General features: G+C 66.9%; 46 protein-coding genes and 5 pseudogenes (2 of these 51 cut by a window edge). 33 read left to right on the top strand and 18 right to left on the bottom strand.

Annotated features, from left to right (window positions below; all coding sequences use genetic code 11):
* The 8 genes and pseudogenes from E4A48_RS01785 to E4A48_RS01745 all read left to right on the top strand — a co-directional run.
* A protein-coding gene (locus tag E4A48_RS01785; RefSeq protein ID WP_039008917.1) for a TonB-dependent receptor family protein crosses the window boundary here: on the top strand, positions 1-1,583 show its 3' portion. It extends 538 nt beyond the left edge of the window; only the last 1,583 of its 2,121 coding nucleotides appear in the window; its start codon lies off the left edge, out of view; its stop codon occupies positions 1,581-1,583.
* A gap of 9 nt (positions 1,584-1,592) precedes the next feature.
* Complete coding sequence (locus tag E4A48_RS01780; RefSeq protein ID WP_058195981.1) at positions 1,593-2,840, top strand: ATP-grasp domain-containing protein; 1,248 nt, start codon at positions 1,593-1,595, stop codon at positions 2,838-2,840.
* On the top strand, positions 2,837-4,720 hold the full coding sequence (locus E4A48_RS01775) for an IucA/IucC family protein (RefSeq protein ID WP_142741798.1): 1,884 nt from the start codon (positions 2,837-2,839) through the stop codon (positions 4,718-4,720). The genes E4A48_RS01780 and E4A48_RS01775 overlap by 4 nt, the downstream gene beginning before the upstream one ends.
* A complete protein-coding gene (locus E4A48_RS01770) occupies positions 4,717-5,898 on the top strand; it encodes an MFS transporter (RefSeq protein ID WP_409976372.1) in 1,182 nt (393 codons plus the stop codon). Before E4A48_RS01775 ends, E4A48_RS01770 begins: the two co-directional genes overlap by 4 nt.
* Positions 5,876-7,654, top strand: a complete 1,779-nt coding sequence (locus E4A48_RS01765; RefSeq protein WP_058195979.1) for an IucA/IucC family protein — start codon at positions 5,876-5,878, stop codon at positions 7,652-7,654. Before E4A48_RS01770 ends, E4A48_RS01765 begins: the two co-directional genes overlap by 23 nt.
* Positions 7,651-8,847 (top strand): type III PLP-dependent enzyme, encoded by a 1,197-nt coding sequence (locus tag E4A48_RS01760; protein ID WP_039005758.1) that lies wholly within the window; start codon positions 7,651-7,653, stop codon positions 8,845-8,847. Before E4A48_RS01765 ends, E4A48_RS01760 begins: the two co-directional genes overlap by 4 nt.
* A gap of 96 nt (positions 8,848-8,943) precedes the next feature.
* Positions 8,944-9,129, top strand: a pseudogene (locus tag E4A48_RS01750) (helix-turn-helix domain-containing protein); the annotation flags it as partial.
* A gap of 110 nt (positions 9,130-9,239) precedes the next feature.
* Positions 9,240-9,551, top strand: a complete 312-nt coding sequence (locus E4A48_RS01745; protein ID WP_039005759.1) for a PsiF family protein — start codon at positions 9,240-9,242, stop codon at positions 9,549-9,551.
* A gap of 72 nt (positions 9,552-9,623) precedes the next feature.
* On the opposite strand, the pseudogene E4A48_RS01740 reads toward E4A48_RS01745, so the two are convergent.
* Both E4A48_RS01740 and clpB read right to left on the bottom strand, forming a co-directional pair.
* Positions 9,624-9,755: pseudogene (locus E4A48_RS01740) on the bottom strand (PLP-dependent transferase); the annotation flags it as partial.
* 11 nt (positions 9,756-9,766) lie between these two features.
* Entirely contained in the window at positions 9,767-12,352 is a 2,586-nt protein-coding gene (clpB, locus tag E4A48_RS01735) for an ATP-dependent chaperone ClpB (protein ID WP_142741797.1), read from the bottom strand.
* A 270-nt stretch (positions 12,353-12,622) separates the two neighbouring features.
* Here clpB and E4A48_RS01730 point away from each other — a divergent pair, with 270 nt between their 5' ends.
* Positions 12,623-13,327 (top strand): glutathione S-transferase, encoded by a 705-nt coding sequence (locus E4A48_RS01730; protein WP_142741796.1) that lies wholly within the window; start codon positions 12,623-12,625, stop codon positions 13,325-13,327.
* 149 nt (positions 13,328-13,476) lie between these two features.
* On the opposite strand, the gene E4A48_RS01725 is transcribed toward E4A48_RS01730, so the two are convergent.
* The 4 genes from E4A48_RS01725 to E4A48_RS01710 form a co-directional block, all read right to left on the bottom strand.
* Positions 13,477-14,301, bottom strand: a complete 825-nt coding sequence (locus E4A48_RS01725; RefSeq protein WP_142741795.1) for a DUF3014 domain-containing protein — start codon at positions 14,299-14,301, stop codon at positions 13,477-13,479.
* Between the two features lie 278 nt (positions 14,302-14,579).
* On the bottom strand, positions 14,580-16,178 hold the full coding sequence (locus E4A48_RS01720) for a hypothetical protein (RefSeq protein WP_142741794.1): 1,599 nt from the start codon (positions 16,176-16,178) through the stop codon (positions 14,580-14,582).
* 104 nt (positions 16,179-16,282) lie between these two features.
* The gene (locus E4A48_RS01715) at positions 16,283-16,603 is read right to left on the bottom strand and encodes a GNAT family N-acetyltransferase (protein WP_230812665.1); all 321 of its coding nucleotides are present in this window, start codon (positions 16,601-16,603) and stop codon (positions 16,283-16,285) included.
* A gap of 196 nt (positions 16,604-16,799) precedes the next feature.
* Complete coding sequence (locus E4A48_RS01710) at positions 16,800-17,279, bottom strand: DUF3574 domain-containing protein (RefSeq protein ID WP_039005763.1); 480 nt, start codon at positions 17,277-17,279, stop codon at positions 16,800-16,802.
* 236 nt (positions 17,280-17,515) lie between these two features.
* Here E4A48_RS01710 and E4A48_RS01705 point away from each other — a divergent pair, with 236 nt between their 5' ends.
* The 6 genes from E4A48_RS01705 (at position 17,516) to E4A48_RS01680 (ending at position 27,904) form a co-directional block, all read left to right on the top strand.
* Positions 17,516-19,954, top strand: coding sequence for a TonB-dependent receptor plug domain-containing protein (locus tag E4A48_RS01705; protein WP_142741793.1), 2,439 nt, complete (start codon positions 17,516-17,518; stop codon positions 19,952-19,954).
* Positions 19,955-20,238: 284 nt separating this feature from the next.
* Positions 20,239-21,060, top strand: coding sequence for a type III effector protein XopY (locus E4A48_RS01700; protein WP_080763372.1), 822 nt, complete (start codon positions 20,239-20,241; stop codon positions 21,058-21,060).
* A 149-nt stretch (positions 21,061-21,209) separates the two neighbouring features.
* Positions 21,210-21,962: a trehalose-phosphatase gene (otsB, locus tag E4A48_RS01695; RefSeq protein ID WP_039005766.1), complete on the top strand. Its 753-nt coding sequence runs from the start codon at positions 21,210-21,212 to the stop codon at positions 21,960-21,962.
* A 68-nt stretch (positions 21,963-22,030) separates the two neighbouring features.
* On the top strand, positions 22,031-23,812 hold the full coding sequence (locus E4A48_RS01690) for a glycoside hydrolase family 15 protein (RefSeq protein WP_142741792.1): 1,782 nt from the start codon (positions 22,031-22,033) through the stop codon (positions 23,810-23,812).
* Positions 23,809-25,176: an alpha,alpha-trehalose-phosphate synthase (UDP-forming) gene (otsA, locus tag E4A48_RS01685; RefSeq protein ID WP_039005769.1), complete on the top strand. Its 1,368-nt coding sequence runs from the start codon at positions 23,809-23,811 to the stop codon at positions 25,174-25,176. Before E4A48_RS01690 ends, otsA begins: the two co-directional genes overlap by 4 nt.
* A 298-nt stretch (positions 25,177-25,474) precedes the next feature.
* The gene (locus E4A48_RS01680) at positions 25,475-27,904 is read left to right on the top strand and encodes a membrane-bound PQQ-dependent dehydrogenase, glucose/quinate/shikimate family (protein ID WP_176717074.1); all 2,430 of its coding nucleotides are present in this window, start codon (positions 25,475-25,477) and stop codon (positions 27,902-27,904) included.
* 196 nt (positions 27,905-28,100) lie between these two features.
* Here E4A48_RS01680 and E4A48_RS01675 read toward each other — a convergent pair whose 3' ends face one another.
* Complete coding sequence (locus E4A48_RS01675) at positions 28,101-28,328, bottom strand: hypothetical protein (RefSeq protein ID WP_058196616.1); 228 nt, start codon at positions 28,326-28,328, stop codon at positions 28,101-28,103.
* A gap of 79 nt (positions 28,329-28,407) precedes the next feature.
* Here E4A48_RS01675 and E4A48_RS01670 point away from each other — a divergent pair.
* Positions 28,408-28,740 (top strand): annotated as a pseudogene (locus tag E4A48_RS01670) (methyl-accepting chemotaxis protein); the annotation flags it as partial.
* A gap of 109 nt (positions 28,741-28,849) precedes the next feature.
* Here E4A48_RS01670 and E4A48_RS01665 read toward each other — a convergent pair.
* The 3 genes from E4A48_RS01665 to rluD all read right to left on the bottom strand — a co-directional run bounded on the left by E4A48_RS01665 (position 28,850) and on the right by rluD (position 30,916).
* Positions 28,850-29,062: a hypothetical protein gene (locus E4A48_RS01665; RefSeq protein WP_052234991.1), complete on the bottom strand. Its 213-nt coding sequence runs from the start codon at positions 29,060-29,062 to the stop codon at positions 28,850-28,852.
* Positions 29,047-29,820 carry a peptidoglycan editing factor PgeF gene (gene pgeF, locus E4A48_RS01660; RefSeq protein ID WP_039005771.1) on the bottom strand — a complete coding sequence of 258 codons (774 nt, stop codon included), beginning with the start codon at positions 29,818-29,820 and terminating at the stop codon, positions 29,047-29,049. The genes E4A48_RS01665 and pgeF overlap by 16 nt, the downstream gene beginning before the upstream one ends.
* Positions 29,821-29,908: 88 nt before the next feature.
* Positions 29,909-30,916, bottom strand: a complete 1,008-nt coding sequence (gene rluD / locus E4A48_RS01655; protein WP_039005773.1) for a 23S rRNA pseudouridine(1911/1915/1917) synthase RluD — start codon at positions 30,914-30,916, stop codon at positions 29,909-29,911.
* 115 nt (positions 30,917-31,031) lie between these two features.
* On the opposite strand from rluD, the gene E4A48_RS01650 reads away from it, so the two are divergent.
* The 4 genes and pseudogenes from E4A48_RS01650 to E4A48_RS01635 all read left to right on the top strand — a co-directional run bounded on the left by E4A48_RS01650 (position 31,032) and on the right by E4A48_RS01635 (position 35,458).
* A complete protein-coding gene (locus E4A48_RS01650) occupies positions 31,032-31,910 on the top strand; it encodes an outer membrane protein assembly factor BamD (protein WP_039005774.1) in 879 nt (292 codons plus the stop codon).
* A 360-nt stretch (positions 31,911-32,270) separates the two neighbouring features.
* Positions 32,271-33,168 (top strand): annotated as a pseudogene (locus E4A48_RS01645) (hypothetical protein).
* Positions 33,169-33,224: 56 nt separating this feature from the next.
* A complete protein-coding gene (locus E4A48_RS01640) occupies positions 33,225-33,962 on the top strand; it encodes an ATP-binding cassette domain-containing protein (protein ID WP_039008922.1) in 738 nt (245 codons plus the stop codon).
* 8 nt (positions 33,963-33,970) lie between these two features.
* Positions 33,971-35,458, top strand: a complete 1,488-nt coding sequence (locus E4A48_RS01635; protein ID WP_142741791.1) for an ABC transporter permease/substrate-binding protein — start codon at positions 33,971-33,973, stop codon at positions 35,456-35,458.
* A 163-nt stretch (positions 35,459-35,621) separates the two neighbouring features.
* Here the strand turns inward: E4A48_RS01635 and E4A48_RS01630 are convergent, their stop codons facing one another.
* Both E4A48_RS01630 and E4A48_RS01625 read right to left on the bottom strand, forming a co-directional pair.
* Positions 35,622-36,836, bottom strand: coding sequence for an aminotransferase class V-fold PLP-dependent enzyme (locus tag E4A48_RS01630; RefSeq protein ID WP_409976357.1), 1,215 nt, complete (start codon positions 36,834-36,836; stop codon positions 35,622-35,624).
* A gap of 64 nt (positions 36,837-36,900) precedes the next feature.
* Positions 36,901-37,998: an acyl-CoA dehydrogenase family protein gene (locus tag E4A48_RS01625; RefSeq protein ID WP_235426715.1), complete on the bottom strand. Its 1,098-nt coding sequence runs from the start codon at positions 37,996-37,998 to the stop codon at positions 36,901-36,903.
* A 231-nt stretch (positions 37,999-38,229) separates the two neighbouring features.
* On the opposite strand from E4A48_RS01625, the gene egtB reads away from it, so the two are divergent.
* Together egtB and egtD are read left to right on the top strand one after the other, a co-directional pair.
* On the top strand, positions 38,230-39,519 hold the full coding sequence (gene egtB, locus E4A48_RS01620; protein ID WP_058195833.1) for an ergothioneine biosynthesis protein EgtB: 1,290 nt from the start codon (positions 38,230-38,232) through the stop codon (positions 39,517-39,519).
* The gene (egtD, locus tag E4A48_RS01615) at positions 39,516-40,499 is read left to right on the top strand and encodes an L-histidine N(alpha)-methyltransferase (RefSeq protein WP_039005779.1); all 984 of its coding nucleotides are present in this window, start codon (positions 39,516-39,518) and stop codon (positions 40,497-40,499) included. The genes egtB and egtD overlap by 4 nt, the downstream gene beginning before the upstream one ends.
* A 183-nt stretch (positions 40,500-40,682) precedes the next feature.
* On the opposite strand, the gene E4A48_RS01610 is transcribed toward egtD, so the two are convergent.
* Positions 40,683-42,320, bottom strand: coding sequence for an NAD+ synthase (locus tag E4A48_RS01610; protein ID WP_142741790.1), 1,638 nt, complete (start codon positions 42,318-42,320; stop codon positions 40,683-40,685).
* Between the two features lie 32 nt (positions 42,321-42,352).
* Here E4A48_RS01610 and E4A48_RS01605 point away from each other — a divergent pair, with 32 nt between their 5' ends.
* Genes E4A48_RS01605 through E4A48_RS01595 form a run of 3 tightly spaced genes read left to right on the top strand, consistent with a single transcriptional unit; the run spans position 42,353 to position 44,554 of the window.
* Positions 42,353-42,715, top strand: a complete 363-nt coding sequence (locus tag E4A48_RS01605; RefSeq protein WP_142741789.1) for a hypothetical protein — start codon at positions 42,353-42,355, stop codon at positions 42,713-42,715.
* Positions 42,699-43,871, top strand: coding sequence for a hypothetical protein (locus E4A48_RS01600; RefSeq protein ID WP_142741788.1), 1,173 nt, complete (start codon positions 42,699-42,701; stop codon positions 43,869-43,871). The genes E4A48_RS01605 and E4A48_RS01600 overlap by 17 nt, the downstream gene beginning before the upstream one ends.
* Positions 43,838-44,554, top strand: coding sequence for a hypothetical protein (locus E4A48_RS01595; protein ID WP_142741787.1), 717 nt, complete (start codon positions 43,838-43,840; stop codon positions 44,552-44,554). The genes E4A48_RS01600 and E4A48_RS01595 overlap by 34 nt, the downstream gene beginning before the upstream one ends.
* A gap of 348 nt (positions 44,555-44,902) precedes the next feature.
* On the opposite strand, the pseudogene E4A48_RS21685 reads toward E4A48_RS01595, so the two are convergent.
* The 3 genes and pseudogenes from E4A48_RS21685 to sucC form a co-directional block, all read right to left on the bottom strand.
* A pseudogene (locus tag E4A48_RS21685) lies at positions 44,903-45,043 on the bottom strand (hypothetical protein); the annotation flags it as partial.
* Between the two features lie 477 nt (positions 45,044-45,520).
* Positions 45,521-46,393: a succinate--CoA ligase subunit alpha gene (sucD, locus tag E4A48_RS01590; RefSeq protein WP_009580520.1), complete on the bottom strand. Its 873-nt coding sequence runs from the start codon at positions 46,391-46,393 to the stop codon at positions 45,521-45,523.
* Between the two features lie 23 nt (positions 46,394-46,416).
* Positions 46,417-47,580: an ADP-forming succinate--CoA ligase subunit beta gene (sucC, locus tag E4A48_RS01585; protein ID WP_142741786.1), complete on the bottom strand. Its 1,164-nt coding sequence runs from the start codon at positions 47,578-47,580 to the stop codon at positions 46,417-46,419.
* 241 nt (positions 47,581-47,821) lie between these two features.
* Here sucC and E4A48_RS01580 point away from each other — a divergent pair, with 241 nt between their 5' ends.
* From E4A48_RS01580 to E4A48_RS01565, 4 genes are all read left to right on the top strand, one after another.
* A complete protein-coding gene (locus E4A48_RS01580) occupies positions 47,822-49,435 on the top strand; it encodes a sensor histidine kinase (RefSeq protein WP_142741785.1) in 1,614 nt (537 codons plus the stop codon).
* A 73-nt stretch (positions 49,436-49,508) separates the two neighbouring features.
* Positions 49,509-50,891: a sigma-54-dependent transcriptional regulator gene (locus E4A48_RS01575; protein ID WP_142741784.1), complete on the top strand. Its 1,383-nt coding sequence runs from the start codon at positions 49,509-49,511 to the stop codon at positions 50,889-50,891.
* A gap of 188 nt (positions 50,892-51,079) precedes the next feature.
* Positions 51,080-51,262, top strand: a complete 183-nt coding sequence (locus tag E4A48_RS01570; RefSeq protein ID WP_003466380.1) for a YhfG family protein — start codon at positions 51,080-51,082, stop codon at positions 51,260-51,262.
* On the top strand, positions 51,259-51,711 hold the full coding sequence (locus E4A48_RS01565; RefSeq protein ID WP_260608034.1) for a Fic/DOC family protein: 453 nt from the start codon (positions 51,259-51,261) through the stop codon (positions 51,709-51,711). The genes E4A48_RS01570 and E4A48_RS01565 overlap by 4 nt, the downstream gene beginning before the upstream one ends.
* A 174-nt stretch (positions 51,712-51,885) precedes the next feature.
* Here E4A48_RS01565 and pilB read toward each other — a convergent pair whose 3' ends face one another.
* On the bottom strand, positions 51,886-53,622 hold the full coding sequence (gene pilB / locus E4A48_RS01560) for a type IV-A pilus assembly ATPase PilB (RefSeq protein ID WP_142741783.1): 1,737 nt from the start codon (positions 53,620-53,622) through the stop codon (positions 51,886-51,888).
* Between the two features lie 262 nt (positions 53,623-53,884).
* Between pilB and E4A48_RS01555 the strand changes: the two genes are divergently transcribed.
* Positions 53,885-54,115: a hypothetical protein gene (locus tag E4A48_RS01555; RefSeq protein ID WP_260608033.1), complete on the top strand. Its 231-nt coding sequence runs from the start codon at positions 53,885-53,887 to the stop codon at positions 54,113-54,115.
* Positions 54,116-54,361: 246 nt separating this feature from the next.
* Here E4A48_RS01555 and E4A48_RS01550 read toward each other — a convergent pair whose 3' ends face one another.
* Positions 54,362-54,799, bottom strand: a complete 438-nt coding sequence (locus E4A48_RS01550; RefSeq protein WP_038232341.1) for a pilin — start codon at positions 54,797-54,799, stop codon at positions 54,362-54,364.
* A 386-nt stretch (positions 54,800-55,185) separates the two neighbouring features.
* Between E4A48_RS01550 and E4A48_RS01545 the strand changes: the two genes are divergently transcribed.
* The 3 genes in view from E4A48_RS01545 to coaE are tightly spaced (at most 8 nt apart) and all read left to right on the top strand, a layout consistent with a single transcriptional unit that may run on beyond the window.
* Positions 55,186-56,445 carry a type II secretion system F family protein gene (locus tag E4A48_RS01545; RefSeq protein WP_058360089.1) on the top strand — a complete coding sequence of 420 codons (1,260 nt, stop codon included), beginning with the start codon at positions 55,186-55,188 and terminating at the stop codon, positions 56,443-56,445.
* A 6-nt stretch (positions 56,446-56,451) separates the two neighbouring features.
* Entirely contained in the window at positions 56,452-57,315 is an 864-nt protein-coding gene (locus tag E4A48_RS01540) for a prepilin peptidase (protein ID WP_053833732.1), read from the top strand.
* Positions 57,316-57,323: 8 nt separating this feature from the next.
* Positions 57,324-57,671, top strand: the 5' portion of a protein-coding gene (gene coaE / locus E4A48_RS01535) for a dephospho-CoA kinase (protein WP_142741782.1). It continues 273 nt past the right edge of the window; the window shows 348 of its 621 coding nt (coding positions 1-348); it begins with the start codon at positions 57,324-57,326; its stop codon lies beyond the right edge, outside the window.

The raw sequence follows: 57,671 nt of genomic DNA, 5'->3' as shown, positions 1-57,671 counted from the left end.
GAAACTGGACCACCACGCTGGGCGAAAGAATCACCGCCGGCGGCGACGGCAAATTCCTGCGCGATACCTACCTCACTACCGGCGGCTACCTTACGGCGAATTTCGGTATGCAGCTGGATGCCGACTGGCTCAAGGGACAGTACTGGCGGGATCACAGCGACACCGATGTGAAGAACTTCCGCTGGCGTGCCGAATGGTGGCTGGCAGACGACAAAATACTCAAAGCTAGCGTGGAGCGTTACCTTGCCGGCATGAACCTGGCCGGGGCCCTGTCGGCCGCCGACTACGAGCGCAACCCGCGCCAGTCCACGCGACCGCTGGATGATTTCGCCGGTCGCACAACGCGCGCATCGCTGGTTTACGAGCAGAACCTGGGTGCGTGGGGGCCTTTTGACGACGCGCACTTTTCGTGGACGAACTTCGACTGGACCTCCGAGCGCAACTTCATGTTCGGGTCGCGCCTGGCATCCGCCGAATCATTCCGCCCCGATCTGCCGCCGCAGTTGTACAACGACGGGCCGCGCAGCTTCGACGTCTACGGCACCCAGCCACAACTCGCCCTGCACGCGAACTCAGGCGGGGTCACCCAGCTATGGACCATCGGCACGCGCATCGAACGCGAACACATCGGGTACATCGCGCAGGCCACAGAGCTGAACAACGGCGCTTACACGCTGTTTCGCGATTGGCAATTCCATAACCGCGCATTCGCTGTCTTCGTGAGCAATGCCATCGGCTTTTACGACGAGCGACTGATGGTCACTCCAGGCGTGCGTTACGAGCATCTTGATTCGGATTTCACCGATCGCACCTCGGGCAAGCGCTACTCCAACGATATCCGCGATCTTCTTCCCGGAATCACCGTCGGCTATCAAGCCGACAGCCAATGGTATTTCTATACCGACGCGCAGCGCTCGCTGCGTCCGCCGCAGATCACGATGATCGTCTACGGCAACAATCTGCAGTCGGAGCTTTCCTGGAATTACGAAGTCGGAGCACGCTATACGCCTACGGCAACGACCAGCATCAGCTTCGATCTCTATCGCATCAATTTCGACAACCAGATTCAGTACAACAGCACCACCGCCAGCTACTCGAACCTCGGCAAGACGCGCAACCAGGGTGCCGAAATCCAGTTGGAATGGAGTCCGGCATTCCTGCGCGAGCTGAAGTTCGACGCCGGCTACTCCTATCTGGACGCGGCGCAGAAATCAGGGCAGCACCAGGGATTCCGGGTGCCGTATACCTCACGCAACCAGGTGACTCTCGGCGCCACCTACACACTCGGCGACACCGTGCTCGCATTGAACGGCTACTACTTCAGCGGCGCCTTCAGTGATGCAGCCAATACCAAGAGCGAAAACGCCATCGCCACGGTCGGCGCATTGCCCGCCTACTGGGTTGCGAACACGCAGATCACCCGCACGCTGATGAAGCGCGGCAGCAGCACCCTGAAAGGCTCGCTGGCGGTGAACAACCTGTTCAATCGCCACTACTGGTATCGCGGGATCGATACCAGCCCGTGGGGTCGCGAGCCCGCGCCCGAGCGCGCCGCCGCGCTCGGCCTCGAACTGACTTTCTGAGGAATGCTCATGTCGGCAAAACCACTCGTCATTCTTGCCCACATCCGCCACGCGGCCGTTGTCGAAGGCTTTCTACCCGCTGCGCATCGGCTGAATTTGCCGGTCGTTTTGCTCACCGACCACCGTATCGATCACCTCGAATATTTCGCGCGTGAGCCGGCCTGCGCGCCGCAGAAAATTATCGAGTGCGACGTATTCAGTCCCCTCAGCGTGATCGACGCGTTGTACCGCACAGGAATCCGGCCACTGGCGGTGTTGTCCAACAGCGATCACCTACAGACCTCCGCTGCGCTGGTGGCACAGTGTTTCGACCTGCCAGGTAAAGACTGGCGCGTATGCTATGCGGCCAAGAACAAGGCCGCCATGCGCGAACGATTGCGCGAACTGGGATTGCCGACGCCCTGGTTTCATACGCTGGCGGTAGGCCAACCGATGCCGGCAGATGCCGTCTTCCCGCTAGTGGCCAAACCACGCGAAGGCGTCTCGGGACTGGACGTCCAGATGTGTGCTTCGCGGGACGAACTGCATGCCTATACGCAATCATTCTGGAGTCGATTTCCCGATGGTGTTTTGCTGTTGGAGGGCTTTCTTGACGGCCCACTGTTCAGCCTCGAAACGCTGGGTGACGGGCACCAGGCATGCGTTGTCGGCGGCTTCGATACGCGTCTGTCGGACCCGCCGCATTTCATCGAACTGGAGTCGGTCTGGAACGGTCCGATCTCTCAACGTCACTGCCAGCAGGCGCTGGCGCAAGTGCTCGCGCTTGGCGTCAATTTCGGCGTCTGCCATAGCGAATTTGCACTGACCGAACATGGCCCCGTGCTGATCGAGATCAATTACCGGAGTATTGGCGACGGCTGCGAGTTCATGCTTGACCGCCTGCTTGGCGGTCACTGGTTCGACTGGATTTTGCGCCTGCACCTGGGAGAACCGTTGGACCGGACCGCAATAGAGCGCGAACTGGCGGCGCCCCGACAGGCGATGTTGCGTTTTTACGTCGCCGATCGCGAAGGGCCGTTGCTTCAGGCCAGTGAATCACTGATCGAGAAAACGCCATACGCCTATGCGGTCTACCGCAGCTTGCGTAAATCCGGCGATGACATTCGCTTGAGTCACTCCAACAAGGACTACCTTGGTGTCTTGAGCGTCGTCGCCGACGATCAGAAAAGCCTACTGAATACGTTCACGACCATGGAATCGCACTTGCATTGGCAGATCCAGTCGACCACTCGCCAGCCGACGGAACTATACGCATGACTGAATCGGACACGAGGAAATCGAGCGCGAAGCAAACCCACGCGATCGGATCAGACACCAGCCAATTCGGTAGTTTCCAGGTCGATGGCGATGCAGACAGCGCCTATATTACACAGCGCATTATCGACTGCTGCCTACGCGAAGACCTGCATGGCATCGCCAGTCAGGGTTGTGCGTCGCTACCGCCATTGCCGCTGGACACTATCTGGCCAGCGCTCGTTGGCCAGCAAGCGGGGCTGTGGTGGCAGGTAGTGCACTGGCCCGGCGGGCCGATCTGGTTACCCGTTCGGCGCAGCGACTATATGCAGCCTGTGGCCGCACTCAGCGATGGCTGGCTGCGTCGAACGGCACAGGGTATACAGCTGGAATTTGGCGCGCAGGCGTGGCTAGCACTGCTTGCCGAGGGACGCGATGAAACAACCCGGGCGCTGCACGAACAGTATGTCAAGGAAGCCGTCCTGGCCGTAAAGCACCGTACATTGGCACGCTCGGCGTTCGCGGTAAACGCCGAGCGTCTGGCGCAAGTGCTCGATCACCCGCAGTGGAGCGAACGCCTGCTGCTGGCCGATCAACTGGCAAGCTATCGCGACCATCCGTTCTATCCGACGGCGCGCGCAAAGACCGGATTCGATGAAGCCGCTTTGCGCGCTTACGCACCCGAGTGCAATCCAGCTTTCGAGTTGCACTGGCTGGCCGTGCCGCGTGACCAGGCCACGGTCTCAACGACCGTGCCGGACTTCTGGCCGCGCCTGCGCGACCTCGGTTTCGACGCGGCGCTGGAAAGCAGCCATGCCGCATTCCCGGTACATCCGATGACGTGGCCGCGCCTGGACGAGTTCGCCCTGCCCGATGGCACGTTGCGCGCGCAGCTCACCTACCTGCGCGTACGCCCGAGCCTTTCGGTGCGCACGGTGATACCGCTCGACCATCCGACCCAGCACCTGAAGCTGCCGCTGCTGATGTTTACGCTTGGCGCATTGAGCCTGCGCCTTATGCGTCCCTCCTCCCTTTACGACGGCTTCTGGTTTCAACGCGTACTAAACGCGATCCGTGCCAGCGCCCCTGCTTTACAAGACCGCTATGTTCATGTGGATGAAACGCACTTCGGGCACGTCGCCGACAGCCTTCATTTGTCGTATTTGCTGCGCGTCTATCCATCCATGACCGAGGGAAGCACGCTGGTACCCGTCGCAGCACTATGCGCGCCGATGCCGGATGGGCGTCCGTTTTCGCTGCATCTGGCCGACCGTTTTTATGCCGGGGACGTGCTCGCTTGGTGGCGGCATTATCTCGACCTTCTATGCGACGTGCATTTGCGTCTGTGGCTGGCATATGGCGTCGCGCTGGAAGCCAATCAACAGAACGCGGTCATTATTTACCGCGATAATGCGGCGCCGCACCTGCTGATGAAGGATAACGATGCCGGGCGCGTGTACAGGCAGCGCCTGCACAGCAAGTTGCCTCAGGCAGAGACATTCGGACCGCTGCACAATCAACGCATTCTTGTGCCGGACGACACCGCGCTGGGGCAGATGTTCTGCACCATCACACTTCAGCTCAACCTGCTCGCGGTGCTGAAGTGCGTCGCCGAAGCGAATCCGGCCCTGCACCAGCTGATGCTCGGCGCATTACGCCAGGGCATAGTCGCGATCCTGCAAAATTTGCAGGATGAAGGCATTGACACCAGCCCGGCCTGGCAACTGTTTGACGCGCCAAGATTGCCGGTGAAGTATCTGCTCAGTGCCGGCAGCCTGCTCAGCAAGGATGCCACCGGCGCGGCCGACATCCAGAAGTTCTACGGCAACAGCGCACCAAATTTCATGTTGGGCGCGCGTCGGACGCAAAGCGACCGACGGCGATTGCAAGCCGGCGTTTGCTGATGCGCGTCCTGCGCAGCGTCCTGGCCGCTCATTATCTGGCCGCGTTCACCGCCCTGGGCATGCCGCTCTTCATGCCCAGGGTTCTGGCGCAACTGGCGCCGCATTCCCCCGAGTGGCTGGTCGGTGTGCTGTATGTGCTACCCACCATCTGCACGGCGCTCACTGCCGCCACGTGGGGGCGCCTGGCCGATCGGTACGGCCGCAAACTGTCGCTTGTTCGCGCCTTGCTGGGACTGGCATTCGGCTTTGCGCTGGCCGGGCTGGCCCCGAACCTGCCGGTGTTCATCCTCGCGCTGATGATCCAGGGCGGCTGCGGCGGCTCGCTTGCGGCCGCCAATGCCTACCTGGCTACGCAAGTGCAGGGGCCTGCACTCTCTCGCTCGCTGGACTGGACCCAGTTTTCTGCGCGTCTTGCGATGGTCACGGCGCCGGCGCTGCTGGGCCTCGCCATCGATCGGGGACTTGCACAAGGCCTGTATACCTATTTGGCCGCGCTCCCCTTACTTGGCTTGCTGCTGGCGATCCAGCTTCCGCCGGATTCAGTCACCGGCAATCCCGGTACGGCCGGTGTTCGGTCCGCGGCCAAGCCGGATCAACGCAATGGCGCCCGGCTGTGGGGACTACTGGGCATCCAATTTCTCTACTACTTTTCCGTGGTCATCACGTTCCCCTACTTTCTGGTCTATTGCCGGACCCTGGGTATTGCGGATGACAGCATGGCCGGACTGATTTATAGCCTGCCGCACTTGGTCTACCTGGTCCTGATGCCCTGGCTGAGACCGGGAAAAATCGTGCTGTCGCACTGGACGCTACTGGGCGGACTGGGTGTACTGACAGGCGCAAGCCTTTGCCAGGCATGGCTTAAGCATGCAGGCCCGCTGCTGCCGGTGCGGGTTTTGTACGGTGTCGGCATGACCCTGACGATCATTGGTTTAAATCGGGCCATCAGCGAGTGCGCCAAACAAGGGGCAACGGGTCGCCTGTTTGGCGTATTCGACGCCTGCGGCAAATGGTCAGGAACGCTTGGCGGCGTTATCGCCGGTGTCCTGATGCAGCGCTATGGTCCAGCCATGCCATTTTTTGCTTCAACGCTGGCGGGTATTGGCGCACTGATCGTCGCAGCCTTTGTTTTTCTCATCAACAAAAGGCCAGGATATGTTCCAGCACGGCATACGTGATCAGTGGCATGAGGCACAGGCACAAGCGCAGGCGATTTCCTGCTGGCTGAACTGCTACCTGCGTGAATTCGCGCTACCACGCGAGCAGGCTGACTTCAATTACCGCGGCCTGGACGCTCCCGCCGCGCTGCTCCACGGCGAGCGGCAACAGCTACTACGCATCCGGTTCGCCGAAGCTGGCTACCTGATCTGCGCGCGCGTCGTCCGCACCAGCATGCTAGGCCGCTGCGAGTATCAGTCCGCGCCCTATCTAAAAAGCCCTGGTCATCCCTGGCGTTGCGCCGATGCCAATACCATGGCCCATTTCCTGCTGGAACGGCTGGCGCATGAATGTGGTTTCAACGCCGAACTGCTTGCGCAAAGTCAAAACAGCGTCGCGATCACCGCGCAGCTACTGCGTCTTGCCAAGCAGGCCGAAGTTGACGATGCGGTCGCATGCGGTGATGCCTTGATCGAGGCGGAGCAAGCCATGCTATGGGGACACGCGCTGCATCCGACGCCGAAGAGCCGCGAAGGCGTGCCGCTGGCGCAGGTGCTGGCCTGTGCGCCGGAAGCGCGCAGCCAGTTCCAGTTGTTCTGGTTCCGCATCGACCCGCGCCTGTACCGCGCCCAGGGCCAGGGCGTGCGCGCCACGCTGGCACAGGCCGGCGGTGCAGCGGACCTGTATCCGTGCCATCCATGGGAAGCCGAGCGCGTGCTCGCGCACCCGCTGCTGCGCCAGGCGCAGGCGCGCGGCTGGATCGAACCGCTGGGCGAACGCGGACTGGCGCTGCGCCCGACCTCGTCGGTGCGCACGCTGTACCACGCCGAGCTGGATTACTTCCTCAAGCTGTCGGTGCACGTGCGCCTGACCAACTGCGTGCGCAAGAACGCCTGGTACGAACTGGAAAGCGCGGTCGCGCTGACCCGCCTGCTGGCGCCGGTCTGGCGCGCACTGGCCAAGCGCGTGCCGGGCTTCCAGGTGTTGCTGGAGCCGGCCGCCACCGACCTGGATTTCTCCGCGCTGGGCGGCGATGCGCACGCCTGCCGCGAACTCGGCGAAAGCTTCGGCATGCTCTACCGGCAGGCGATACCGGCAGCCCAACGTGTGCGTTTCCAACCACAGGTGGCCGGCGCGCTGTTCACTCGCGATGCGCGTGGCAATGCTCCCTGCGCCGCGCCGCTGCAGGCGTTGGCACGACGCTATGGTGGTAGCCTGGATGCGGCCGCCGCGGCCTGGTTCCATGCCTATGCACGACTGTTGCTGGATGGGGTCTGGAGCGCGTGGTTCGACTACGGCATCGCGCTCGAACCGCATCTGCAGAACACCGTGATCGGCAGCGTGGACGGCCTTCCGGCGCGGGTCTGGATCCGCGACCTGGAAGGCACCAAGCTGCTGCCGGCGCGCTGGCCGGCCGCGCGTCTGCACGGCATGTCGGAGACCGCGCGGCAGTCGCTGTACTATAGTGCCGAACAGGGCTGGAACCGGATCGCCTACTGCGCGCTGGTCAACAATCTAGCCGAGGCGATCTTCCATCTGGCCGACGGCCACGAGCGCCGCGAGCGCCAGCTGTGGCGGATCGTCGGCACCATCGCCCAGGCCTGGCAGCAGCGCCACGGCCGGCAACCGGCGCTGCAGGCGCTGCTCGACGGCGCGCCGCTGCCGGCCAAGAACAACCTGCGCCTGCGCCTGCTGCAACGCGCCGACCGCCATGCCGACTACACCCTGTTGCCCAACCCCATCGCGCCGCCGGCGCAGCGGCAGGCCGCGGCATGAGCCTGCACATCGATCCGGCACCGCTGGCGAGCGCGCTGGCGCAGTTGCGCGAGCGTGGCGACGGGCCGCTGTGCGCCTACGTCTACGACCTGGCCGCATTGCGCTGCCACGCCACCGCGATGCGCACCCAGCTGCCAGCCTATTGCGAGCTGTACTACGCGGCCAAGGCCAATGCCGAGCCGCCGCTGCTGCGCACGCTGGCGCCATCGGTGGACGGTTTCGAGGCGGCGTCCGGCGGCGAACTGCAGTGGCTACGCCAACATCAACCGGGCCGGCCTCTATTGTTCGGCGGCCCCGGCAAGCTCGACGCCGAACTGCAGCTGGCCGTGTCATTGCCCGAGTGCACGCTGCACGTGGAGAGCCTGGGCGAACTGCAGCGGCTGGCGCGCATCGCCGCGCAAGCAGGGCGCCGCGTGCCGCTGTTCCTGCGCATGAACATCGCCGTGCCCGGCATGCGCGACACGCGCCTGATGATGGGCGGGCGGCCGTCGCCGTTCGGGCTGGACGCGCTGGACCTGGAGACGGCCATGCGCCTGCTGCGCGACGCCCCGGCGCTGCAGCTGGCCGGCTTCCACTTCCACCTGATGTCGCACCAGTGCGACGCGCAAGCGCAGTTGCGCCTGGTCGCCGGCTATCTGCAGACCGTGCAGGGCTGGCGCCAGGCCTACGCACTGGGTCCGCTGACGGTGAACGCCGGTGGCGGCTTCGGCGTGAACTACGCCGATGCGGCGGCCTCGTTCGACTGGACCGGGTTCTGCGCCGGCCTGCCGGCGATACTGTGCGCGCACGACGACGGCCTGCGCCTGCGCCTGGAGCCGGGCCGCTACGTCAGCGCCAGCTGCGGCTGGTACCTGATGGAGGTGCTCGACATCAAGCGCAGCCATGGCGAATTTTTCGCCATCGGCCGCGGCGGCACGCATCATTTTCGCACTCCGGCCGCGCAAGGCCACGATCATCCGTTCCTGGTACTGCGCGGCACGCAACCGCCGGTGTTGCGCGACACGCGGGTGACCCTGGTCGGCCAGTTGTGCACGCCCAAGGACGTGCTGGCGCGCGCGCAACCGGTCGCGGCCCTGGCGCCGGGCGACTGCCTGGCCTTCCCGCTCGCCGGCGCCTATGCCTGGAACATCTCGCACCAGCAGTTCCTGATGCACCCGCCGCCGCAGATGCTATTCGTGGACGCTGCAGGCTAGCGGCCGTCGCGCTGCACCGGCACGCAGAGATCGGCACGCAATGCTGCTTCGGCCACGGTTTCGGGATCGCGCAGGTACAGGTAATTCAGCGGCGCATCGCGCAACGCGATGAGCTTCGGCCAGTGGCGGCAGCAGCTGCGCCTGTTGCGCGGGCTGGAAGGGCTGGCCACGGGCGACCGCCTCATCGACTTAAGGCTCGAACTCGGCGACGACAGCCCCAGCGCGTTCACCGCGATGTTCAAGCGCCAGTTCGGCCAGCCGCCGAGCCAGTTCTTCCGTTAGTGGCGTATCCTCGTTCCCGAGTCGCACACCCCGCAGGCCCGCGCACTGCGTCACGGTTCGGTCAGATCCGTAGGCGCAGGATGCGCGCACCACCCGACCGGACCACCGCCATGACCCATTCCCTCCCTCTCTCCGTCTGCCTGCTGCTGAGCCTGAGCGCCGCCCCGTTGCTGGCCGACGCCGCAGCCAAGCCGCAGACCGCGCAGCAATCGTTGATGGCCAAGTGCTCGGCCCAAAACAAGGGCAAGCAGGGCGACGCGTACAAGACCGCGCAGAAAGCCTGCCTCAGCGGCAACAGCGCGCCGGCGCCGGCCAATACGTCGCAGCAGCGGATGAAGGACTGCAATGCGCAGGCCGCCACGCAGAAACTGCAGGGCGATGCGCGCAAGAGCTTCATGAGCGGTTGTCTGAAAAAGCAGTGATCCACCGGCCGCTCGGGACGGCGGCATCGCCCTGCACTGCTGCCTGGGGGAGTTCGGGCAGAAGCGGCGCGCTCAGGCCTGCGCCAGCGCCTGCCGCAGGTCGGCAAGCAGATCGTCGATGTGTTCGATACCGACCGACAAGCGCACCGTGTCCTCGCTGACTCCGCTGCGCTCCAGTTCCTGCGCAGAGAGCTGGCGGTGCGTGTCGCCGCACCTCAGGCCTTCTCGAACGTGAGCTGCCCGCCTTCGGCCCCGACCTTGATGGTGTCGCCGCTGAGGAACTGACCGGACAGGATCTGCTGCGCCAGCGGATTCTCCAGTTGCGACTGGATCGCGCGCTTCAGCGGCCGCGCGCCGTACACCGGATCGAAGCCGACGTTGCCGAGCAGTTCCAGCGCGCGGTCGCTGAGTTCGATCTTCAGGCCGCGCTCGGCCAGGCGCTTGTCCAGGCCGCCCAGCTGGATGCGCGCGATCGACTTGATCTGCGCCTTGTCCAGCGGATGGAACACCACGATGTCGTCCAGCCGGTTGATGAATTCCGGGCGGAAGTGCGCCTGCACCACGCCCATCACCGCCGCCTTCATCTGCGTGTAGGCCTCGGCCGAGCCGTCGCCGCTCAGTTCCTGGATCTGGTGCGAGCCCAGGTTCGAGGTCATCACGATGACGGTGTTGCGGAAGTCCACGGTGCGGCCCTGGCCGTCGGTGAGGCGGCCATCGTCGAGCACCTGCAACAGGATGTTGAACACGTCGCTGTGCGCCTTCTCCACCTCGTCGAGCAGGATCAGCGAATACGGCCGGCGCCGCACCGCCTCGGTCAGATAGCCGCCTTCCTCGTAGCCGACGTAGCCCGGAGGCGCGCCGATCAGCCGCGCCACCGAATGCTTCTCCATGAACTCGCTCATGTCGATGCGGATCATCGCCTCGCTGCTGTCGAACAGAAACTCGGCCAGCGCCTTGCACAGTTCGGTCTTGCCGACGCCGGTCGGGCCCAGGAACAGGAACGAACCGCTTGGCCGGTTCGGATCGGACAGGCCGGCGCGCGAGCGCCGCACCGCATCGGACACCACCTTGATCGCCTCCTGCTGGCCGACCACGCGCCGGTGCAGCTCGTCCTCCATGCGCAGCAGCTTGTCGCGCTCGCCCTCGAGCATGCGGTTGACCGGAATGCCGGTCCAGCGCGACACCACTTCGGCGATCTCCTCGGCGGTGACGCGGTCCTGCACCAGCGTGAAATCGTGATGCTCGGCATCGCCGGCCGCGGCCAGCTGCTTCTCCAGGTTCGGCAGCAGGCCGTACTGGATCTCGCTCATCTTGGCGTAGTCCTGGCGGCGCTGCGCCGCTTCCAGCTCGACCCGCGCCTGCTCGATCTGCTCCTTGATCCTGGTCGCGCCCTGCAAGGTGGCCTTCTCCGAGCGCCACACTTCGTCGAGATCGGAGAACTCGCGCTGGAGCTTGTCGATGTCGCTTTCCAGGTCGGCCAGGCGCTGCCGCGAGGCCTCGTCCTTTTCCTTTTTCAGCATCTCGCGCTGGATCTTGAGCTGGATCAGGCGCCGCTCCAGGCGGTCCAGTTCTTCCGGCTTGGAGTCGATCTCCATGCGGATGCGGCTGGCCGCCTCGTCCATCAGGTCGATGGCCTTGTCCGGCAGCTGGCGGTCGGCAATGTAGCGGTTGGACAGCGTGGCCGCAGCGACGATCGCCGGGTCGGTGATCTCCACGCCGTGGTGCACCGCGTAACGCTCCTTGAGCCCGCGCAGGATCGCGATGGTGTCTTCCACCGTCGGCTCGCCGACGAACACCTTCTGAAAGCGTCGCTCCAGCGCCGCGTCCTTTTCGATGTACTTGCGGTACTCGTCCAGCGTGGTGGCGCCGATGCAGTGCAGCTCGCCGCGCGCCAGCGCCGGCTTGAGCATGTTGCCCGCGTCCATCGCGCCGTCGGCCTTGCCGGCGCCGACCATGGCGTGCAGTTCGTCGATGAACAGGATGACCTGGCCTTCGGTCTTGGACAGGTCGTTGAGCACGCCCTTGAGCCGCTCCTCGAACTCGCCGCGGAACTTGGCGCCGGCGATCAGCGCGCCCATGTCCAGCGACAGCACGCGGCGGCCGCGCAGGCCTTCGGGCACCTCGCCGTTGACGATGCGCTGGGCCAGGCCTTCGACGATGGCGGTCTTGCCGACGCCGGGTTCGCCGATCAGCACCGGGTTGTTCTTGGTGCGCCGCTGCAACACCTGGATGGTGCGGCGGATTTCCTCGTCGCGGCCGATCACCGGATCCAGCTTGCCGCTCTCGGCGCGCGCGGTGAGGTCGATGGTGTATTTCTCCAGCGCCTGGCGCTGGTCTTCGGCGCTTTCCGACTGTACCGTCTCGCCGCCGCGCAGCTTGTCGATGGCCGCTTGGAGCTTGTTCTTGTCGGCGCCGGCGGCGCGCAGCGCCAGGCCCAGCGCGCCGGCATCGTCGGCCGCGGCCAGCACGAACCACTCGCTGGCGATGAATTGGTCGTTGTGCTGCTGCGCCAGCTTGTCGGTCTGGTTGAGCAGCCGGCTCAGATCGTTGCCGATCGACAGGTTGCCGGGCTGGCCGCTGACCTTGGGCAGCTTGTCCAGCGCCTCGCCCAGCCGCTCGCGCAGCACCGGCACGTTGACACCGGCCTGCGCCAGCAGCGGCCGGGTGCTGCCGCCGGACTGGTCGAGCAGCGCAGTCAACACGTGTACCGGCTCGACGATGGTGTGGTCGCGGCCCACGGCCAGCGACTGGGCGTCGGCCAGCGCCTGCTGGAAACGCGACGTGAGCTTGTCCATCCGCATCGGGAAGTTCCTCTGATAAAGGGGCCGGCCGCGCCGGCATGCTAGTCAAATGCGGTTGTTGCGGCATGTTTCAAGGCCGCGGGGTTGGCTGGGTAGGTGCCCGCCGTGTGGCGGACCGCCTGGAGAGGGACTACACACCAGGCGCTGCGACGGCCGCACAGCGCCCTCGCCAGCCAAACGGTTGCCTGCGCCAGTCGCCGCACGGTCACACGCCGCTACGGCTACAGCCCCTACCCTCGCGCTTTAGAACCTTCCCGCACAGGAGCCGCAATGCACTACGAACTCTATTACTGGACCGGCATCCAGGGCCGCGGCGAGTTCGTGCGACTGGCGTTGGAAGATGCTGGCGCGGCCTACCGCGACGTCGCCCGCGAGGAAGGCGATGCGGCACTGCAGCCGTTCCTCGACGGCGGGCAACCGGGCATGCGGCCGTTCGCGCCGCCGTTCCTGAAAGCCGGGCGGCTGCTGATCGCGCAGGTCGGCAACATCCTGCACTACCTGGGTCCCGCGCTGGGGCTGGTGCCGGACAGCGAGTCGCGGCGCATGCAGGCGCTGCAGTTGCAGCTAACCATCGCCGACCTGGTGACCGAGATCCACGACAGCCACCATCCCATCGGCAGCGCGCTGTACTACGAAGACCAGAAGCCGGAAGCGCGGCGCCGCGCCGAGGACCTGCGCACGCAGCGGCTACCCAAGTTCCTGGGCTACTTCGAGCAGGTCATGAGCCAGGGCGGCGGGCGCCATGCATTGCGCGAGCATTCCTACGTGGACCTGTCGCTGTTCCAGCTGATGAGCGGACTGGACTACGCGTTCCCCAGCGCGGTGAAGAAGCTATCGCCGAAGCTGCCGCACCTGCGTGCCCTGCAGCAACGGGTGTCCGAACGCCCGGCCATCGCCGCGTACCTGGCATCGGCGCGGCGCCTGCCGTTCAACGACAACGGGATTTTCCGGCGTTATCCGGAGCTCGATGGGTGATGGGTGATGGGTGGCGGCATGCGGCCTGTTGTGGGAGCGACTTCAGTCGCGACAGGCTTCACCGGTAACGCCCGTCGCGACTGAAGTCGCTCCCACATGATTGCTACGACGCTCCAAAATGATGGTACCGACGCCAGCGCTGATGGCCCTCAGGTCCTGACCAACGCCGCACGAATCGCCTGCAGTTGCTTGCGCACCGCCGCGGCCTGCACCGGCCCCAGGCGCAGCAGCGCCTTCTGTCCGACCGACAGCGACTCCAGCGCCGGATCGACGAAGCGGTACTTGCCAATGCGCGTATCGGCGATCACTGCCGGCGGCGTTGTCGGCACCGGCGCCCGCAACAGATGGTCGATCACCTGCACCAAGCGGTCGTTGAAATAGCCTTTTGGATAGCCCAGTTCCACATACGCCTGCTGAAACAAGGGATAGAAGCGCCGGTACGCGGCCACCATGGCGCCGGCATCGGCCTGGGTGAAGGCCTGCACGTACGCGGCGTAGCGTTGCGCGTTGGCCGCGTCGATGTTGCTGGCGCCAGCGGCATCGGTGCTGATCTGCAATTGACCAGGCACCGGCGTCAGCGCCAGGGTCCGCGCGGCGACGCGGCGCTGCGGCAGGTTATCGATCATCGTCACCGCACGCTGGATCAGATGGTCGCGGATCAGTAGCGACAGCGGCGCCTCGCTGCCGGCCAGTGTCGCCAGTTCGGCCCACGCCGCCGCATCGCTGTCGGCCAGCGCAGGGATCGCCGCATCGGCCGCGACAGCGGGATCGATCGGATGCTGGATCGGCGGCGGCGCTGCGGCCGCAGGCACGGGCGGCGCCACGGGCGGCGCGGCTGCCGGCGCCACCGCGGCAGGCACAGGTGCCGCGCCATGCATCAACGCGCTCAGGTTGTCGCGGAACAGCCACGCCGCGGCAGCGGCCACCAGCACAGCGACCAGGATCCAGGGCCAGGGCGAATGGCGTGGCTGCATGGTGTCCGGTTCTCCGTTGAACAGTGGCAGGTGTGACCACGGCTTGCGCAACCGGTTCCAATGCGAGGTGGCCAGCGTTCAGCCTCGACGCACGGTGCCGGACGCCGGACGCCGGACGCGCAACGCTAGTCAGCGGCCCCTTCGCCGATGGCGATGCGCGCATCGCCCCACTCGGCGACGATGGCCGCGGCGAACGGCTCGGCTTGCGCCGCCAGCAGCCTTGTGCTCGATCAGCCAGCGCGCCGGGATTGCGCGTGATGCGGCCGATTGTCGCGCACTCAATCCACCAGCACCGCACGCGGCTGCTGCAACGACAGCAGGCCGAGCAGCGCGGCCAGCACCACGTAACCGCCGACGAACTGCCAGGCGATCAGCTTGGGCAGGCCGCTCAGCGTCCATGGCCAATAGATGCCGCCGCGCGGATCCACCGAGTGGATCAGGCCGAACAAGGTCAGCCCGGCGGCGACCAGCAAGAACACCGCGGCGCGGCGCAGGCGCCCATCGACCATCGCCGCCACCGCCGCGGTCCACAGCATCGCGGTGATGATGAAGCCGTTGCCCAGGGTGAAGATCACCGCCAGTTCGGGTAGCCCGTGGCCGTCCAGGGTGGTGGTCAGCGCGGCCAGCTTGTCCGGCGGGATCCAGCCCGGCGCCTTGATCGCCAGCAGGTAGGCCACCGAAGGCAGGAAGCCCAGCACCATCGCCCCGGCGTGGCGCTTGGGCGTGGCCTGGAACGCATGGGTGGTGATGTCGATGGCCACGTACACGATGATCGGCGCCAGCACCGCCAGCGGCAGCCACTGCACCAGCCCGGCGACCAGGCCGAGCATGCCGCCCAGGCCGATGAACACTCCGGTCAGCAGCGTGTAGCCACTGCGCGCGCCCATGTGCTTGTACGCTGGCTGGCCGATGTAGGGCGTGGTCTGGGCGACGCCGCCGCAGACGCCGGCGACCAGGGTCGCGCAGGCCTCGACCAGCAGTATGTCGCGGGTGCGGTAATCGTCGCCGGCAGCACGCGCGCTCTCGCTGACGTTGATGCCGCCGACCACCATCAGCAGGCCGAACGGCAGCAACAGCGGCAACAGCGGCACCGCGTCGGCCAGGCCGGCGACGAAGCCCAGGCTCGGCCACGGCAGCACCAGTTGCGGCGCCACCCACTGCGGCGCCTGATAGCCGGGAATGCCGAACCCGGCCGCGTTGGACCAGTAGTACAGGCCGGTGCCGAGCACCAACGCCAGCGGCACGCCGGGCACGCCGTACGGCAGGCGTCCCTTGGCGATCAGCACGTACAGCAGCAGACCCAGCACCAACAGGCCGACCAGCGGCGAGCGCAGCGTCTCCAGCAACGGCAGGAAGCCCATCAGCACCAGCGCGATGCCGGCGATCGAGCCGAGCAGCGCCGCCCGCGGCAGCGCGCGTGTGACCGCGTCGCCGAAGAACGACAGCACGGTCTTCAGCAGGCCCATCACCACCAGCGCGGCCATGCCCAGGTGCCAGGTGGCGAGCGCCGCGGCCTGCGGATCCAGTCCCTGCTGCTTGTAGCGCACGAACGCCGGGCCGAGCACCAGCAGCGCCATGCCGATGCTGGTCGGAGCGTCCAGGCCCAGCGGCATCGCGGTGACGTCGCTGCGCCCGCTGCGCGCGGCCAGCCGGCGCGCCATCCAGGTGTACAGCAGATTGCCGATCAGCACGCCGAACGCGGTACCGGGAATCATCCGCGTGTAGATCACCTCGGCCGGGAACTGGAACAGGCCGATCAGGGCGGCGCTGATGAAGCCGAGGATCGACAGATTGTCGAGCACCAGGCCGAAGAAACCGTTGAGGTCGCCGGCGACGAACCAGCGCGGGCGCGAGGAAACGGGAGCGGTGCTGGACATGCGGGCGATGGCGAGGTGAGGGACCAGGGGATGGTAATGGAAGCGGCGCTTGCGGATTGGCGCGCGAACGGATGCAGCATCCCGGCCTGCACCGCGCGACACGGCTACAGCGCCAGATGCAGGAACTGGTTGAACGCGCTCGGCAGGTAATCGGCGAACGCCGGTCCATTGCGGAAGCCGCGGCGCCGGTACAGGGTCAGCGCCGCATCGAACGCCGCGCCGCTGCCGGTCTCCAGGCTCAGCCGGTGCAGGCCGGCGGCGCGCGCGGCGGCCACGATGTGCTCCAGCAGCGCCGCGGCCGCGCCCTGGCGCAGGCAATCCGGATGGGTGCGCATCGACTTCAGTTCGCCGCCGCCGTCGTCGAGCACGCGCAGCGCGCCGACCGCGGCCAGCGCCTCGCCGCGCCGCGCCGCCAGGCACTCCACACGGTCACGTCGGCGTGCTGCAGCCCGGACAGGTCCAACGCATAGACACTGCCCGGCGGCGACTGCGCCTGCATCTGCTGCAGGTGGTACGCGAGCAACGCACGCACCGCTGCACTGGACAGATCGTCCCGGCGGATCGCGAAAGGCCCCGCTCCTGCTGTTCCGAGTCCCGAGTCCCAGGTCTCGAGTCCGGGCCTCAGAAAGACACCTCCACCGGCGACCGCGCCCACAGCACCGACTGGTGTCCGGTCGCCTGCTTCCACGCCAGCCGGATCGCCTCGATGTCGGCGCGGCGCTGCGGGGTGTCCTCGTGCAGGATCACCAGTACCTTGGTGTTGAGCCGGTTCGGCTCCTTGGCACCGCGGAACAGCCACTGCCCGTAAGCGTCGACCACGGTCAGGCCGTCGGGAAAGCGCGGCGTGACCTGCTTGTCCAGGAACGCGCGCCATTGCGCCTCGCTGATCGGCTTGGCCTGCGGGCGATCGGCCGGGCCGCTCTCCTCGCCCACGCCGAAGTACAGCTCGCTGCGCACCCAACCGCTGGCCTGCGCCGGCCGCGCGGCATCGCCCTGCAACGCGGCACCGACCTTGGCCGGCACGGTGGAAGCGGACGGCGCCACGCTGGCGCAAGCGGTCAGGGCCAGGAACACGGCAAGCAAGGGGGCACGCAGCAGCATCGGCAGGTCTCGGCAGCGGAACGGAAAGACGCGGTGATAAGCGACCACGGGCACGCGCACGATAACCGCCGGGCATCAGCTGATAGCGAGCGCAGCGCATGCGACGGCCTGCGGCCGCGTTAACGATTTAAGATAATATATCGCTTCACCCGATGGATGTACCAAAATTCATTCCGCCTGCGCGGCACGGACGACCGCTGCAGCCGTTTTTTGCGCCGCCGCAGGAGAGACCCCACATGTCGTATCCGTTCGCCCGGCCGCTGAGCCTGGCCATCGCCCTGGCCCTGTCGGCCCCCGCCCTGGCCCAGCAGGCCGATCCCGGCACCGCGACCAACCTGGACACGGTGATCGTCACCGGCACCCGCGCCAGCGGCCGCACCGTGCTCGAGTCCACCGCACCGGTAGATGTGCTCAGCGCCGAGGACATCCGCAAGGCCGGCGTAGTCAACGGCGAGCTGGGCAGCGCGCTGCAGGCGCTGCTGCCCTCGTTCAACTTCCCGCGCCAGTCCAACTCCGGCGGCGCCGACCACATCCGCGCCGCGCAGCTGCGCGGGCTCTCGCCCGACCAGGTGCTGGTGCTGGTCAACGGCAAGCGCCGCCACACCTCGGCGCTGGTCAACACCGACAGCAAGATCGGCAAGGGCACCACCCCGGTGGACTTCAACGCGATCCCGGTCAGCGCGATCAAGCGCATCGAAGTGCTGCGCGACGGCGCCGGCGCGCAGTACGGCTCGGACGCGGTGGCCGGGGTGATCAACGTGATCCTCGACGACGATCCGGACAACGGCGCGCTGGAAGCCAGCTTCGGCGCCAACCACACCGACGTGAAGCCGATCGACCGCACCGTCACCGACGGCCAGACCAGCTACGCCAGCGCCAAGGTCGGCACCCGCCTGGGCGACGACGGCGGCTTCTTCAAGGTCGGCCTGGAACTGAAGAACCACGAGGGCACCAACCGCGCCGGCGACGACCAGATCCCGCCGTTCGAGGAACAGACGCCGGCCAACCTGGCTCTGGCCGGCAAGCGCAACTACGTGCTCGGTGACGGCGCCAGCAAGGACCTCAACGCCTGGATCAACGGCAAGCTGCCGTTCGGCCAGAGCAGCGAGTTCTATTTCTTCGGCACCTACAACCAGCGCGACACGCAGGGCGCCAACTATTTCCGCTATCCCGACAGCGACGCCAACTGGACCCAGGTCTACCCGAATGGCTACCGCCCGGTGTCGCTGGGCGAGAACCGCGACCTGCAGGGTGTGGCCGGCGCGCGTGGGCAATGGGGCGAGTGGGCCTACGACGCCAGCATCGACTACGGCCGCAACGACTTCACCTACCGGCTGAAGAACTCGCTCAACGCCTCGCTCGGCCCGGGCAGCCCGACCCGCTTCAAGACCGGCGACTACGCCTTCGAGCAGAGCGTGGCCAACCTGGACCTGAGCCGCAGCTTCGACGCCGTCGGCGCCACCCACACCCTCGGCAGCGGCGTGGAATTGCGCCGCGAGCACTACCGCACCCGCCCTGGCGACCCGGCCAGCTACGCCGCCGGCACCTTCACCGATCGCCCCACCGGCGCCCAGGCCGGCGGCGGGCTGACCCTGCAGGATGCCGCCGACCTGTCGCGCAACGTCGCCAGCGTCTATACCAGCCTGTCCAGCCAGTTCGGCGACAAGTTCTCCACCGACCTGGCCGCGCGCTACGAGCACTACCAGGACTTCGGCGGCGAACTGACCGGCAAGCTGGCCGCGCGCTACGAGTTCGTACCGGCGTTCGCGCTGCGCGGCGCGATCTCCAACAACTTCCATGCGCCGTCGCTGAGCCAGATCGGCTACGAAGCCACCTCCAGCGGCTACGACGCGGCCGGCCAGCTGCTGCAGGGCCGGCTGCTGTCGGTCAACAATCCGATCGCGCAGGCGCTGGGCGCGCGCGAACTGAAGCCGGAGAAGTCGGTCAACTACAGCCTCGGCTTCACCAGCCGCATCGGTTCCCACTTCGACCTGTCGCTGGACCTGTTCCAGATCGACATCGACGACCGCATCGCGCTGTCCGAAGACATCAACGGCGACGCGCTGACCGCGTTCGTGGCGCAGAACTTCGGCGTCAGCGGCCTGCAGAGCGCCAGCTTCTTCGTCAACGCTGCCGACACCCGCACCCGCGGCGCGGAGCTGGTCAGCAACTGGCGGCAGCCGCTGGGCGATGGCCAGTTGCAACTCACCGGCACCTGGAGCTACGCCAAGACCGAACTGAAGAACCTGGTCGCCACGCCGGCGCAGCTGCTGGCGCTGAATCCGGACTACGTGCTGTTCGGCGCGGAGGAGAGCAACACCCTGACCGACGCCGCGCCGCGCACCCGCGCCCAGTTCGCCGCGACCTGGAGCAACGACCGCTGGGCGCTGCAGACACGGGTCAGCCGCTACGGCAGCGCCACCCGCGTGTTCGACTTCGGCGACGGCTTCGTGCCGCGGCAGACCTACGGCGCCGAGTGGCAGCTCGACGCCGAGGTCGAATACCACATCACCGCGCAGTGGAGCGTGGCGCTGGGCGGGCAGAACCTCACCGACAACTACTCCGACCGCTCCAACCGCGATATCTCCTACTTCGGCAACCTGCCCTACGACGTGCTGTCGCCGATCGGCAGCAACGGCGCGTATTACTACGGGCGGGTGCGCTACACCTTCTGACCGGCGCGCCCGCGCTGCGGCGTGCGGGACGCCGAGCGCGTCCCGCGGGGCGCGCAAACCTGGGGTGGGGGGGCAGCGCGACGCGGCGACCGCGGGCGAAGCGCAGCGCGGTGGTGCCCGCGCCGGATCGGCGTCGCCCACCACGCCACCAGCGAAAGCAGAGCGGCGCCCACACAGTTCACCGCGATTTCGTCCAAGACGTCAAAGATTCGGTGCACGGCAGCCGTCGCGCTCATGAACAGTCATGCTGCAAGTATTGTTTCGCTGCAGAAGCAGAAATAGCCATGCGTCCCGCCCTCATCAATAGAAGCCTTTCGAAAACCGGATATGCGGACAGTGGAGGACAGGCCGATACCGCGTCCCCGCCGACACTGCCCTCTTCCGAACACGGCCACGCGCCCCTGCCGCCAGATCTGCCGCGAGCCCCGCGCCATGCGCTGTCCAGGCATTCAAGCCTGCCGCCTCAGCGCAGGCGCGAAGCGCAACGCACTGGACGTGCGGCAGCGCTGCCGTCGCCGCCCAAGATCCTCGCCCTGACGCAGGCGATCCGCGAAGACCCGGACGGAGGCGCCGAGCCGGCTGCTGGCATCGAGCAGCTCAAGCTCGCGCTTTCGGTCGACGGAACATCGCAAGGCTCCAGGTCAGCGACCACGCGGCCGCTGGACGCCGAGGATATCCTCAACCTGATGCAGACGATCAACGAAAAAGACCTGCACGATGGCGCTGAACTAGCCGAGCTCGCCGAGCGGATTGAGCGGGCGGGAGCGGTGACATCACAACACTCCGGCCCTGCGACTGCGACGCCGACGAACCCGGATATCCCCCGCCTGCTGCAAGCGATCCGCGAAAAAAACAGCGACCAGTGCACCGAATTGGCAGCGCTCGTCGAGCGCCTTGAGCGCGAGAGCCAACAAGAAGGAGCATCGCAGAGTTCCAACCCAGCGACTGCGCCGCCAAATCCGGATGTGCCCATCCTGCTCCAACAAATCCGCAAAAGAGTTCCGAACCAAGCCACCGCGTTGACGGAACTCGTCGAGCGCACCGAGCGCCTCCGCCCTGACAGAGAAACTACGTGCTTTCCGGTGTTCAGGAGAGCAACACGCTGACCGATGAAGGTGGCAAATGGTGAAACGGGAATAGGGAAATGGGGTAAAAGCAGGAGCCGCGCGTCGGGCTCCCGCTTTCCGATCTTCCCATTCCCGCTTCCCGGCCCCAATCCACTTGGCCCTAACGCTGTCTCGTTCATCATGCAGCGATGGCAGACGCGCTCCCCCTCCGACCGCCGCCGCCGCGCCTGGACGATGCCTGCGCATTGTTCCTGGACGTGGATGGCACCCTCATCGAATTTGCCGATCGTCCCGACGGCGTGTACCTGCTGCCAGAGGTGCGCGAGGCGATCGGCCGCATCAGCGACCGCCTGCACGGCGCGCTGGCGCTGGTCAGCGGCCGGCCGCTGGCGCAGCTGGACGCGCTGTTCGCGCCCTTGCGCCTGCCGGCCGCCGGCCTGCACGGCCACGAACTGCGCAGCGACATCAATGCCCGCGCGGCGATGCCGGCCGATACCTCGCAGTGGCTGCACGGCTTGCACCAGCGCGCCGCGCACCTGCGCCAGGCGCATCCCGGCGTGCTGGTCGAAGACAAGGGCGCCAGCCTGGCCTTGCACTGGCGCGCCGCGCCAGAAGCCGGCGCGCAGGTGCTGGCCTTCGCCCAGGCGCAGATCGAGGCCCTGCCCGGCTACCGCCTGCAGCCCGGCGACCACGTGGTCGAGTTCGTGCCCGAGGGCAGCGACAAAGGTGTGGCGCTGACCACGCTGTTGCAGCGGCCGCCGTTCCAGGGCCGCCGCCCGGTGTTCGTCGGCGACGACCTCACCGACGAGTTCGGCTTCGCAGCGGCCAATCGCCACGGCGGCTGGAGCGTGCTGGTCGGTGCGCGCGCAAACAGCGCGGCGACCTTCGCCCTGCCCGATCCACGCGGCGTCCACGCCTGGTTGCGCGACAACGCCGCATGAGTACGACGCCCAGCGGCAGCGCCCCGCTCCGACCCTTCCCCGACAGCGCACAAGGATCCGCTTCCTCCATGAGTTCCCCCAATCTCGACCTCGGCGTGATCGGCAACGGCAGTTTCGGCGCGCTGGTCGACAAGCAGGCGCGCGTGGTGTGGAGCTGCCTGCCCGCCTTCGACGGCGACCCGGCGTTCTGCGCGCTGCTGTCGCCGCGCGACCACGCCGGTGGCGACTTCAGCATCGAGCTGGAGGATTTCGTCGACAGCGAGCAACACTATCTGGCCAACACCGCGATCCTGCGCACCGTGCTGCGCGACGCGCACGGCGGTGCGGTGGAAGTGATCGACTTCGCGCCGCGCTGGCGCAACCACGGCCGCTTCTACCGGCCGGTCAGCATCATCCGCCAGGTGCGGCCGCTGGCCGGCAACCCGCGCATCCGCGTACTGGCGCGGCCGCTGGCCGACTGGGGCGCGCGCAAGCCGGAAAGCACCTGGGGCAGTAACCACGTGCGCTGGCTGCTGCCGGATTTCACCCTGCGCCTGACCACCGACGTGCCGGTGCGCTTCATCCGCGACGAGCTGCCGTTCGTGCTCAGCCATCCGGTCAACCTGATGCTGGGCGTGGACGAATCGCTGACCCGCTCGCTGACCGGCTACATCCAGGAAGCGCAGGAACGCACCGAGGAATACTGGCGCGAATGGGTGCGCTACCTGTCGGTGCCGCTGGACTGGCAGGACGCGGTGATCCGCAGCGCGATCACCCTGAAGCTGTGCCAGTACGAGGACAGCGGCGCGATCATCGCGGCGATGACCACCTCCATCCCCGAAGCGCCGGACACCCCACGCAACTGGGACTACCGCTATTGCTGGCTGCGCGACGCCGCCTTCGTGGTGCGCGCCTTGAACCGGCTCGGCGCCACCCGCACCATGGAGCAGTTCCTCGGCTACATCTTCAACATCGCCACCACCGACGGTAGCCTGCAGCCGCTGTACGGCATCGGCTTCGAAGCGGCGCTGGAAGAACACGAAGTGCCGTCGCTGGCCGGCTACCGCGGCATGGGCCCGGTGCGGCGCGGCAATCTGGCCTGGATCCAGAAGCAGCACGACGTGTATGGCAGCGTGGTGCTGGCCTCCACCCAGCTGTTCTTCGATCTGCGGCTGAAGGATCCCGGCGATGCGGACACCTTCCTGCGCCTGGAGCCGCTGGGCGAGCATGCGTTCGCGCTGCACGATGTGCCCGACGCCGGGCTGTGGGAATTCCGCGGCCGCGCCGAGGTGCACACCTACACCAGCGCGATGTGCTGGGCCGCCTGCGACCGCCTGGCCAAGATCGCAGCGCGGCTGGGCCTGGACGCACGCGTGGCGTACTGGCGCAAGCGCGCCGACAGCATCCACGCGCGGGTGCTGGCCGAGTCGTGGAGCGCCGAGCGCGGCCACTTCACCGATACCTTCAACGGCCACCGCCTGGACGCCTCGCTGCTGTTGCTGGCCGACATCGGCTTCATCGCCCCGGACGACGCGCGCTTCGTCGCCACGGTCGAGGCGATCGGCCGCGAGCTCAAGCATGGCGACGCGCTGTACCGCTATGTAGCGCCGGACGATTTCGGCGAACCGGAGACCAGCTTCACCATCTGCACGTTCTGGTACATCGACGCGCTCGCCGCGATCGGGCGCAAGGACGAGGCGCGCGAACTGTTCGAGCGCATCCTCGCGCGCCGCAATCACCTGGGCCTGCTGTCGGAGGACCTAGCCTTCGACAACGGCGAGGCCTGGGGCAATTTCCCGCAAACCTATTCGCACGTCGGCCTGATCATCGCCGCGATGCGATTGTCGCGCAGCTGGCAGGAGGCATCATGAGCAGACTCGTCGTGGTATCCAACCGCGTGGCCTTGCCAGGCGAGAACCGCGCCGGCGGCCTGGCGGTTGGCTTGCTCGCCGCGTTGAAGGAACGCGGCGGGGTGTGGTTCGGCTGGAGCGGCAAGACCGTGCGCGGCGACAGTGGCGCGCTGCACGAACAGACCCAGGGCGACATCCGCTTCGTCACCATGGACCTCAACCGTGCCGACTTGGACGCGTACTACAACGGCTTCGCCAACCGCACGCTGTGGCCGCTGCTGCACTTCCGCCTGGACCTGGTCGACTACGACCGCGCCACCCGCGAAGGCTACCGCCGGGTCAACGCGATGTTCGCCGAGAAGCTGGCGCCGCTGCTGCGCGAAGACGACACGGTGTGGATCCACGACTACCACCTGATCCCGCTGGCCTCGCTGCTGCGCGAGCGCGGCATCGGCTGCAAGATCGGTTTCTTCCTGCACGTGCCGTTCCCATCGGCCGACCTGATCCAGGCACTGCCCGACCATGCGCGGCTGTTCTCCGGCTTCTACGCCTACGACCTGGTCGGCTTCCAGACCCAGCGCGACGTGGACCGCTTCCAGGCCTACGTGCGCCTGTTCGGCGGCGGCAAGGTGATCAAGGCCGGCGTGCTGGAAGCGCCCGGCGGGCGCCGCTTCCGCGCCGAGAAATTCCCGATCGGCATCGACACCGAACTGATCGCGCAGCAGGCGCGCGCGGCGGTGACCAAGCCGGCGGTGCGCGACCTGCGCAGCAGCCTGCGCGACCGCCAGCTGGCCATCGGCGTGGACCGGCTGGACTACTCCAAGGGCTTGCCCGAACGCTTCCTCGGATTCGAGCGTTACCTGGAACGGCATCCGGACCAGCGCGGCAGCCTCACCTATCTGCAGATCGCGCCGGTCTCGCGCGGCGACGTCGCCGAGTACAAACAGCTGCGCAACCAGCTCGAACAGATCGCCGGGCATATCAACGGCGGCCACGCCGAGCCGGACTGGACGCCGCTGCGCTACGTCAATCGCAACTTCACCCACGCCACCCTGACCGGCTTCTACCGCGCCGCGCAGGTCGGCCTGGTGACGCCGCTGCGCGACGGCATGAATCTGGTCGCCAAGGAATACGTGGCCGCGCAGGATCCGGAGAATCCCGGCGTGCTGGTGCTGTCGCTGCTGGCAGGCGCCGCCGACGAGCTGAAGGAGGCGCTGCTGGTCAATCCGCACGACCTGGACGGCGTGGCCGATGCGATCGCCACCGCCGCCTCGCTGCCCAAGGCCAAGCGCATCGAACGCTGGCAGACGATGATGGAGCACCTGCGCAAGAATGACATCGGCGTGTGGCGGCAGCGCTACCTGCAGGCGCTGGAGCGGCGCTGATTCGCGCCTGCCGCGGCCGTTGCCGGTCGCGGCAGGCGCGTCATCGCAAGCAGAACGCAGGTTTCTGCACGGTCACGGAGCGCGCACGCGCATTCCTTTAAGATGGCGGCGCATATGCCGCGCGCTCATTCTAGGATGGGCGCGCGGCATGCGCGTTGAGCGCCGGGTCGCCGCCGATGCGGCCTAACCAGCGCTCGATCCCCTCCACGATCTTCCGGCGCCAGCGCGGCGCCGCCGGATCTTCTGCGGACCCCATTCCATGACCGCTCATTCCCCGAAACACGGACCCGGCACCTGGCTGTTCGTCGCCTATGCCGTGGTCATCGCCCTGATCGGCGCCGCCCTGGCCGCAATGGGCGGCCGCCTCGTCGCCGTCGGCGGCTCCTGGTACTACCTGCTGGCCGGCCTAGCGCTGGTCGTGTCCGGCGCGCTGCTGGCGCTGGGCCGCCGCGCCGGGCTGTGGCTGTTCGGTTTGACCCTGGCCGCGACCATCGCCTGGGCGCTGGCCGAAGTCGGCCTGGACGGCTGGGCGCTGATCCCGCGCCTGGCGATGATCTCGGTACTCGGCCTGTTGCTGCTGCCATTCTGGAAGGTGGCGCGCCGGCGCCTGGCGCCGCTGTCCGGGCTGGGCTACGCACTGGTCACAGGCGTGCTGCCGGTACTGGGCGCGCTGCTGATGCTCGTGCCGCTGTTCTTCCCGCGCACCGTCGAGCTGGCCGACCCGGCACTGGCCGCGCAACGGCCGCAGGCCGCGTTCAGCCGCGCCATGGTGAGCAGCCCCGACGGCAACGTCGCCGCCAACCACGACGCCGGCAACTGGACCGCCTATGCCGGGTCCAACCTGTCCAACCACTACAGCCCCGGCGCGCAGATCACCCCGGACAACGTCAAGGACCTGAAGATCGCCTGGGAATTCCATACCGGCGACCTGAAGCCGGCCGGCTCCAAGCTCGGCTATGCGTTCCAGAACACCCCGCTGAAGGTCGGCGATCTGGTCTACATCTGCACCCCCACGCAGAAGGTGATCGCGGTCGAGGCCAGCACCGGCAAGGAACGCTGGCGATTCGACCCCAAGACCAATCCGAAGGCGATGGCCGGCGTCGCCGCCACCACTTGCCGCGGCGTGGCCTACTTCGAGGCCACCACCCCGGTCGCCGAATGCGCCAAGCGCATCTTCTGGCCGATGGTCGATGGCCGCCTGGGCGCGCTCGACGCGGCCACCGGCAAGCTGTGCGAGAGCTTCGGCGAGCACGGCTACGTGGACCTGAACAAGGACACCGGCAACACCAAGCCCGGCTTCGTCGGCCCGACCTCGCCACCGGTGGTGATGCGCGGCGTGGTGATCCAGCCCACCGGTCAGGTCCGCGACGGCCAGGAACGCGATGCGCCGTCCGGCGTGGTGCGCGCCTTCGACGCGCTCAGCGGCCAGCTGCGCTGGGCCTGGGACCTGGGCAACCCGGCGATCGCCGCCGCGCCGCCGGCCGGGCAGACCTATACCCGCTCCACCCCGAACGTGTGGTCGCTGATGGCCGCCGATGACGCACTGGGCCTGGTCTACCTGCCTACCGGCAACGCCTCCGGCGACTTCTTCGGCAAGGGCCGCACCCCGCAGGAGGAGGAATACACCGCCTCGCTGGTCGCCGTGGATGCAGCCACCGGCAAGGAGCGCTGGCACTTCCGCACGGTCAACCACGACCTGTGGGACTACGACATCGGCCCACAGCCGAACCTGGTCGATTTCCCGGTTCCCGGCGGCGGCACCCGCCCGGCGGTGATCCAGGCCACCAAGTCCGGCCAGGTGTTCGTGCTCGATCGCGAAACCGGCAAGCCGATCATGCCAGTGCAGCAGATCCCGGTGCCGCAGGGCACCGACCACGGCGACTGGACCGCCAAGACCCAACCGGTGTCGCCGGGCATGCCCAACACCGTCGGCGCGCCGAGCAAGGGCTACGAGACCATCGTCGAATCCGACGCCTGGGGCATCACTCCGTTCGACCAGCTGGCCTGCCGCATTCAGTTCAAGCAGTTGCGCTACGACGGCATGTTCACCCCACCCAGCCTGGGCGGCTCGCTGTCGTTCACCGGCAACCACGGCGGCATCAACTGGGGTGGCGTGTCGGTGGACCTGCAGCGCGGCATCATGGTGATGAACAGCAACCGCCTGCCGTACACCGAGCACGTGTACCCGCGGCAGAAGATGGCCGAGCTGGGGGTGGTCTCGGTGTTCAACGGCAAGAGCAAGACGCCCGGCTACATGGCGCAGGAAGGCCTGGCCTACGGCGCGCGCAAGGAGCCGTGGATGTCGCCGCTGAACACGCCGTGCATCGCCCCGCCGTGGGGCTATCTCTCCGGCGTGGACCTGCGCACCCAGCAGGTGATCTGGCGGCGTCCGCTGGGCACCGGCTACGACCAGGGTCCGATGGGCATCCCGTCGAAGATGAAGTTCGAACTGGGCACGCCAAACAACAGCGGCTCGCTGGCCACCGCCGGCGGCGTCACCTTCATCGGCGCGGCGCTGGACAACTTCCTGCGCGGCTACGACACCCAGACCGGCAAGCTGCTGTGGGAAGTGCGGGTGCCGGCCGGCCCGCAGGCCGCGCCGCTGAGCTATACCGTGAACGGCAAGCAGTACATCGTGGCCGCGATCGGCGGCCACGACCGCATGGAAACCAAGCCGGGCGACAGCGTGATCGCCTGGACCCTGCCGGACGCCGCGCCAGCGAAATAACCGCCCGCGCTCGTGCTCCGATCGACCCGGGCCGGCCGTCGCAAGACGGCCGGTCGTGTGTCTGCCGGGCGCCGCTCTCCAGCCATCAGCGACAGATGCCCAAAGGCGGGCCGCCGGCGACATCGGCAGCGGCCGGCGCCGCGCGACTTATTGCGCCGCAACAAAAACAAGGTTTTCAGCGGCCTAGTTTGCCTATTCAGCTGCCGCTTTCCGACCAACGGTCAGCGCCATGGTCAAGCCGGCGAAGCTGCAGGCGAGGCAGGCGCTGGGCGAAGGCCGCTTCGAGCAACCCATCGATACCGCCGGCGACACGGCCGACACCGAGGCCGAACTGCGCCATTGTCGCTTCGTGATCCAGACGCTGGGCGACCTGGACACCAGGATCCGCATCGCCGACGACGAGGACCGCGTGCAACTTCGCCAACCGCAAGCTGCGGCAGATGCTGCGCGCAATCGAGCCGGACGTGCAGCGCTTCCGCCCCGAATTCCGCGCCGAGCAGTTCGTCGGCGTCAGCATCGGACTGGTGAACCACGCCGGCGCCACCATGCACGAGATCGTCGGCTCGGTGCAGCGCGTGACCGGGCTGATCGGCGAGATCAGCACCGCCAGCGCCGAGCAATCCAGCGGCATCGAGCAGGTCAAGCACACGGCGATGCAGCTGGACGAAGTGACCCAACGCAACGCCGCGCCGGTGGAAGAAGCCACCGCCGCGGCGCGCAGCATGGAACAACAGGCCGGCGGCCTGGCCACCGCGGTGGCAGTGTTCCGGATCGAGCCGGCCCGCGCGCAACCCGGCAACGGCAAGCTCACCCGGCTGGTGCGCGGCATCGGCTGAGCCGGCGCACTGCGCGATCGCCGTCCGCGACAGCGGACGCACGCGCTGCCGAGCGTACTGCCGCCATAGCCGCTTAGGCCGCGCATGCGCGCCGAAGCGGCGCTGAAGGTCACCTTGATCGGAGCGTGGCGCTGGCCGGCTGCAACCGCACCAGCCACGCGCACAGCGGCTGCAGCGGATACCCGCTGCGGCGTACTTCGGCATAGCCGACGTAACGCTGCCGCTGCGGTACCGAATGCAGCATGCGCAGCGCCTGCGGTAGCCGCGCGAACGCCGGCCCCAGCAGCGGCGCGAACAGCGGTGCGCTCAGTCCGCGATCCACGCAAGCGTCGCCATGCGCCCGCTGCGGCGGTCGCGGCGATAGGAAAAGAAGCGCTGCGCATCGGAGATCGTACACAGGCCGCCGCCGTGCACCTGCGCCGGGTCGATCCCCGCCGCGGCCAGGCGCTGTCGTGCCAACACATACAGGTCCACCCGCCAGTGTCCGGGGCGGGTCGCCACGAAAGCGCTGGCCGCGGCCGGATCGTGGCCGAGGAAAGCATCGCGCACGTTCTCGCCGATCTCGTACGCCTGCGGCCCCGCGGCCGGCCCCAGCCAGGCCTGCAACTGCGCCGGCGGCGTGCGCAGCGCGGCGACGCTGGCTTCCAGCACGCCGCCGGCCAGGCCCTGCCAGCCGGCATGCGCGGCGCCGACCTCGCTGCCGTCGCGGGCGGCGAACACCACCGGCAGGCAGTCGGCAGTCAGGATCGCCAGCACCACCCCGGGCACCGCGGTGACCGCGGCATCGGCGGTCGGCTCGGCGTCGATGCCGACCGCAGCCGGCGGCTGCTCGAAGCGCAGCACCTGCACCCCGTGCACCTGCCGCAGCCAGTGCGGCGGCGACGGCAGCGCCAGGCGCGCGGCCAGTGCGTCGCGGTTGCGCTGCACCGTGGCCGGATCGTCGCCGTCGGCGGCGCTGCGGTTGCCCAGGTTGAAGCGGTCGAACGGCGGCAGCGAGGCGCCTGCGCCGTAGCGCAGTGTGGTCAGCGCGCCTACCCGCGGCGATGCAGGCCAATCGGCGGCAAGGGCGAAGTCGGTCATGCGCGTGCGGCCCGCGGCGCCGCCGCACCGGCCACGCGGGCGAACCGCGCTGCCGCGCCCGCGCCACCTGCGCCCAGCCGTCCCATCCTCAGCGCCGCGCCTGCTCGGCGGCCAGCCGCGAATCGACGCGCAGCGCGGCCAGCAGCCGTTGCAGGTCGGCCGGCACCGCCGCGCTGGCGCGCACCGGCTCGCCAGTCAGCGGATGCTTAAATTCCAGCGTCTCGGCATGCAGCGCCTGGCGCTTGAAACCGCGCAGTTCGGCGATCAGTTCATCGGTAGCGCCCTTGGGCAGCTTCAGCGCGCCGCCGTACAGCGGATCGCCGATGATCGGGTGCTTCAGGTGCGCCATGTGCACGCGGATCTGGTGGGTGCGCCCGGTCTCCAGGCGGCACTCCAGCGCGGTATGCGCGCGGAACCGCTCGCGCAGCCGGTAATGGGTGACCGCATCGCGGCCGTCCTCGCGCACCGCCATGCGCAGGCGGTCGCGCGGGTGGCGGTCGATCGGCGCATTGGCAGTGCCGCCGGAGACCAGCGGCCCGGCCACCACCGCCAGGTACTGACGGTGCACGTCGCGCGCCGACAGCTGCGCCACCAGCGAGGTGTGCGCCGGCAGGGTCCGCGCCACTACCATCGCGCCGCTGGTGTCCTTGTCCAGCCGGTGCACGATGCCCGCCCGCGGCAGCGACGCCAGCGACGGGTCGCGGTACAGCAGTGCGTTGACCAGGGTGCCCGTGGGATTGCCGGCGCCCGGATGCACCACCAGCCCGGCCGGCTTGTTCAGCACGATGACCTGGTCGTCCTCGTACAGCACCTCCAGCGGGATGTCCTCGGGCAGCGCGTGGGTCTGGGTCTCCAGCACCACGTGCAGGCTGGCGATCTCGCCGCCGCGCAGGGCGTCGCGCGGCCGCGCAAGGGCGCCGTCCAGCAGCGCGTCGCCGGACTTGATCCATTCGGCCAGGCGCGAGCGCGAGAATTCGGGAAACAGTTCGGCCAGCACCGCGTCGAAGCGGCGGCCGGCGGCGTGGTCGGGCACACGCGCCTGGCGCGGGCCGTCGGAGGCAGCGTCCTCGGGGGTGTCCGGGAGGGTATTGGGCATGGAAATGGCACGGCCGGGTCGGAAAGGGAGGGTCGCGGCGGCCATAGTCAGTCGCCGGACAGGCCACTAGGCTATCATCGCCCCTTCGTATTCCTGACGTGTCCTGCCCGAACCCATGATCCGACGCTCCGTCCCGCTCTCCGCGCACGTCCGTTTCATCGCCCTGATGCTGGTCATGGTCGTCGTGGCGACGGGTTGCCACCGCCAGAAGAACAAGAATCCCGAGGAAGGGATGCCGGTGGACCAGTTGTACCAGAAGGCGCACACGCAGATGCAGACCAGCAACTGGGCCGGCGCCGAGGGCAGCTTCAAGCGCCTGATCGCGCAGTACCCGTACGGCCAGTACACCGAGCAGGCGATGATCGAATCCGCCTACGCCCAGTACAAGGCCGGCAAGCACGACGACGCGGTGTCCAGCATCGACCGCTTCATCCGCACCTACCCGACCCACCGCAACATCGCCTACATGTACTACCTGCGCGGGCTGTCCAACTCCAACCGCGACACGGTGTTCCTGCGCCGGGTGTGGTCGCTGGACCCGAGCCGCCGCGACCTGTCCACGCCGCAGCAGGCCTACGCCGACTTCAACATCGTCGCCGAGCGCTATCCGAACAGCCGCTACGCCGCCGATGCACGCCAGCGCATGATCGCACTGCGCAACGTGTTCGCCCAGCACGAGCTGGACAACGCGCTGTACTACCTGCGCCGCAACGCCTGGGTGTCGGCCGCTGGCCGCGCCAGCTACCTGCTGGAAACCTATCCGCAGAGCGCCTACCAGTACGACGCGGTGGCGGTGCTGGCCGACGCCTACACCCACCTGGGCAACAAGCCGTTGGCCGACGATGCGCGCCGGGTGCTGGAACTCAACGACCCCAAGCATCCATGGCTGACCGGGCATTGGCCGCAGTACCCGTGGATGATCCGCAAGCTGAACCCGTTCGCCGGCGAGAAGTCCGCCTCCACCGGGCAGTCCAACTCGCAGATGGCGAACTAGCCAACCTGCCGGGTGCAAGAAAACAGGGGCCACAAGGCCCCTTTTTCGTTTGGCGGCCAAGCCATTGCCGCTGTCATCCGTGGACCCGGCTGCACGCCAGGCTGCGCCCGCCCAGGACCGCGGCTGTCAGCACAGTGGCCGGCGGCAGCGCCCTGGACATGCGATCCCGGCCAATGGCACCGACCGCTACCAGTGTCGCGATCTGTGCTGCAACGCTCAGCCGCTGCGCGCCGAACGCAACTGTCGCTTGCGAGGCTCGATCCACTCCCACGCCGTCTCTGCGCGGCTGCGGCGCCGCCTGCCGCCACAACGCTCGCCGGCCCCTCTGCCGCTCCTGTCGCTCGCCCTCGCCGGCGCTCACTGCCTGCCAGCGCCGCCGCACCGGCCATCGTGTTCGCAGTCAACGACCACGACGACCGCCCCGCCTACCCGCTGAGCCAGGCCGTGGCCGTGGCCGTGTTCAAGCTGCTCGGCCAGCGCAATCTGCGCAGCCACCGCTTCGACGTGGATCCGCGCAACTTCGCCGTGCTGGATCGGCTGGTGGCGCTATCGCACCAGTACCGCATCGCCTTGCGGCCGATGGTGTACCCGATGTCGCGCGAGATCGGCTATCAGCTGGCGCGGCGCTACGCCGCCGACATCAAACTGCGGGAGATCGGCAACGAGCAGGACTACAGCCGCGACGGCGCGCGGGCACTCATCGACGCGATGACCGCGATGTACCGCGGCGTGAAGCAGGCCTCGGACGAACTCGGCGCCGGCCTGGAATTCACCATCAACATCACCGCCTGCAACAGCGACGATCATTCCGCGAACGCGCGCTGCCCCGGCGACCGCCGCGGCTCGCTGTGGCTCGTGGACATGACCGAAGCCTCGGGCTTCGATTTCGACCACATCAGCTTCCACTACTACCCGTTCCACCACGACCGCGGCTACTGGATGGACCTGTACCTGTGGCAGATGCGCGGCGCGGCGCAGAAGTACGGCGGCAAGGTGTTCTTCAAGGAGGTCAACTGCGCCGAGGTCTACGCCGGCAACAGCGAAGGCGGCGATGCCGGCGACGGCGCCCGCTACGACAGCGTGGCGCAGATCGTGCGCACCCTGCAGACCGACTAGGCCGACGTGATCGCCGAGATCAACCTCTACGAAACTGCTGGACCAGACCGATCTGCAAGGCGTGGAAGGCCACTTTGGCCTGATGTACGACCTGGCGCGGCCGAAGCCGACGCTGCAACTGCTGACCGATTTCGCAGATTGAGCGCGCCGGCCGCGCCTTCGCGCGCCGGGCGCCGTGGCCCGGCTATGCTTGAACGCATGTTCGAACTGCATCAGGTCACCCGCCGCTACGGCGACGCACTTGCGCTGGACCGGGTCGATCTGCGCATCGCCCCGGGCCGCAGCACCGCGCTGATCGGCCCCAGCGGCGCCGGCAAATCCAGCGTGCTGCGCATGCTGCTCGGGCTGGAATGGCCGGACGCCGGCGAGGTCCGCTTCCACGGCGAGCCGCTGCGCCGCAGTACCCTGCTGGCGCAACGCCGCCGCATCGGCTACGTGATCCAGGAAGGCGGGCTGTTCCCGCACCTGAGCGCGCGCGACAACGCCGCGCTGCTGGCGCAGACCCTGGGCTGGACGCGGCCGCAAATCGATGCCCGTTTGCACGAACTTGCCGCGCTGTGCCGCCTGCCCGAGACCTTGCTGGCGCGCTATCCGGCCGAACTGTCCGGCGGCCAGCGCCAGCGCGTTGGCCTGATCCGCGCGCTGCTGCTGGACCCGCCGGTGCTGCTGCTCGACGAACCGCTGGGCGCGCTCGACCCGATCGTGCGCCACGAACTGCAGACGCAGATGCGCGAGCTGTTCGCGCTGCTCGGCAAGACCGTGGTGCTGGTGACCCACGATGTCGCAGAGGCCGCCTACCTGGGCGACACCCTGGTGCTGATGCGCAGCGGCCGCATCGTGCAGCAAGGCAGCGTGCGCGAACTGCTGGATGCGCCGGCCGAGCCGTTCGTCGGCCAGTTTTTGCACGCGCAGCGCACGCTGGAGGACGCGCGGTGAGGGCCGCGATGCGCCGCCGCGCGGCGGCGCTGATCGTGCTCGCGGCGCTGTGCGCCCTGCTCGCCAGCACGGCGATGGCGGCGCCGGCCAAGGTGGTGGTCGGGTCGAAGAACTTCACCGAGGCGGTGGTGCTCGGCGAGATCGCCGCCGGCGCCGGGCGCCGGGCCGGCGTGGACGTCGAACACCGGCGCCAGCTCGGCGGCACCCGCATCCTGTGGCGCGCGCTGCAGCAGGGCTCGATCGACGCCTATGCCGAATACACCGGCACCCTGGCTACGGAACTGCTGCAGTTGCCCGACGCCGACGATGCCGCGCTGCGCCGCACCCTGGCGCAGCGCGGCCTGGCGATGAGCGCGCCGCTGGGCTTCGACAACACCTATGCGTTCGGCATGCGCCGGCAGCGCGCGCAGGCGCTGGGCATCGCCCGTGTCTCCGACCTGGCCGCGCATCCGTCGCTCAAGCTCGGGCTCAGCAACGAGTTCGTATCGCGCGCCGACGGTTGGCCCGGGGTGCGCGCGGCCTACCGACTGCCGCAGACCCCGACCGGGCTGGACCACGACCTGGCCTATCGCGCGCTGGACAGCGGCGCGATCGACATCACCGACCTGTACAGCACCGACGCCGAGATCCCCGCGCACGACCTGCTGGTGCTGCAGGACGACCGCCACTACTTTCCGCGCTACGCCGCGGTGTTCCTGTATCGCAACGACCTGGCGCAGCGCGCGCCGCAGTTCGTGCAGGCGCTGCAGGACCTGGGCGGACGCATCGACGCGGCGACCATGCAACGGCTCAACGCCGACGCGGAACTGCACAAACGCGCCGAAAGCGCGATCGCCGCGCAGTGGCTGGGCATCGCCGCACCGGCGCAGGACAGCCGGCTGGCGCGCCTGCTGCAACGCACCCGCGAACACCTGGCACTGGTTGGCCTGTCGCTGGGCCTGGCGCTGCTGGTGGCGCTGCCGCTGGGCATCGTAGCGGCCTATCGGCCGCGGCTCGGCCAGGTGCTGCTGTCGCTGACCGGGGTGCTGCAGACGCTGCCGTCGCTGGCGGTGTTCGTGTTCATGATTCCGCTGTTCGGGATCGGCGCCAAGCCGGCGATCGCCGCGCTGTTCCTGTACAGCCTGCTGCCGATCGTGCGCAACACCCATGCCGGCCTGACCAACATTGCCCGCGAATTGCGCGAAACCGCGGCGGCGATCGGCCTGCCGCCGGGCACGCGGCTGTGGCGGATCGAACTGCCGCTGGCCTTGCGCACCATCCTGGCGGGGATCAAGACCGCGGCGGTGATCAACGTCGGCACCGCCACCTTGGGCGCGCTGATCGGCGCCGGCGGCTACGGCCAGCCGATCCTCACCGGCATCCGCCTGGACGACATCGGCCTGATCCTGGAAGGCGCGGTGCCGGCGGCGGTACTGGCGTTGCTGGTACAGGCGCTGTTCGAGGGCCTGGAGCGCTGGCTGACTCCGCGCGGCCTGCGCCTGGCGGCGCGTCGCTGAAGCCTGCGCGTCCTCGCCGCAAGCCCCTGTAGGAGCGGCTTCAGCCGCGACGAACGAAGCCAGGCACCTTGGCGGTTTGCTCGCCTGTCGGGGCTGAAGCCTCTCCTGCAGTGCACTCAACAGGCTGGCTGCAAATTCTTCCAGAAACGATCAAAGCCCGCGCTCACCCGCGCGCCGCAGCAACCATCTCCCGCGCCAGCCCACGCATCGCTTCCGGCGTCAGCTGCAGGTACGGCGCGATGCGCAACGCGCCGTGGCGGTGCGTGCAGATCACCTGCGCGCGTTGCAGCCACGGCAGCAAGGCGTGCAGCGCAGACGCCGGCGGACGCAGCGCGGACAGATGCGGTGCATGCCCAGGCACCGTCCAATCGCCAACACCCTGCGCCTGTAGCTCATCCTCGAACGCCGCAGCAAGTTCACCCAGCCGCGCGGCGATCCGCGCCGGCTGCCAGTGCTGCAGCTGCTGCAGCGCCGCGCTGGCCATCGCCAGCCGCAACGGTTCGGCCACGCCACCGGCATCGAAGCGGCGCGCGCCGGCGCGGAACGGCGGCGGCGCTGCGGCCGGGAAGTTCCAGTCCGCGCCAGGATCGCGCGCCTGCCAGTGGTGCTCGATCGGCACCCCGTGCGTGCGCCAGTGCGGCGAGGCCCACAGCCAGGCCAGTCCCATCGGCCCGAGCAGCCATTTGTGCCCGACCGCCACCACGAAGTCCGGCCGCCACGCCGCCAGCCGCGCCGGCAGCACGCCCAGGCTCTGGCTCAGGTCCAGCACCAGCGCCGCGCCCGCCGCATGCACGCGCGCTGCGATGCGCTCCAGGTCCAGCAGCGCGCCGTCGCGCCAGTAGGCATTGGGCAGGGTCGCGATGCGCACCCGCGGCTGCGCGTCCAGCGTCGCCAGCACCGCCTCGGTCCAGTCCTGTTGCGGTTCGCGCCGCACCACCGCCAACTGCGCGCCGGTCTCGGCGCAGCGCTGCTGCCACAGCAACAGGTTCGACGGAAACTGGCCATCGAGCAGCAGCACCGCATCGCCGGCCGCCAGCGGCAATTGCCGCGCCGCGCTGGCCAGGCCGTAGGCGGCCGACGGCACCATCGCCACGCCGTCCACGTCGCCCTCGAACAGGGTCGCGGCGGCCAGGCCGCGCAGCTGTTCGATCTGCGCGCGCCAGACGTCGAAGGACAGTGTCCACGGCGCGATCGACTGCGCCAATGCCGCCTGCCCAGCGGCAAGCACGCTGGCCAGCCGCGGGCCTTTGCTGGCGGTGTCCAGATACCGCACGCCCTCGGGCAGGACGAAGGCATGCGGCGCCTGCAGGAAGTCGAGCGGCGCCATCGGCGGCGCGTTGCAAGCCGCGGTGGACGGAGTGGACGGAGCGGTTGGCATGTTGGCCTGCGGCGCTATCTGCAATCGACGACCCCATCATGCCGCATCTCGGGGAGGCTGCCGATCAAGGGTAGCCGGGTGGCGTGGACTGGCCGAGCAACACGCGTCCCGCGCTCTGCCAGTGGCCTTCGGCCAGCAGCGCGTGCTGCGCCACGACCAGCGCATCGTGCAGGTAACGCTGCATCGGCTCGGCGCAAAAGATGGCGGACGTGCCGGCCAGGGTGAAGGCGGCGCGCGCCACGTCGGCGCCTGCGCGGGCGGCATTGGTCGAGGCAAGGCGCAACAGGTTGACCTGCTGCGGGTCGACCGCATCGCCCGCCAAGGTCGCCTGCCAGACGCTTTCGGTGGTTTCGTAAAAAAACGCGCGCGCCGAACGCAACTGCGCTTCGGCCTTGGCCAGTTCGATCTGCACATAGGCGCGATCGGCCAGGTTGGGCGCACCGGTGATCGCCACGCGGCCATCGGCCACGGCCACGATCTCGTCCAGCGCCGCACGCGCCACGCCCAGGCCGACCACTGCCAGCACCTGCGCGGCAAAGGCAATCGACGGGTAGCGATACAGCGGCGCCGCCAGGGTCGGCGCACCGCCGCGGATGAAGGTCCACTCCGGCCGCACGACCGCGGCATCCACGACCACATCGTGGCTGCCGGTGCCCTGCATGCCGATGACGTCCCAACCGTGTTCGATACGCACCTGGTCGCGCGGCAGCACCGCCATGCGCGGCAGACCCGGTACCGGGTCGGTATCCAGGGCGATGCCCACGCCCAACAGCGACGCCGCGGTGCAGCCGCTGCTGAACTTCCAGCGACCGGCCACGTGGATGCCATCGGCTCTGGCCTGCGCGGCCTGCGGCGGGAACACCGCCCCGGCGAACACCACGTCTGGGCCATCGGCGTAAATCCGCTGCAGGGTTTCCAGCGGCAACGCGGCCAAGTACTTGATCGAGGCCCCGAAACTGGCGACCCAACCGGTCGATCCATCGGCCTGGCTGATACGCTCGATCAGCTTGCAAAACTCCGCAGGGCCGACCTCGTCGCCGCCCATGCTGCGCGGCACCAGCGCGCGATACACGCCCACCCGGCGCAGCTTTTCCACGATATCCGGCGCCAGGCAAGCCTGCTCGACAAACTCGTCGCGGCGCTCACGGATTTCCGACAACATGGCCTCAAGCGCGGCGTACAGGGGCAATGGCGGCCTCACATCGCTGGCAACAGCCGCCATTGTGTGCCCCGTGGCGCGGCGTTTCTGCGACGCCCTTCTAACCTATCGACGCATGTCACCGAATCGGCCACGCGATTCGACACATACGTAAACGTATGGAAACTCGGCAGGTCAACGCGATTTTTCGCCGCACATGACGGCATATTCACGTTCGTCCCCTAAGCTTGCTGGATGCAAGCGACCTCTTCGGCGGCATCCCCCTCGCCCGCAGCGTCCAGCGTGTCGTTGGCGGCCCATTTCCGCAGCGTACGCCAGCGCACCAGCCTGCTCGCCGCGCCACTGAGCGAGGAAGACGCGATGGTGCAGAGCATGGACGATGCCAGTCCGGCGAAATGGCATCTGGCGCATACCACCTGGTTCTTCGAACGCTTCGTGCTGGGTGCCGACACCGGCTACCGCGCGATCGACCCGCAGTGGGACTACCTGTTCAACAGCTACTACCAGAGCGTCGGCCCGATGCATGCGCGGCCGCGCCGCGGCGTGCTGTCGCGCCCATCCATGGCGCAGGTGCGCGACTACCGCACCGAGATCGAGGCGCGGGTGCTGGCGCGGCTGCAGGCCGGCGACCTGTCGGCGCAGACGCTGCAGGTGCTGGAATTGGGCCTGCATCACGAGCAGCAGCACCAGGAGCTGCTGCTGACCGACATCAAGCACGCGTTCTGGAGCAACCCGCTGGCTCCGGCGTATCGCGACGATCTGGCTATGGCGCAAGCGCCGGCCACGGCGTTGCGCTGGATCCAGCGCGACGAGCAAATGTGCGAGATCGGCGCGCCCGGCTGGCCCGCACATGCCGGCTTCGCCTACGACAACGAATCGCCGCGGCACCGCGTGCTGGTGCCGGCGCATGCGCTGGCCAGCCGTCCAGTGAACAATGCCGAATACGCTGCGTTCGTCGCCGACGGCGGCTACCGCAACGTCGCCCTGTGGCTCAGCGACGGCTGGGCGCGGCGCAGCGCCAACGATTGGCAGCGGCCGCTGTACTGGCACGCCGACGGCGCGCGCGAGTTCACCCTGGGCGGCTGGCGCGAGCGCGACCCGCATGCGCCGGTCTGCCACATCAGCCTGTTCGAAGCGGACGCCTATGCGCACTGGGCGGGCGCCCGCCTGCCGACCGAAGCCGAATGGGAGCAGGCCGCCACCGGCGTGGCCATCGCCGGCAACTTCGTCGACACCGACGCATTGCACCCGCGCTCCGCAGCGCACGGCGAAGCCGGCCTGCAGCAGTTGTTCGGCGATGTCTGGGAATGGACCGGCAGCGCCTACCTGGCCTACCCCGGCTTCCGGCCTTGGTCGGGCGCGCTGGGCGAATACAACGGCAAATTCATGAATGCGCAGTGGGTGTTGCGCGGCGGCAGCTGCGCCACGCCGCACGACCACATCCGCGCCAGCTACCGCAACTTCTTTCCCTCCGATGCGCGCTGGCAATTCGCCGGCGTGCGCCTGGCCAAGGACCCCGCATGAACGCCGCGACCGCCCGCGCCCTGACCGAAGCCGCGCTCACCGACCTGCACCCGCAGCCCGACGACATCGCCGCCGACGCGATCGCCGGCCTGTCGCGCAGCCCCAAGCAACTGCCGTCCAAGTATTTCTACGACGCCGAGGGGTCGCGCTTGTTCGAGGCGATCACCCGCCAGCCCGAGTACTACCTGACCCGCACCGAGCTGGATCTGCTGGAAGCGCGGATGCCGTCGATCGCGCAGGCGGTGGGCGGCGGCGCGCACGTGGTGGAACTGGGCAGCGGCAGCGGACGCAAGACCGAATTGCTCCTGGAAGGCCTGCGCGCGCCGGTGGCCTACACCCCGATCGAGATCTCGCGCGACATGCTGATGTCCAGCACCGCGCGCCTGGCCGAGCGCTTCCCGCGCATCCAGATGCTGCCGGTCTGCGCCGACTTCACCACCCCGGTGGCGCTGCCGGCGCCGCAGCGCAGCGCGCGCCGCACCCTGGTGTTCTTCCCCGGCTCCACGCTAGGCAACTTCACCCGCGACGACGGCATCCAGCTGCTGCGCTCGATGCGCGAAACCATGCGCCACGACGGCTGCGCGCTGATCGGCGTCGACTTGATCAAGGACGTGTCGATGCTGGAAGCGGCCTACAACGACGCGGCCGGGATCACCGCCGAGTTCACCTTGAACCTGCTGCGCCGCCTCAACCGCGAGATCGGCAGCGACTTCGACCTGCAGCAGTTCCGCCACCGCGCGGTGTATGCGCGCGAACGCCAGCGCATCGAGACCTTCCTGGTCAGCCAGCGCGCGCAGCAGGTGCACGTGGCCGGACACCGCTTCGATTTCGCCGCAGGCGAAGCCATGCAGGTCGAATACAGCCAAAAATACAGCGACCAGAGCTTCGGCGAGATGGCCGCGGCCGCCGGTCTGCGGGTCAGCCACGGCTGGAACGCGCAAGGCGATGCGTTCGGATTGCGGTTGCTGCAGGCGGTGTGAGGGAGGCCGGGACTCGGGACCGGGGACTCGGGACTCGCACAGCGGCATGCGCGGCGGCGCCGTTTTCCGGCTGCGGACGCCTGCCATGGCCCGCACCTACAGGAGCGGCTTCAGCCGCGACCGGCACCCACCGATCATGGAACTTGCGACGAAGCGCCGCGAAACCGCGGCATTGCCTCCCGCCTACGCCTGATACCCGTTGCTGATCGGATAACGGCGCTCGCGACCGAACGCGCGCCGCGACACCTTCGGTCCCGGCGCGGCCTGGTGCCGCTTCCATTCGGTGATGCGTACCAGCCGCACCACGTGATCGACCACCTCCGCGGCGTAGCCGGCAGCGACGATCTCGTCGCGGGATTCCTCCTGGTCGACATAGCGGTACAAAATGCCATCCAGCACGTCATACGGCGGCAGCGAATCCTGGTCGGTCTGGTTGGCGCGCAGTTCCGCCGACGGCGGCCGCGCGATCACCGCCGACGGGATCACCGGCGCGCCGCCCACCGTGTTGCGCCATTTCGCCAGGTCGAACACCTCCGTCTTGTAAAGATCCTTTAGCGGCGCATAGCCGCCGCACATGTCGCCGTAGATGGTGGCGTAGCCGACCGCGTACTCGCTCTTGTTACCCGTGGTCAGCAACAGCCCGCCGAACTTGTTGGCCAGCGCCATCAGGATCACGCCGCGGCTGCGCGACTGCAGGTTCTCTTCGGTGACATCGGGCTGGGTTCCTTCGAACAACGGACCGAGGGCCTGCAACAGGCCCTCGAACGCCGGCTCGATCGCCACCGTCTCCAGCTTCACCCCCAGCGCGCGGCACTGCTCATCGGCCAAGTCGTTGGACATGTCGGCGGTATAGCGCGACGGCAGCCGCACCGCGGTGACGTTGTCCGCCCCCAACGCGTCCACCGCCATCGCCAGCACCAGCGCCGAATCGATGCCGCCGGACAGGCCCAGCCACACCTTGGAAAACCGGTTCTTGCCGCAGTAGTCGCGCAGCCCGCGCACCACCGCGCGCCAGGCCAGCGCGTCCATGCTTTCGTCGCCATCGTCGATCCAGCGCAACGGGGTGAACGCACGCGTCTGCGTGGCGTAGTCCACCACCAGCCATTGGTCGGTGAACGCCGCCGCGGCCGGATGCACGCTGCCGTCGCCATCGGCGACCACCGAGGCGCCGTCGAACACCAGCGCATCCTGGCCGCCGACGACGTTGAGATAGGCCAGCGCCGCACCGGTCTCGCGGGTGCGCTCGGCCAGCAACGCATCGCGCTGCGCATGCTTGCCGCGCTCATAGGGCGAGGCGTTGGGCACCAGCACCAGTTCGGCACCGTTGCGCACGGTATCGGCCAGCGGCTCGGGGAACCACAGGTCCTCGCAGATCACCAGACCGACCGGCGTGCCGTTGACCTCGAACACGCAGCTGCCGCCATCCGGATCGACATCGAAATAGCGGCGCTCGTCGAACACCGCGTAATTGGGCAGTTCGCGCTTGCGGTAGGTGGTTTCGATCTGCCCGCCGCGCAGCACGCTGGCCGCGTTGTAGACCACGCTGCCGGCGCTCTGCGGCCAGCCGATCACCGCCACGATGCCGTGCACGCGCGCCGCGATGCGCTGCACCGCCAGTTCGCAATCGGCGAGGAAGCCGGGCCGCAGCAACAGGTCCTCCGGCGGATAGCCGCTGACCGCCAGCTCCGGGAACAGCACGATGTCGGCGCCGTATTCGTCGCGCGCCTCGTCGATCATCGCGATGATGCGATCGGTGTTCCGGGCCACGGCGCCGACCGGGAAATCGAACTGGGCCATGGCGATGCGAAGGGAAGAAGACATGGACGACCTTGCAGGAACGGGAAAGGGACGACATGCCGCGCGCGCGAAGGCTCGCTGCCGACGGCATGGCGCCGGCAGCAGCGGAGCCGGCACATCCGCACGACAGCAATGCGCAGTGTAGCGCCGCGCCGCGCCGCGCCGCGGCCGACGATCCGCGGCCCTACGCCAATGCGCCGCAGGCGGGCGCAGTCGAGGCAAGACCACAACGCCTGGGCCGCGGCGGGCCGAGGCGGATGGGAGCGGCGCCGATTTCCGTTCGCCTTGTCGATCACGACTTCGTGGGCGGAAACGCACTTGTCACGCCACTCATTATTATGCGCGTGAGCGCGTCTTGCCTCCGCGATCATTTGCAGCAAAATTTTCAAGGAGATCCAAACCATGAAAGTTTCAAGTGAAACTAGCTCGCATTCACTGTCAACCGATTGGATCCAGGAGGAGGAATCGTCTGCTTCGTCAAGCGAATCGACGGTGCATATAACGCCTCATCAGCAGGCTCAGACGATCAATCCGGCCCTTGCAGCGTTGCCTCGCCGTCCAGGGATGCGGCCGCATGGCGGAGCTTCGACGTCGTCCGCAGCGCCGAGCAGCGTTCTCGGCAAGCGTTCCGCAGCGGATGCGGAAGATAAAACAGCGGCAAGACCCCTCAAGAAAACCTCCAACAGGGAGGTTGTGCCTATTATGACACTCCTGAGGTCCGGCGGTCATCGGGTTGATGATCAAAACAATCTCATTGCATATTTTGTTCGCCAGTCCCCAGCGCAAATCGACCCGGAAATGCTCGCGCAGCATTTGAACAGCAGCAACATCAGCTACGAACTCCCCATATTATCGCAAAGAGTTCCAGCAAAAATATCCCATAAAGATGCATATCCGACGGATAATTTTTTGATGAATCGCGACCTGCTTCCCGACGAATTCACTCGATCACACGTTTCAGTGTGGGGAATTTCGCGCCCGAGGGCGTATACATTGGATCGCGAGTTAGACGCGCCACAGCATTCCGGGCCTCTGAAAAAGGTCGGCACTTATTTCGAACAAAAACAGAATAATTATAGAAATCTTTGCCGTGACGGCGTACTTCCCACACTGGATGGATCGACAGAATGGGGCTTTCCGGTGGACATGGACCCCTTGAATACAGCGGGACCCTATCACGATTACAACGTAGAAAGCCATGCTGCATATGCAAGCAACAAACCTCAAAAGCCCCATGGAAGCCCTGCTGCCATGGATCTCCCCACCAGCAAATTGGAACTGTGGCAATTTTCGGTACATACCGAAGAGGAAAGCCCCGCCCACCCGGAAGAAATAGATAGATTGAATGTTTGCTACCCGAATTCAAAAATCCCCCGGCCGATTGGCGAAATCGGGTCGGTAAAATTGGCGACGACGGTCGACTGCCATGAGCTTGGCCCGAAATATCTATTATTCCGTGCAGCCTCGAGCGTGGATGATCGAAATCCACAGAGCAAACGGCAGCTCGTTGTCGTTGGGAAGGGCCATCAGCCCCCCCTTCAGTGTCACCTGAGCAGACGTCGACTGGGGAAATAGATTTACCCCGGCTGCGAGTATCCTTTGATGCTTCTGACGGCGAGGTTCTGGCCACGCAAATTGGCGGACCCTTCTTCTCCGTGCAAGACACCAGGCCGACATCGACGCATTACCGAAAAGACGGGCAAGAAAAACACGCCATTGAAGTATTCAAAGAAAACGACAACACCTTGAATCCATGGGAATTGCTGAAGAAACACGCGGGGACTGCGACACCCGGAAAACTGAAAGACATTAAATTCAAGCACGCATGCTCCGTCGACAAAAACATCAACATGAAAAATTTAGCAAAAATCCTGCATGACAACAAAGAATTGTCGGCCTGGCTGGCGCATGATTCCGGAGCCGACGTGATATATATCAGAAAGGAGGCGGAAAATCCTCACTTGCATGATGAAGTGGCTGGCCTTGGGGACTTGATTGGAACGCTCCAGAATGCCGGACTGATCAATGACTATGACGAGATCCGGGTGTCCACAAGCAGAAACCCCGTCACTCTTAATAAACGCTTACCGATTCGTGAGACCTATCGTGAGGCCTACATCAATGCACCGCGCGAGACAGATCCGATCCGTACTGCTGAACTCCCAATGGGTTCGCAAAGCTACGTGGACTGGGCACTGAAGACGGCGATGAAGGCCAAGGAAAAGCTTAGCGATTTTCTTGGAACCAACCCAGACTGACCTCATTCGCGTCAAGAATGGCACGAAAATGCGTTGCGGCGGCAAAACGCGAAAATATTCGACCTCCACTAAAGAGTCGCGGGGCGTGAGAGTCGCGGGGCGTGCTGGCACGCGGCGCAGGGACGCCAGCCGGCAGCTGTCCGGCACGGCGTGCTGGAACCACCTCCTTGCCCTGGCCATCGAGCGTATAGGCGACCACGTCTCGCCCAGCGCCTCCATGCCCTCGCGGCCGCCGGCGGCGATCCCCACATATTGCTTGCCGCCCACCGCATAGACCGAGGGCGTGGCATGGCAGCCCGCCGGCAGCTTGGCGTCCCACAGGTCGTGATGCACCAGTTGCTGCGCCCACACCCGGCGCCCGCTGTGCAGTTCCAGCGCCACCAGCGAATTGGCATCGCGGTTGTCGCCGATCGAGCTGCCTAGCTGGACCAGTCGCGCGGCGCCGCCGCGCAGATCCCGCCAGCGCCGAGCGCCAGTCCCGCACCGCATACCGCTGCCCGCCATCTGCTGCCCACCGGTGCCGCTCCCTGCCATCGTCAGAAGTGGCGGCGAGTATCGGGGGAAGCCCGCCGGCCTGTGGCCCGGAACGAACGCCGCAGTGATCAATGGCGGCCGCGCAGGGACGAATGGACTCCCGTACAAGCACTCGCTGCGGGCGGCAAACGCATTGCGGAATTTCAGCCGCGACGCGTAGCCTCTCAGGGACTGGCTTCGGAATCTGTCGGAACTGAGGTCCCTCCCACAGGGCATCCAGCGACAATCGCTACGCTGCTTCTTGTGCAAGCCGATGTCAGTGGCGACGCACTGTGCCGGCATCCGCGCAGACGCGCGCGTCCAACGGCGGCGCCACGAAAAAGGCCCCGCTTTCGCGGGGCCCGATTCGACGCTCGCTGGTGGCAACCATGGCCGCCAGCGCACGGCCCCCGCATGCGGCACGGACGCGCCGCACACCGGACCGCGCGTTGCTTACTTCACCAGCGACGCGATCGCCGCACCCAGATCGCCCGGAGAACGCACGGTCTTGACGCCAGCGGCTTCCATCGCCGCGAACTTGCCGGCGGCGGTGCCCGAACCGCCCGAAGCGATCGCACCGGCATGGCCCATACGCTTGCCCGGAGGGGCCGAGGCGCCGGCAATGAAGCCGACCACCGGCTTCTTGACGTGGGCCTTGATGTACTCGGCACCGGCTTCCTCGGCGTCGCCGCCGATCTCGCCGACCATGATGATGCCCTGGGTTTGCGGGTCTTCGTTGAACAGCTTGAGGCAGTCGACGAAGTTCAGGCCGTTGATCGGGTCGCCGCCGATGCCGATGACAGTGGACTGGCCCAGGCCGGCGGCGGTGGTCTGCTTCACGGCTTCATAGGTCAGCGTGCCCGAACGCGACACGATGCCGATCTTGCCCGGCATGTGGATGTGGCCAGGCATGATGCCGATCTTGCACTCGCCGGGGGTGATCACGCCGGGGCAGTTCGGCCCGATCAGGGTCACGTCCGGGTGCGACTTCAGCACGTTCTTGACCCGCAGCATGTCCAGCACCGGGATGCCTTCGGTGATGCAGACGATGACCTTGATGCCGGCCGAGGCCGCTTCCAGGATCGCGTCGGCCGCGAACGGCGGCGGCACGTAGATCACCGACGCGTCGGCGCCGGTGGCGTCGACCGCTTCGCGCACGGTGTTGAACACCGGCAGGTCGATGTGGGTGGTGCCGCCCTTGCCCGGGGTCACGCCGCCGACCACCTGGGTGCCGTACTCGACCATCTGGGTCGCGTGGAAAGTCCCCTGCTGGCCGGTAAAGCCCTGCACGATGACTTTCGTCTTCTTGTTGATCAAAACAGACATGAATTCTTCCTAGTCTCGTGGGTTCAGGCAGCGACGGCTGCGACGACCTTCTTGGCGCCATCGTTGATGTCGTCGGCCGGGGTGATGGCCAGGCCGGAGTCGGCCAGCAGCTTCTTGCCTGCCTCGACGTTGGTGCCTTCCAGACGCACCACCACCGGCACCTTGACGTCCACTTCCTTGACCGCGGCGATGATGCCCTCGGCGATCATGTCGCAGCGGACGATGCCGCCGAAGATGTTGACGAAGATGGCCTTGACCTTGTCCGAGGACAGGATCAGCTTGAACGCCTCGGTCACGCGCTCCTTGGTGGCGCCGCCGCCGACATCCAGGAAGTTGGCCGGCGCGCCGCCGTTGAGCGCGATCACGTCCATGGTGGCCATGGCCAGACCGGCGCCGTTGACCATGCAGCCGATGTTGCCGTCCATGGTCACGTAGTTCAGGTCGTACTCGCTGGCGCGCACTTCGGCCTCGTCTTCCTGGGTCTTGTCGCGCATGGCGGCCAGATCCTTGTGGCGGAAGGTGGCGTTGTCGTCGGAGTTGACCTTGCCGTCGAGCGCGTACAGGTCGCCGCTGTCCAGGATCGCCAGCGGGTTCAGTTCGACCAGCGCCAGGTCCTTTTCGTTGAACAGGGTGTACAGGCCGCCCATGATCTTGGCCAGCTGGTTGGCCTGCTTGGCGTTGAGGCCGAGCTTGAAGCCGATCTCGCGCGCCTGGTAAGGCTGCAGGCCTTCGACGAAGTTCACGTTGAGGGTCTGGATCTTCTCGGGGGTCTCGGCTGCGACCTGCTCGATGTCCACGCCGCCTTCCGACGAGGCGATGTAGGTGATCGACTGGGTGCCGCGGTCCACCAGCACCGACAGGTACAGTTCCTTGGCGATCTCGCCGGCCTCGGTGACCAGCACCAGGCTGATCGGCAGGGCCACGCCAGCGGACTGGTAGGTTTCCATCGAGGTGCCGAGCATCTTGGCCGCCGCAGCCTTGACGTCGTCGGTGGTCTTGCAGAACTTCACGCCGCCGGCCTTGCCGCGGCCGCCCGCGTGGATCTGGGCCTTGACCATCCAGGGGCCATTGCCCAAGGCATTGGCCGCTTCGACAGCTTCTTCGGGCGTGGACGCGACGCGTCCGGCCGGGACCGGGATGCCGTAGTCGGCAAACAGTTGTTTCGCCTGGTATTCGTGGAAATTCATGCGTCACCGTGGGAAAAGGAACGACCGTCGCGCAGCGATCCGGGCCGTTGAATGTGGGCCTGAATGGTACGGACGGGCCGCATATTGTGGCCGACCCTGGGCGGCGGCGCAAAAGCGCCGTTCCGGCGCCCGCAAAACGGCGCCTCCAGCAGGGTGCCAACGCCCCGATCGCGCCCCTGCCATGGCATTCCACGACGCGCGCCCTATACTCGCGCCGTCCGTCGCCTGGCTGGAGTCCGGCTTGACCACAAGCGCCTCGCTCATTGATCGCATCGAGTCCATCCCGCGCCGCGAGTTGTATTTCTTCGCGCTGTACCGGGTGCTGGTGGCCGGGCTGATCGCCGCGCTGGTGTTCAGCCCGTTGAGCGTGCTGGTCGGCGAGCCGCGGTTCCCGCAATTGGCGGTCGGGCTGGCCGGCGCCTACCTTCTGGTGGCGCTACTGCTGCTGCTGTGGGGGCGCAATGAACGCCACCTGATCCCGATCGTATTCTGCAGCGCGACCGCGGACATCGCCGCGGCCACCCTGGCCGCGCACGCGCTGCCGGCGGCCAGCGCAGGCATCGCGATGATGCTGCTGTTCAACGTCGCCGCCGCGGCGATGCTGCTGCCGCTGCACTACGGCCTCGGCGTCGCCCTGAGCGCCAGCGCGGCGACCCTGCTGGAATACCTGTGGACCTCGCTGGACGGCGGCGAGAGCACCCGCAGCCTGGCCGAACTGGCGATGTTCGCCACCAGCTACCTGGCGGTGGCCTACATCTGCCACCAGATCGGGCAGCGCGCGCGCAGCAGCCAGAGGCTGGCCGACCGGCGCGGCGCCGAAGTGGCCAATCTCTACGAAATCAACGAGCTGATCATCCGCCGCATGCGCACCGGGGTGCTGGTGGTGGATGCGCAGAACCGCGTCACCCTGGCCAACGAGGCCGCTTCGGTACTGCTCGGCGACGCCGACGGCAACAGCGCCAGCGGCCGCCTGAACCTGCTCAGTGCCGCGCCGGAGCTGGGCAAGCGGCTGCAACGCTGGCGCAACGGCTGGAACCACGAAGAAACCCCGCTGCAGCTGTCGCCGGACCAGCCCGAGGTGCAGCCGCGCTTCGCCCGGTTGCTGAGGGAAGGCGACCTGACCCTGGTGTTCCTGGACGATGCGACGGTGGTGTCGCGGCGCGCCGAATCGCTGACCCTGTCGGCGCTGGGCCGCTTCTCGGCCAGCCTGGCGCATGAGATCCGCAACCCCCTGGCCGCGATCAGCTACGCCTCGCAGCTGCTCGAGGAGTCGCCGGCGATCGGCGACGCCGACCGCCGCCTGCTGCAGATCATCCACATGCAGTGCCAACGCACCAACGGCATCGTCGAGAGCGTGCTGGGGCTGGCCCGGCGCGAGCGCTCCAATCCGGAGAACCTGGACATGGGCGTGTTCGTGCGCCGCTTCGTGCTGGAATACCGGCAGACCCTGTCGATCGAGACCGACAGCCTGGAAGCCATCCTGGCCCCGCAGCCGGTGCACGCGCTGGTCGATCCCAAGCACCTGCACCAGATCCTCAGCGCGCTAGTGCACAACGCGCTCAAGTACGGCCGGGTGATGGAGGAACCGGCGCGGGTGCGGCTGCGCGTGGCGATGCAGGAACGCAATGCCATCGTCGATGTCATGGACCGCGGCCCCGGCATTCCCGAAGCGGTGGCCGCGCAGCTGTTCCGCCCGTTCTTCACCACCTCCGAGCACGGCACCGGGCTGGGCCTGTATATCGCCCGCGAACTGTGCCGGGCCAACCAGGCACGCCTGGAATACGTCCCGGTGCCGGCCGGCGGCGCCTGCTTCCGCGTGACCTTGCCCGGCCCGCACACCATGCTCTCGGGTTGAAACGCACGTCACCAAAGACCCTGCCACGTCGATGATGTGGCACCCACTCGCATCTTGGCTCTCTTTTCCGCACATGAACGAAACCCGAAGCGCCCTGGTCGTCGACGACGAACGCGACATCCGCGAGCTGCTGGTGCTGACCCTGGGCAGGATGGGGCTGCGCATCAGCACCGCCGCCAACCTCGCCGAAGCGCGCGAACTGCTGGCGAGCAACCCCTACGACCTGTGCATCACCGACATGCGCCTGCCCGACGGCAACGGCATCGAACTGGTCAGCGAGATCGCCCGCCACTACCCGCGCACGCCGGTGGCGATGATCACCGCCTTCGGCAGCATGGACCTGGCAGTGGAAGCGCTGAAGGCCGGCGCCTTCGACTTCGTCAGCAAGCCGGTGGACCTCCACGTGCTGCGCGGCCTGGTCAGGCACGCGCTGGAACTCAACAACAGCGAACGCGCAGCGCCGCCGCCGCCAGCGCAGGCCAGCCGCCTGCTCGGCACCTCGGCCGCAATGGACGTGCTGCGCGCTACCATCGCCAAGGTCGCGCGCAGCCAGGCGCCGGTCTACATCCTCGGCGAGTCCGGGGTCGGCAAGGAGCTGGTCGCGCACACCATCCACGAGCAGGGCGCGCGCGCGGCCGGGCCGTTCGTGCCGGTCAACTGCGGCGCGATCCCGGCCGAACTGATGGAAAGCGAATTCTTCGGCCACAAGAAGGGCAGCTTCAGCGGCGCGCATGCCGACCAGGCCGGCCTGTTCCAGGCCGCGCACGGCGGCACCCTGTTCCTGGACGAAGTGGCCGAGCTGCCGCTGCCGATGCAGGTCAAGCTGCTGCGCGCGATCCAGGAGAAATCGGTGCGCCCGGTCGGCGCATCGACCGAAGTGCCGACCGACGTGCGCATCCTCTCGGCCACTCACAAGGACCTGGCCGACCTGGTCGCCGACGGCCGCTTCCGCCACGACCTGTACTACCGCATCAACGTGATCGAACTGCGCGTGCCGCCGCTGCGCGAGCGCGGCGGCGACCTGCCGCAACTGGCCGCAGCGATCCTGGCACGGCTGGCCAAGAGCCATGGCCGGGCCACCCCGCTGCTGTCGCCGTCGGCGCTGGACGCGCTGAACCGCTACGCCTTCCCCGGCAACGTGCGCGAACTGGAGAACATCCTCGAGCGCGCCCTGGCGATGGCCGAAGACGCCCAGATCAGCGCCGCCGACCTGCACCTGCCGCAGCCCGGCAACAACGCCCGTGCCGCGGCCGAAGCCGCGCCCGTACTGCCGCCCGGCGTGATCGACATCGACCCGACCTCCTCGGCCCTGCCCTCCTACATCGAACAGCTCGAGCGCGCCGCGATCCAGAAGGCGCTGGAAGAGAACCGCTGGAACAAGACCCGCACCGCCGCCCAGCTCGGCATCACCTTCCGTGCGCTGCGCTACAAACTGAAGAAGCTGGGGATGGAGTAGAAACGCCAGAAATGGGGAATCGGGATTGAGATTCCCGCCCATGAATTCGGCCCAAGTAAAAAATTCGGATCAAGGCCAGAACGAAGAGCCGCTGCTCCGCTCTTGCGAATCGCCAATGCCAAAGGCCGAATCCCGGCCCATTGCCCAGTCCGGTATAATGAGCAAGCACGGCACCGAAGGGAACAGCCATGAAAAAGCTCAAGCGCGAGACGCTCGTTCTGCACTACCACGCGACCCGCCGGGAAAATTTCGCCGCCAGCCAGCGGCTGGAAGGCATCAAGACCACCGCCACGGCGATGGACAATCTTGCCCCCTTGCCCAGTAAGGACGCGCTGCGCAAGAAATACCTGGTGACCTCGCTGCGCGGATGAGCAGCAAGTACGCGGTTTCGGACGACCCTGCCTGCTACCCCGGCACCGGTGTTCTAAGAAACAAGCTGAACATCATCGACCCGGACACATTGCAAGCAGCCGAAGCAGCTTTTGCTGCCACTGCGCTCGAAACCATAGAGATCGACGCACCACCGTTCGATCTCGCGTACCTATGCAGCCTGCATCGCCAATTGTTCGACGAAGTCTATGAATGGGCAGGCACGCTCAGAACCGTGGACATCGCCAAGGGCACGACAAGATTCTGCAACAGCGCCCGTATCGAACCTGAAACCAACCGCTTGCTGAGTGCGCTCGATGCAACCGATCTTGGCTCACTCTCCCGTCCCGAACATATCCACCTGATCGCCGAGTTCTACGGCGAATTGAACATGGTGCATCCATTCCGGGAAGGCAACGGACGCACCCAGCGCCTATTTTTCGAGCACTAGCTGCTGCTCAACGGACTAGCCGTTGCATGGCGACGCATCGACGCGACCCAATGGGTACAAGCCTGCATTGCAGCCGTCCGCTGCGATCATGTTCCGCTGCAGACGGTGTTCGACGCATGCATCGACCAGATCAATCCGCAAGAAGCCGATCCGGAATTTCGCTGACGCCCGCACTCAATCCTTGGTCACGCGATTGATCTCCGCCAGGCTGGTGATGCCGGCGCGCGCCTTGAGCAGCGCCGACTGGCGCAGATCCTTGACCCCGATCTTCTGCGCGGCCTGGGCGATGTCCATCGCGTTGCCGCCCTGCAGCACGATCGCCGCGATCTCGTCGTTCATCGGCATCACCTGATAGATGCCGGTGCGGCCCTTGTAGCCCTCGGTGCACTCGTCGCAGCCCACCGCCTCGTACAGCTGGATGCCGGCGGCCACTTCCGCCTCGCTGAAACCCTCGGCCAGCAGCGCATTGTGCGGCAGCTGGGTCGGGCGCTTGCAGGTGTTGCACAACCGCCGCGCCAGGCGCTGCGCGATCACCAGCGTCACCGAACTGGTGATGTTGTACGGCGCGATCCCCATGTTCATCAGCCGCGCGATGGTCTGCGGCGCATCGTTGGTGTGCAGCGTGGACAGCACCATGTGGCCGGTCTGCGCCGCCTTGATCGCGATCTCGGCGGTTTCCAGGTCGCGGATTTCGCCGACCATGATGATGTCCGGATCCTGGCGCAGGAACGAGCGCAGCGCCACGGCGAAGGTCATGCCGCGCTTGTTGTTCTGCTGTACCTGGTTGACCCCGGGCAGGCGGATTTCGACCGGGTCTTCGGCCGTGGAGATGTTGCGGGTCTCGTCGTTGAGGATGCCCAGCGCGGTGTACAGCGACACTGTCTTGCCCGAACCGGTCGGGCCGGTCACCAGCACCATGCCGTAGGGCTTGTGGATCGCATCCAGGAACAGCTTCTGCTGCTCCGGCTCGTAGCCGAGCTTGTCGATGCCCAGCTTGGCCGCGCTGCCGTCGAGGACACGCAGCACGATCTTCTCGCCGAACAAAGTCGGCAGCGTGCTGACGCGGAAATCGATCTGCTTGCTCTTGGACAGGTTGAGCTTGATGCGTCCGTCCTGCGGCACGCGCTTCTCGGCGATGTCCAGCTGCGACATCACCTTGAGCCGCGCCGCAATGCGCTGGTTGAGCTTGACCGGCGCCCTGGCCACGCTCTTGAGCAGGCCGTCGATGCGCAGGCGCACTCGGTAATCGTCCTCGTACGGCTCGAAATGGATGTCCGACGCGCCGCGGCGGATCGCATCGACCAGCATCTTGTTCACGAACTTGACCACGGGCGTATCGTCGCCCTTGGCATCGACGCCGGTATCGACGCCGCTGCCCATGTCATCGTCGCCGACACCGACCTCGAGCCTGCCCATGGCCTCGTCGTCGTCGCCCAGCGCGTCGCCGATCGCATCGTTGCTCGCCTGCCACTGTTCCAGGGTGCGGCGGATCTGGTCCTCATCGACCAGGATTGGCTCGACCGTCAAATTCGTATGGAACTTGATGTCGTCCAGCGCCCGCGTCTGGGTCGGATTGCTCATCCCGACGAACAGACGGTTGCCGCGCTTGAACAGCGGCAGCACCTGGTGCTTGTGCAACAGCTCCTCGCTGACCAGCTTCATCGCGCTCTGGCTGGCATCGAACACCGACACGTCCAACAACGGCATCCCGAACTCCAGCGCATTGGCGGCGGCCAGCTGCGCCGCGGTGACCAGCTTCTTGTCCGAGAACCACTGCGGCAGCGGGATCTTGGCCTCGGCGGCATGCGCCATCGCGGTCCGCGCAGCCGTTTCCTCGAGCGCGCCATCCTGAACCAGGCGGCGCGCGATGCCGGTGATGCCGACAAGATTGGCGGATGTCACAGCGTTCATATGGCCCCCTAGGCTACCCGGGCAAGAATAACGCATCGGTCGTTCCTGCACGTCCCGCGGGAACGGCAACCTGGGAGGCAGGTTCAACGTTCGATACGCGCTCGGCCACAACCACGTGCAGTTGCTGCTGACGCCACCGGCACCTGGGCGGCTATCTGCTGCGATGCGGTGACTGGGGCAGCGCTATGGGCCGGTATTCAATCGCAAGCATGGGCGTACCGGCACCTTGTGGGAAGGACGCTTCAAGTCCTGCATCGTCGATTTGGAGCGCTACCTGCTGAGGGTTCATCGCTACATCGAACTCAATCCCGTCCGGGCCGCCATGACCACTGCGGCAGAGGATGACCAGTGGTCCAGCGCGCGTTTCAGCCTGCGAATCGCAGCCAACCCCACCCTTTCGCCGCGTCCGGCCTATCTTGCACTCGGCGCCGACCCGGCAGGCCGAGCCACCAGCTATCGCCAGTGGCTGAATCAAGGCGTCACCGGCGAATAGTTGCACGCCATTCGCCTGCATGTTCAACAGGAACGCGCGCTCGGCCATCCGTGCTTTCAAGCCATGGCAGCGCGAACGCTGAATCGCCGGGTGTGTGTCCAGCCATCGGGGCGACGGAAGAAATCGGCGACCGCTTGAACAGCGGAGTTCAAACGGATATTTACTCTGTACACTTTGTTCCAAAGAACTCCTTTCAAAAAAGCAAAAGCCCGCCAGAAGGCGGGCCTTTGCAACACTTACTAAGATTTAGGTTTTCGGTGTAGCACCACAAGTTGCAGGACGCAACTTCTCCACGACAGCAGTAGTGCAGGTCCAAACACCAGTGTTGCCATTTGCAGTATCAGCCGCACGCGTCCACTGAATGGTCTGACCATTGATCTGAGCATTGCCCTTAAGGGTGCAAGTCAGCGTAGCCGCGCCACTCGGATCAACACTTACTGCGATATCACAACGACTTGTGCTGGACTGCAGACCAACATCTGCCTGAGCCGTCGTAACAGCCTTACCCTCGGCGATACGGGTTTCAGCCTGTACTTTTCCAGGAGTAATTTCGGCCAAACCAGCCGAAACCTGTGACTTGGCAACATAGTCCTGGTACATCGGCAGCGCAATGGCGGCCAAAATGGCAATGATCGCAATGACGATCATCAGTTCGATCAGGGTAAAGCCCTGTTGCTTCTTCATAGTGAATCCCCTAGAGATGGTGTGTAAGTTGGCAGACACTCGGCCCGCGGAGCTTGCTACCCCTCGAGCGCCGCGCGGCAGAGCGCCACGTGCGGGTGATGCAAGCAGGCCGCGTGCCAACTTCCCCACGCGCGCCCTCTGCTCCCCGGAGCGCATGATGCCTCATGGAATGCCCTCGGATAGGAGCAAAGAAGATATCTGCGACGGGCCTTCCCCTGTGCCGGAATAGGTCGCAAAGTGACGCTCAGCGTCACTTCGACAGAATCCCCCCCCCCCCTGCTACCGGGTGACGGCTTTGTGCCAGGGGCACGGATGCCAGCCGCCGCGGAAACCGATACCATGCAGAGCGTGTCCGCCTGGGGATGGCTGGACGGGGAGTACAGCTGATGTCCGCAACTCGTAGCGCAGTATCCAAAGAACCCGTCGCACGCAATACCAGCCAGCAGGTCCCGTTCGTCTGGGAAGGGACGGACAAGCGCGGCATCAAGATGAAGGGCGAGCAGACCGCCAAGAACGCCAACCTGCTGCGTGCGGAATTGCGCCGCCAGGGCATCACGCCGTCGGTGGTCAAGCCGAAACCCAAACCCCTGTTCGGCTCCGCCGGCAGCAAGATCAGCGCGAAGGACATTGCCTTCTTCAGCCGCCAGATGGCGACCATGATGAAGTCGGGCGTCCCCATCGTGGGATCGCTGGAAATCATCGGCAGCGGGCACAAGAACCCGCGCATGAAGAAGATGGTGGGCCAGGTCCGCACCGACATCGAAGGCGGCTCGTCGCTCTATGAAGCGATCAGCAAGCATCCGGTCCAGTTCGATGAGCTCTACCGCAACCTGGTCAAGGCCGGCGAAGGCGCCGGCGTACTTGAAACCGTGCTGGAGACGGTAGCCACCTACAAGGAAAACACCGAGGCGCTGAAGGGCAAGATCAAGAAAGCCTTGTTCTATCCGGCCGCGGTCATGGCAGTGGCGCTCCTGGTCAGCTCGATCTTGCTGGTGTGGGTGGTCCCGCAATTCGAGGATGTCTTCAAAGGGTTTGGCGCGGAGTTACCCGCATTCACTCAGATGATCGTCGCCGCTTCACGCTTTATGGTGGCTTATTGGTGGCTCCTGCTGATCGTGCTGGTTGGCAGCATCGTCGGCTTCGTCTTCGCCTACAAGCGCTCGCCGTCGATGCAGCACGGCATGGACCGACTGATCCTGAAGGTGCCGATCATCGGCCAGATCATGCACAACAGCTCCGTGGCCCGCTTCTCGCGGACACTGGGCGTCACCTTCCGCGCCGGCGTCCCGTTGGTGGAAGCGCTGGACATCGTCGCCGGCGCCACCGGCAACAGCGTCTACGAAAAGGCCGTACTGCGCATGCGTGACGACGTGTCGGTGGGCTACCCCGTCAACGTGGCGATGAAGCAGGCCAACCTGTTTCCGCACATGGTCATCCAGATGACCGCCATCGGCGAAGAAGCCGGTGCGCTGGATGCGATGCTGTTCAAGGTGGCCGAGTACTTCGAGCAGGAAGTGAACAATGCGGTCGATGCGTTGAGCAGCCTGCTAGAACCGCTGATCATGGTGTTCATTGGTACCATCGTCGGCGGCATGGTCGTCGGCATGTATCTGCCCATCTTCAAGCTGGCTTCCGTCGTTGGATAAGCATTAATGGCATTTCTCGATCAACACCCCGGCCTCGGCTTTCCCGCGGCGGCGGGGCTGGGCTTGCTGGTAGGCAGTTTCCTCAATGTGGTGATCCTGCGCCTGCCCAAGCGCATGGAGTGGCAGTGGAAGCGCGATTCGCGCGAGATCCTGGAGCTGCCGGACATCTACGATCCGCCGCCGCCCGGGATCGTGGTCGAGCCGTCGCACTGCCCGCACTGCAAGCACAAGCTGTCCTGGTTCGAGAACATTCCGCTGTTCAGCTGGCTGGCCCTGCGCGGCAAGTGCCGGCATTGCCATGCGCCGATCTCGATCCAGTACCCGCTGGTGGAGATGCTGACCAGCCTGCTGGTGGCCGCCAGCGTCTGGCGCTTCGGCTTCGGCTGGCAGGGGTTCGGCGCGATCGTGTTCAGCTGCTTCCTGGTGGCGATGTCGGGGATCGACCTGCGCACCCGCTTGTTGCCGGACCAGCTGACCTTGCCGCTGATGTGGCTGGGCCTGGTCGGCAGCATGGACAATCTGTACATGCCGGCCAAGCCGGCGCTGCTCGGCGCGGCGGTCGGCTATGTGTCGCTGTGGTCGGTGTGGTGGCTGTTCAAGCAGATCACCGGCAAGGAAGGCATGGGCCATGGCGACTTCAAGCTGCTGGCGGCCATCGGCGCCTGGTGCGGGCTGAAGGGCATCCTGCCGACGATCCTGATCTCCTCGCTGGTCGGCGCGGTGCTCGGCTCGATCTGGCTGGCGGCCAAGGGCCGCGACCGGGCCACGCCGATTCCGTTCGGCCCGTATCTGGCCATCGCCGGCTGGATCGTGTTCTTCTGGGGTACGGAAATCATCGACACCTATATGCGCTGGTCCGGGCTGCGCTGAGCGGCGCGGTGAGCGATTTCATCGTCGGCCTCACCGGCGGCGTGGCCTCCGGCAAGAGCGAGCTGAGCCGCCGCTTCGAGGCCAAGGGCATCGTCGTGGCCGACGCCGACGTGGCCGCCCGCGCGGTGGTCGCGCCCGGGCATCCGGCGCTGGCGCAGATCGTGGCCCGTTTCGGTACGCAACTGCTGCGCGAGGACGGCAGCCTCGATCGCGCCGCGCTGCGCCAGCGCATCTTCGAAGATCCGGTAGCGCGCCGCGACCTGGAGGCGATCACCCATCCGGCGATTCGTACGCTGCTGCAGCGAGCGTGCCGCGAGGCCGCCAGCCCCTATGCGGTGGCGGCGATCCCGCTGTTG

It is taken from the genome of Xanthomonas translucens pv. cerealis, assembly GCF_006838285.1.
In the GTDB taxonomy this organism is placed as follows: Bacteria; Pseudomonadota; Gammaproteobacteria; order Xanthomonadales; family Xanthomonadaceae; genus Xanthomonas_A; species Xanthomonas_A cerealis.
This window is presented reverse-complemented; position numbering and strand designations above follow the sequence as displayed.

Coding starts and splice junctions, on each gene's coding strand:
- E4A48_RS01775 (WP_142741798.1), top strand. CDS start 2,837: ATGACTGAATCGGACACGAGGAAATCGAGCGCGAAGCAAACCCACGCG.
- sucC (WP_142741786.1), bottom strand. CDS start 47,580: ATGAATTTCCACGAATACCAGGCGAAACAACTGTTTGCCGACTACGGC.
- E4A48_RS01640 (WP_039008922.1), top strand. CDS start 33,225: ATGTTCGAACTGCATCAGGTCACCCGCCGCTACGGCGACGCACTTGCG.
- E4A48_RS01780 (WP_058195981.1), top strand. CDS start 1,593: ATGTCGGCAAAACCACTCGTCATTCTTGCCCACATCCGCCACGCGGCC.
- E4A48_RS01730 (WP_142741796.1), top strand. CDS start 12,623: ATGCACTACGAACTCTATTACTGGACCGGCATCCAGGGCCGCGGCGAG.
- E4A48_RS01635 (WP_142741791.1), top strand. CDS start 33,971: ATGCGCCGCCGCGCGGCGGCGCTGATCGTGCTCGCGGCGCTGTGCGCC.
- E4A48_RS01570 (WP_003466380.1), top strand. CDS start 51,080: ATGAAAAAGCTCAAGCGCGAGACGCTCGTTCTGCACTACCACGCGACC.
- E4A48_RS01550 (WP_038232341.1), bottom strand. CDS start 54,799: ATGAAGAAGCAACAGGGCTTTACCCTGATCGAACTGATGATCGTCATT.
- egtB (WP_058195833.1), top strand. CDS start 38,230: ATGCAAGCGACCTCTTCGGCGGCATCCCCCTCGCCCGCAGCGTCCAGC.
- E4A48_RS01720 (WP_142741794.1), bottom strand. CDS start 16,178: ATGTCCAGCACCGCTCCCGTTTCCTCGCGCCCGCGCTGGTTCGTCGCC.
- rluD (WP_039005773.1), bottom strand. CDS start 30,916: ATGCCCAATACCCTCCCGGACACCCCCGAGGACGCTGCCTCCGACGGC.
- E4A48_RS01700 (WP_080763372.1), top strand. CDS start 20,239: ATGCGTCCCGCCCTCATCAATAGAAGCCTTTCGAAAACCGGATATGCG.
- egtD (WP_039005779.1), top strand. CDS start 39,516: ATGAACGCCGCGACCGCCCGCGCCCTGACCGAAGCCGCGCTCACCGAC.
- E4A48_RS01545 (WP_058360089.1), top strand. CDS start 55,186: ATGTCCGCAACTCGTAGCGCAGTATCCAAAGAACCCGTCGCACGCAAT.
- E4A48_RS01625 (WP_235426715.1), bottom strand. CDS start 37,998: ATGTTGTCGGAAATCCGTGAGCGCCGCGACGAGTTTGTCGAGCAGGCT.
- E4A48_RS01710 (WP_039005763.1), bottom strand. CDS start 17,279: ATGCTGCTGCGTGCCCCCTTGCTTGCCGTGTTCCTGGCCCTGACCGCT.
- E4A48_RS01630 (WP_409976357.1), bottom strand. CDS start 36,836: ATGCCAACCGCTCCGTCCACTCCGTCCACCGCGGCTTGCAACGCGCCG.
- E4A48_RS01745 (WP_039005759.1), top strand. CDS start 9,240: ATGACCCATTCCCTCCCTCTCTCCGTCTGCCTGCTGCTGAGCCTGAGC.
- clpB (WP_142741797.1), bottom strand. CDS start 12,352: ATGCGGATGGACAAGCTCACGTCGCGTTTCCAGCAGGCGCTGGCCGAC.
- pgeF (WP_039005771.1), bottom strand. CDS start 29,820: ATGACCGACTTCGCCCTTGCCGCCGATTGGCCTGCATCGCCGCGGGTA.
- E4A48_RS01565 (WP_260608034.1), top strand. CDS start 51,259: ATGAGCAGCAAGTACGCGGTTTCGGACGACCCTGCCTGCTACCCCGGC.
- sucD (WP_009580520.1), bottom strand. CDS start 46,393: ATGTCTGTTTTGATCAACAAGAAGACGAAAGTCATCGTGCAGGGCTTT.
- otsB (WP_039005766.1), top strand. CDS start 21,210: ATGGCAGACGCGCTCCCCCTCCGACCGCCGCCGCCGCGCCTGGACGAT.
- E4A48_RS01725 (WP_142741795.1), bottom strand. CDS start 14,301: ATGCAGCCACGCCATTCGCCCTGGCCCTGGATCCTGGTCGCTGTGCTG.
- E4A48_RS01605 (WP_142741789.1), top strand. CDS start 42,353: ATGCCGCGCGCGCGAAGGCTCGCTGCCGACGGCATGGCGCCGGCAGCA.
- E4A48_RS01575 (WP_142741784.1), top strand. CDS start 49,509: ATGAACGAAACCCGAAGCGCCCTGGTCGTCGACGACGAACGCGACATC.
- E4A48_RS01690 (WP_142741792.1), top strand. CDS start 22,031: ATGAGTTCCCCCAATCTCGACCTCGGCGTGATCGGCAACGGCAGTTTC.
- E4A48_RS01760 (WP_039005758.1), top strand. CDS start 7,651: ATGAGCCTGCACATCGATCCGGCACCGCTGGCGAGCGCGCTGGCGCAG.
- E4A48_RS01705 (WP_142741793.1), top strand. CDS start 17,516: ATGTCGTATCCGTTCGCCCGGCCGCTGAGCCTGGCCATCGCCCTGGCC.
- pilB (WP_142741783.1), bottom strand. CDS start 53,622: ATGAACGCTGTGACATCCGCCAATCTTGTCGGCATCACCGGCATCGCG.
- otsA (WP_039005769.1), top strand. CDS start 23,809: ATGAGCAGACTCGTCGTGGTATCCAACCGCGTGGCCTTGCCAGGCGAG.
- E4A48_RS01540 (WP_053833732.1), top strand. CDS start 56,452: ATGGCATTTCTCGATCAACACCCCGGCCTCGGCTTTCCCGCGGCGGCG.
- E4A48_RS01610 (WP_142741790.1), bottom strand. CDS start 42,320: ATGTCTTCTTCCCTTCGCATCGCCATGGCCCAGTTCGATTTCCCGGTC.
- E4A48_RS01600 (WP_142741788.1), top strand. CDS start 42,699: ATGAAAGTTTCAAGTGAAACTAGCTCGCATTCACTGTCAACCGATTGG.
- E4A48_RS01650 (WP_039005774.1), top strand. CDS start 31,032: ATGATCCGACGCTCCGTCCCGCTCTCCGCGCACGTCCGTTTCATCGCC.
- E4A48_RS01765 (WP_058195979.1), top strand. CDS start 5,876: ATGTTCCAGCACGGCATACGTGATCAGTGGCATGAGGCACAGGCACAA.